The following is a 57,671-nucleotide window of genomic DNA, read 5'->3' on the forward strand; positions in this document are numbered from 1 at the left end:
GGGCGACCATGGAGTCGAGAAGGCTGACAGTGTCCTGGTCGATGTCGACGATGCTGGTGGGTGCCTTGAGTCGGGCGTCGCCGATCGTGACGACTCCTTCGCCGGCAATTCCGGTGATCCAGTCTGTGTTGCTGCGGGCGAGGGTCATGTGTCTGCTCCGTCGAGATCGGGGGACTGGTGTACTGGTGCGGATGGAAGGTCGAGGGCGTACGTCGTCGCGCACGTGGAGACTCGGTGACGCAAGCGCCGAACGACAGTGCGGTAATCACTACGGCCGACCAGAACGGACAGGGCGAGTGCCTTCTCGGCGGCAGCGAGCTGGATGGACAGGAACCCTTGAGTGACCGCGTCATCCAGTGCACGTACGGCTTCCTCGGGTCGTCCGAGCTCTGCCAGGACGTGTGCGCGCCGGTAGGTGAGGTAGGCATTTTCTGGCTGGGACTCCGTCACCCGATCGAGTAGGTGGCAGGCCCGCCGATTGTCTCCGAGCGCAGCGTGCAGGTTCGCCAGCCACACCAAGGTTCGCGGATTGGTGGCACTGTCGGCTGCCGTGACGTTGCTGATTCCCTGATCCCAGGCGCCACGTGCGGCGTCGCCGTCACCGACAGCGCGGTGATCGACGAGACCGAATGCACAACGCGAGCCTGAACTGCCCTCTCCCGCATGGGGTCCTCGCGAGGCGAACCTACTACCCCCGCACGCCGTTCCGGACCGGCCCCAGCGTGAACAGCAGCGTCGCCAGGCCGGTAGCCGCCAGCAGCGCGAAGCCGATCCCGTAGTCGCCCTCGAGCTGGTAGACCGCGCCCATGATCAGCGGCGGCACGAAACCGCCGAGGCCACCCGCCGCGCCCACCACGCCCGTCACGGCACCGACCTTGTCGGGCGGGGCCACCTTCGCGACCAGGGCGAACGTGGCGCCCGACGACGCGCCCAGGGCCGCCGCGAGGCCGAGGAACGCGAGGGTCCCGACGGGGACGAGCCCGGGCTGGAACGCGACCACCGCGGCCAGCAGGGTCACCGCCGCGAAGCAGACGAGCGACACGGGGATGGGCCCGAACCGGTCGGACAGCGTGCCGCCCACGGGTCGCATCACCACGGCCAGCACGACGAACCCGGCGGTGCGCGCGGCGGCGTCGGCGGGTTCGAGGTCGTACGCGTTGGTGAGGAACGTCGGCAGGTACACGGAGAACGCCACGAACCCGCCGAAGCCCACGGCGTACAGCCACGAGAGCTGCAGCGTCGCCGGGATCTTCAGCGTGGCCCAGGTGCGCGCCCACATCCCGGGCGCGGGGGTTGTGCGCCCGCCCGCGCCGGCGCCACGGCCCCCGCCACCACCACCCGACGCGTCCCGCAGCATCCCCCGCGCCAGCACCGCGAACACCGCGAGCACCACCGCCACGACGACGAACGGCACCCAGCGCCCGGCGGCGTCGGCGATCCGGACGGTCGTGAACGACGAGATCGCCGTGCCACCCATCCCGACCCCGAAGATCCCGAGCGCCGTGCCGCGCCGCTCGGGCGGGAACCAGGCGTTGACGAACGGCACGCCCACCGCGAACGCGGTGCCGCCGAGCCCCAGCAGGAACCCGCCCACGAGCAGCATCGCGAACGAGTCGGCGACGAGCCCCACGAACAGCACCGGGATGATCGTCAGCATGCTGACCAGCGGGAACATCACGCGGGCACCGAGCCGGTCGGTGAGCGCCCCCACCGGGATCCGCCCCACCGACCCGACGATCACCGGCACCGCGACGAGCACCGACTGCTCCACGTCCGTGAGCCCGTACTCGGCGCCGTACGCCTTGCCGAGCGGGCTGATCAGGGCCCAGGCCCAGAAGTTGATCGCGAACCCCACGGTGGCGAGGGCAAGCTGGACGCCGGCGGACGTCCCCGCCGCCGCAGGCCCAGGACGAGTCGCCGGGGTAGGAACCGTCATGTCAGTGACCTCTCGGGCTCGGTCCGGTGGGCGGCTCCCAGCCGCGCCGGGGGGTACGCACGTCCCCCTCGCGCGACCGGTAGACCACATAGGGCCGGAACAGGTAGCCGACGGGCGCCGAGAACGCGTGCACCAGCCGCGTGAACGGCCACAGCGCGAACAGCAGGAACGCCACGACGAGGTGCAGCTGGTACGCGGCGGGCACGCCCTCCATGAGACGTGGCTCGGGCTGCAGGTACCAGAGGGAGCGGAACCAGGGCGAGATGGTCTCGCGGTAGTCGTACCCGATGCCGCCCGACAGCAGCTGGGTCTGCACCGTGGCCCACGAGCCGAGCAGGATCGACGCCGCGAGCATCGCGTACATGACCTTGTCCATCACCGTGGTGGCCAGGAACACGGCGCTCGTGGTGCGACGCCGGTAGATCAGGATCAGCAGCCCCGCGACGAGCCCCACGGCCGCGACCGATCCCAGCCACGTGGCCACGAAGTGGTACGCCACCTCGGGGATCCCGACTGCCTCGGTCCACGACTTCGGGATCACGAGCCCGGCCACGTGCCCCACGATCACCACCAGCAGGCTGAGGTGGAACAGCGGGGACCCCAGCCGGAGCAGCCGCCGCTCGTACAGCTCGCTGGAGCGGGTGGTCCAGCCGAACTTGTCGTAGCGGTACCGCCAGAACGTCCCGACCACGAAGATCGCGAACGTCACGTACGGCAGCACCACCCACAGCATCACGTCCATGCGGGCCCTCCCTGGTCGTCGTCGCCGAACCCCGCCAGGCCCACGAGCTCGGCGGGCGGCCCGCCCGTCACGAGCTCGGTGATCCGCGACAGCGTCCGGGCGTCGACGGCGGGCAGCGTGAGGCACACCGCCTCCACCCCGGCGGTCCAGGGAGAGGCGGTCGCCGCGAGCGCCGCGCGCAGCACCTCGATCCCCTCGCGGTGCGAGGCGAGCAGCACTCCGGCGATGCAAGCGCCGTCGGGGCCGGAGCGGGCGGACAGCTCCAGCACGGTGGGCAGGTAGTCGGGCAGCTCGCTGCCCGTGGTCTCCCATCCGGCGGCGCGGTAGGCCTCGACGAACCGGACCAGGGCCATGCCACGGCGCCGGGTGTCCCCGGCGGTGTAGTACGACAGGTACATGGAGCACTTGCGCTTGAGGTCGAAGGTGGCCACGTAGTCGGCGCGGAGCGCCTCGGGCTCCCCCTCGACGAGGGTGGTGGCGAGCCGGTCGAGCCGGTCCCGCACGGGCTCAGGCAGGGAGCCGACGGCGGCGCGCACCTCCTGCGCGGCGGCCGCGGTCTCGTTGTCGGGATAGCCGAGCAGGAGCGACGCCGCCATGTGGGCGACGCGCCGCTGGTCGTCGGTGACGGGGACCGGGTCGAGCGGGGTGAGGGTGGTGGCACCGGGCCGGACGGTGGGCCGGGGCAGGAACGAGAGGCTCATGCGGGACCCGGCCCGCCGTCGTCGGCCCCAGGTGAGGGCGGGAAGAGCCCGGCGGGCTTGCCCCGCCCGTCCCAGTTGAGGAGGTTGACGCGGCCCGACGTCGGCGGCGCGTCGGCCGTGTCGCCGGTCTGGCGTGCGGCGAGCGCGTGGAACGTCTCGACGGACGCGGGGACGGGCGGGCCGGACGACTCGCCGAACGGGCCGGCTCCGCCCATCCCGGGGCCGCCGTCGTAGTCGAGGGAGCAGGCGATCTCCTCGAGGTCGCGTGCGGCGCCCGCGTGCGCGGTCGGGATGACGTACCGGTCCTCGTACTTGGCGATGGCGAGCAGCCGGTACATCTCCTGGACGGACGTGCCGGTCATGCCCACGGCTGCGGCGGTCTCCTCGCGCGGCTCGTTGCCGAGGTTCACGTCGCGCATGTAGGAGCGCATGGCGGCGAGCCGGCGCAGCACCCGTTCGACGGGTGCCGGGTCCCCGGCGGTGAAGAGCCCGGCCAGGTACTCCAGCGGGATCCGCAGCTGCGAGATGGCCGCGAACAGGTTGCGCGGGTCCTCGCCGTCGTTGCCCGACGACGCGACGACGTCCACCACCGGTGACAGCGGCGGGATGTACCAGACCATGGGCATCGTCCGGTACTCCGGGTGCAGCGGCAGGGCCACCTCGAACTCGGAGATGAGGCGCCAGACCGGGGAGGCCTGCGCGGCCTCGATCCAGTCGTCGGGGATGCCCTCGCGACGGGCGGCGGCCACGACGGCGGGGTCGTGCGGGTCGAGGAACACGGACCGCTGGGCGGCGAGGAGCTGGTGCTCGTCCTCGACGGAGGCCGCCTCGGTGACGCGGTCGGCGTCGTACAGGACGAGCCCGAGGTACCGCAGGCGGCCCACGCACGTCTCGGAGCACACGGTGGGCAGGCCCACCTCGAGGCGCGGGTAGCAGAGCGTGCACTTCTCGGCCTTGCCGGTCTTGTGGTTGAAGTAGACCTTCTTGTACGGGCAGCCCGTCACGCACATGCGCCAGCCGCGGCACTGGTCCTGGTCCACGAGGACGATGCCGTCCTCGGCCCGCTTGTACATCGCGCCCGACGGGCAGGACGCCACGCAGGACGGGTTGAGGCAGTGCTCGCAGATGCGCGGCAGGTAGAACATGAACGTCTTCTCGAGCTCCGTGGTCACGTGCTCGCTCATGTGCTTGAGCACAGGGTCGTCCTGCATGGTGGCGACGGACCCGGCGAGGTTGTCGTCCCAGTTGGCCGACCAGCCGATCGCCATGTCCTCGCCCGTCAGCAGCGACTTGGGGCGGGCGACGGGGGTGTGCTTGCCCTGGGGTGCGGTCAGGAGCTTGTCGTACTCGTAGGTCCACGGCTCGTAGTAGTCGTGGATGGACGGCATCTTCGGGTTCGAGAAGATCGTGGCGAGCTTCTTCCAGCGCCCGCCGGCCCGCAGCGCGAGCTTGCCGCGGCGGTTCCGCACCCAGCCGCCCTGCCAGCGCTCCTGGTCCTGGTACGTGCGCGGGTAGCCGAGGCCGGGCCGGGTCTCCACGTTGTTGAACCACACGTACTCCATGCCGGTGCGGTTGGTCCACGCCTGCTTGCACGTGACGGAGCAGGTGTGGCACCCGATGCACTTGTCGAGGTTCATCACCATCGACATCTGGGCCATTATTTTCATTCGTAGCGCACCTCCTGGGACCGACGACGGACCACCGTCACCTCGTCGCGCTGGTTCCCCGTGGGACCCAGGTAGTTGAAGGCGTACGACAGCTGCGCGTACCCGCCCGCCAGGTGCGACGGCTTGAGCAGGATGCGCGTGAGCGAGTTGTGGATGCCGCCCCGCAGGCCCGATGCCTCGGCGATCGGCACGTCGACGGTCCGGTCTGTGGCGTGGTGCATGTAGACCGTGCCGGGCGGCATGCGGTGGCTGACGACGGCGCGCGCCACCACCACGCCGTTGCGGTTCACGGCCTCGACCCACTCGTTGTCCACCACGCCGATGGCCTCGGCGTCCTGCGGGCTCATCCAGATGTTGGGCCCGCCACGGGACAGCGACAGCATGAACAGGTTGTCGTGGTACTCGGAGTGGATGGACCACTTCGAGTGGGGCGTGAGGTAGCGGACCACCACCCCGGCCTCGGCGGAGGTGCCCAGCCGGGGCGTGTCACCGAACAGGCGGTGCAGGTCCAGCGGCGGCCGGAACACCGGTAGCTGCTCCCCGAGCTCGACGAGCCAGTCGTGGTCGAGGTAGAAGTGCTGCCGGCCGGTGAGGGTGTGCCACGGCTTGAGCCGCTCCACGTTGACCACGAACGCGCTGTACCGGCGCCCGCCGTGCTCCGACCCCGACCACTCGGGCGACGTGATGACGCCGACGGGCCGGGCCTGGACGTCGGCGAAGGTGATGCGCCGGGCCTGGTCGTCGCGCGCCAGGTCGGCGAGCTCCCGTCCGGTGCGGCGCTCCAGCTGCTCGAAGCCCTGCACGGCCAGGCGCCCGTTCGTGGTGCCCGACAGCGCCAGGATCGCCTCGCAGACGTGCGTGTCCTTGTCGAGGCGAGGGCGGCCCGCCGTCGGCCCCTCGGCGACCAGGCCGTTGAGCTTGCCCAGCCGCCGCACCTCCTCGTCGGGCGAGAAGGTGACGCCCTTCGTGACCATGCCCGCCCGGGCAGCGAGCGGGCCGAGGGCCGCCATGCGGGCCGCGAGCGCCGGGTAGTCGCGCTCCACCACGACCAGCTTCGGCATCGTGACGCCCGGGATGAGCTCCCGCTCCGTCATGGGCAGGCCCGAGTCGGTGAGCGTGCCGTGCGGCACGGCGAGCTCGTCGGGCGTGTCGTGGGCGAGGGGTGCGGCGACGAGGTCCTCGCGCACGCCCAGGTGCACCGCCGCCAGCTCGGACACCTTGCGGGCGATCGTGTGGAACGTGGCGAAGTCGGTGCGGGTCTGCCACGGCGGGTCGATCGCCGGGTTGAACGAGTGCACGAAGGGGTGCATGTCCGTGCTGTTCAGGTCGTGCTTCTCGTACCAGGTGGCGGCCGGGAGCACCACGTCCGAGAACAGCGTGGTGCTGGTCATCCGGAAGTCGAGGGTGGTGAGGAGGTCGAGCTTGCCCTGGGGCGCTTCCTCGCGCCACGTCATGCTCTTCGGGCGCCGACCGGGCGCGGTCTCCTCCGCGCGGACGGCCGCGTCGGTGCCCAGCAGGTGCTTGAGGAAGTACTCGTTCCCCTTGCCGGAGGAGCCCAGGATGTTGGCGCGCCAGACGGTGATCACGCGGGGGAAGTTGCGGGGGTCGTCGGGATCCTCGACGGCGAAGCGCAGCCGCCCGGCCTTGAGCTCGTCGACGACGTGCGCGGCGGGTTCCTTCCCCGCCGCCCGCGCCTCGTCCACGAGGTCGAGCGGGTTCCGGTCGAACTGCGGGTAGCTCGGCATCCAGCCGCGCTGCGCAGACTCCACGAGCGTGTCGGCCGTGGTGCGGCCCGCGAACAGGCCGTGCGCGAGCGGGGACGCGAGGGCGTCCACCGGGAGGCCGTCGTAGCGCCACTGGTCGGTGGCGAGGTACCAGAACGCCGTCCCGATCATCTGCCGCGGGGGCCGCGTCCAGTCGAGCCCGCCCGCGTACTGCGCCCACCCCGTCACCGGGCGGCACTTCTCCTGGCCCACGTAGTGCGCCCAGCCCCCGCCGTTCACGCCCTGGCAGCCCGTGATGGTGGTCAGCGCGAGGAACGCCCGGTAGATCGTGTCCGAGTGGAACCAGTGGTTGGCACCCGCGCCCATGATGATCATCGAGCGGCCGCCCGAGTCGATCGCGTTCTGCGCGAACTCCCGCGCGATCCGCGTCGCGGCGGCGGCCGGGACCCCCGTGAGCTCCTCCTGCCAGGCGGGCGTGCCGGGCGACGACGCGTCGTCGTACCCCGTGGGCCACTCACCCGGCAGACCCGGACGGCCCACCCCGTACTGGGCCAGGAGCAGGTCGAACACCGTGGTCACCAGGTGGTCGCCCACCCGCCGCGCCGGCACCCCGCGCACGACGACGCCCGCGCCGCCCAGGTGCTCCTCGGCGTCGTCGCCCGGCTGCGGCACCAGGTCGAACCGGGGCAGCGCGACGGCGACGGCCTCGGGTGCCCCAGGCCCGTCGGCGACCGAGAGCAGCGGGTCCACACCACCCAGGTCGAGGTTCCAGCGGCCTTCGTCCGCCTCCCCGTACCGGTGGCCCAGCGTCCCGTTGGGCACCACCGGGGTGCCGTCCGCGTCGAGCAGGACCGTCTTGAAGTGGGCGTTCGCCTCGCCCGCGTGCTCCGGCAGGTCGGCCGCGGTGAGGAACTTCCCCGGCGCGAGGGTGCCGGGACCGCCGGACGAGGCGGGGGCGTCGTCGGGCAGCGGCTCGAGCCGGACCAGGAACGGCGCGTCCGCGAACCGCTTCAGGTACTCCGCGAAGCGCTCCGTGCGCCCCTCCACGAGGTACTCGCGGAGGATGACGTGACCCATCGCGAGGGCGAGGGCGCCGTCAGTGCCGGGGTGCGGCGCGAGCCAGGCGTCGGCGAACTTGGTCGCGTCGGCGTAGTCGGGGGAGACCACCACGACCTTCTGGCCGCGATACCGCGCCTCCGCCATGAAGTGCGCGTCCGGCGTGCGCGTCACCGGCAGGTTGGAACCCCACACGATCAGGTAGGAGGCGTTCCACCAGTCGGCGGACTCGGGCACGTCCGTCTGGTCGCCGAACACCTGAGGGCTCGCGACGGGCAGGTCGGCGTACCAGTCGTAGAACGACAGCATGGAGCCGCCGAGCATCTGCACGAAACGCGCGCCCGCCCCGTGCGACACCATCGACATGGCCGGGATCGGCGAGAACCCCGCCACCCGGTCCGGGCCGAACTCCTTGATCGTGTGCACGTGCGCCGCCGCGACGATCTCCGCCGCCTCGTCCCACGACGCGCGCACCAGCCCGCCCTTGCCCCGCGCCGACTTGTACGCCCGCGCCGTCTCCGGGTCGCCCGTGACCTGCGCCCACGCCAGGACCGGGTCACCCGTCCGGGCCTTCGCCTCCCGGTACGCCCGCAGCAGCACCCCCCGCACGTACGGGTAGCGCACCCGCGTGGGCGAGTACGTGTACCAGCTGAACGCCGCGCCGCGGGGGCAGCCCCGCGGCTCGTACTCCGGCGAGTCCGGCCCCACCGACGGGTAGTCCGTCTGCTGGGTCTCCCACGTGATGATGCCGTCCTTGACGTACACCTTCCACGAGCACGACCCCGTGCAGTTCACGCCGTGGGTGGAGCGCACCACCTTGTCGTGCGACCACCGGTCGCGGTAGAACGCGTCGCCGTCACGGCCGCCCTCGAGGAACAGCCTCCGCAGGTCGTCCGACACCTCTCCGCGTCGGAGGTGCCGGCCAAGCCTCAGGAGCGTGTCCTCGCCCGTCATGCTTTGGAGTCTCACCCGTGACCTGCGGGACCGCACCTCGTGACAGTCCTCACAGCCTCCGCGGACGGCCTGTGCGTTCTTCCTTACTGTTGTTTAACTGCGGAAAGACGAGCACGGAAACACCCGATACCTAGCGTCTTCCTCACCGGTCCGACGTCGAGCCGGCCCAGGGAACCGGCAGCCGCCGGGTCCCCAGGACGCCCGACGTCGTCGGGCACCACGCCCTCAGGGAGGACGCCAGATGTCCGCTCGGACCACGCAGGACGACCCGTCGAACGCCGCGACGGGGCCCGTCGCCGCCACCCCGCAGGCCGTCGTCGAGACCGCCGCCCCCGCCGGCAGCCTCACCGCGACCGCCACCCCCCGCCGCCTCGGCGGACGCTGGATCGAGCACTGGGACCCCGAGGACGCCACCCTCTGGCACGACGGCGGCAAGCGGATCGCCCGCCGCAACCTCGTCATCTCGATCTTCGCGGAGTTCCTCGGGTTCTGCGTATGGGCCCTCTGGTCCATCGTGGTGCCGCAGCTCCCGGCGGCAGGCTTCGCGCTCACCGTGGACCAGCAGTTCTGGCTCATCGCCATCCCGACGCTCGTCGGCGCGACCCTGCGCATCCCCTACACGCTCGCCGTCCCGATCTTCGGCGGTCGCAACTGGACCATCGTGTCCGCGCTGCTGCTCGTGCTGCCACTGACCGCGATGTTCCTCGTGGTCCAGGACCCCACCACCCCCTTCCCGGTCATGCTGGGCGCCGCGGCGCTCGCGGGCCTCGGCGGCGGCAACTTCGCCTCCTCGATGGCGAACATCTCGTTCTTCTTCCCCGAGCGGGAGAAGGGGGCCGCTCTCGGCTGGAACGCCGCGGGCGGCAACATCGGCACCGCCGGCGTCCAGCTGATCGTGCCGCTCGTGATCGTGGCGGGCGCCGGGATCGCGCTCGAGCGGGCCGCCCTCGTGTTCGTGCCGTTCGTGCTGCTGGCGGCGTTCCTCGCCTGGCGCCTCATGGACAACCTCGCGACGGCGAAGGCCGACCCGCGGCAGTTCGCCGTGGCCCTGCGCGAGAAGCACACCTGGGTCATCTCGTTCATCTACATCGGCACCTTCGGCTCGTTCATCGGCTTCTCCGGCGCCTTCCCGACGCTGCTCAAGGCCCAGTTCCCCGAGGTGACCCTCTCGATCGCGTTCGCGGGGGCCCTGGTCGGCTCGCTCTCCCGGCCGCTGGGCGGCATCCTCGCCGACCGGATCGGCGGCGTGCGGATCACCCTGGTCTCCTTCGCCGTCATGGCGGCCGGGATCGTGGGAGCCGTGTGGGCGCTGGGCGCGCACAGCTTCCCCTGGTTCTTCGGGTCGTTCCTGCTGCTCTTCGTGGCCTCGGGTATCGGCAACGGGTCGGTCTACCGGATGATCCCCGCGGTCTTCCGGCTCTCCGGGGCCTCCGCCAAGGCCGCGGCGGGCTGCATCGGCATCGCGGGTGCGGTGGGCGCGTTCGGCGGCTTCCTCATCCCGCGCGGGTTCGCGCTGTCCACCACCCTCGCCGGGTCGCTCGTCCCGGCGCTGTGGGTCTTCGTGGGGGCGTACGTGGTCATGGGCGTCGTGTGCTGGGCCGTGTACGGCCGGGGCGCGATGGGTGAGGCTCGCGTCTGATGGTGGACTCTCATTGCCCCTACTGCGCACTCCAGTGCGGCATGTCGCTCACGGTGCCCGGGCCGGTCCCGGCGGAGGAGCCGCAGGTCGGCGCGCCGCCTCGCTCACGCGACCGGCTCGTTCCTCGCGCGGACGCTCCGCTACGGCTTGACGGCGGCGCGCCGACCTCCGGCTCCGCCGCCTCTTCTGCCGGGCCGCCCCGCCTCCTGCCCGTCGTCGCGCCTCGGGAGTTTCCCACCAACCGTGGGGGGCTGTGCCAGAAGGGGTGGACGTCCGCTTCGGTGCTGGACGCTTCCGACCGGCTGACCGTGCCGCTGGTGCGCGGAGCCTCCGGCGAGCTCGAGCCCGCCACCTGGGACGCGGCGCTCGACCTGGTGGCCGGCCGGCTCGCCTCCCTCGCGGCCGAGCACGGGCCGCAGGCCGTCGGCGTGTTCGGCGGCGGCGGCCTCACCAACGAGAAGGCCTACGCGCTCGGGAAGTTCGCGCGGACCGTGCTGCGCACGCCCGACATCGACTACAACGGGCGCTTCTGCATGGCGTCGGCCGCGGCAGGCATGAACCGGTCCTTCGGCGTGGACCGCGGCCTGCCGTTCCCGCTGGCCGACGTCGGCGGCGCGCAGGCCGTGCTGCTGCTCGGGTCGAACGTGGCGGAGACCATGCCGCCCGCGGTCCAGCACCTCGCGGGCGCGCGGGGGCGGGGCGGGCTCGTCGTCGTCGACCCGCGCCGTTCCGTCACCGCCCGGCTCACCGAGGACGGTGCGGGCGTCCACCTGGCCCCCGTGCCGGGCACGGATCTCGTGGTGCTGCTGGGTCTGCTCCACGTGCTGCTCGCCGAGGGCCTGGCCGACCGGGCCTACCTCGCCGAGCGCACCTCAGGGTTCGACGATGTGGCTCGCTCGGTGGCCGCGTGGTGGCCCGAGCGCTGCGAGGGCGTCTCCGGGGTGCCCGCCGACGAGCTGCGCCGGGTCGCGCGCCTGCTCGCGGCAGCCTCGCCGGACCAGGGCGGGGCGGGCGTCTACGTGCTCACGGGGCGGGGCGTGGAGCAGTCCACCCAGGGCACGGCCACCGTGACCGCCGCGATCAACCTGGCCCTGGCGCTGGGCCTGCCGGGCCGGGCCGGCTCCGGCTACGGCGCGATCACCGGCCAGGGCAACGGGCAGGGCGGGCGTGAGCACGGCCAGAAGGCCGACCAGCTCCCCGGCTACCGCAAGATCGACGACCCGGCCGCCCGGGCGCACGTCGCGGCCGTGTGGGGCGTGGACCCGGAGTCGCTGCCCGGCCCGGGCAAGCCCGCCGTCCAGCTGCTCCGCTCCCTCGGGACGCCGGACGGCCCCAAGGCGCTCCTGGTGCACGGGTCAAACCTGGTCGTGAGCGCGCCGAACGCCTCCGCGGTGGTGGACCGGCTCCGCTCGCTCGACCTGCTCGTCGTGTGCGACTTCGTACCCTCGGAGACCGCGCGCCTCGCCGACGTGGTGCTCCCGGTGACGCAGTGGGCCGAGGAGGAGGGCACCATGACGTCGCTGGAGGGACGGGTCATCCGGCGGCGCAAGGCCGTGGACGCGCCCGGCGAGGCGCGCTCGGAGCTGTGGATCCTCGCCGAGCTCGCGCGGCGCCTGGGCTCCGAGGTCTCGTTCCCCACCGACCCGGCGGTCGTGTTCGACGAGCTGGCCCGCGCCTCCGCGGGCGGCCCGGCCGACTACTCCGGGCTCTCTCACGCGCGGCTCGACGCCGACGAGGCGGAGGCGGGCCCCGGCCTGTTCTGGCCCGTCCCGGCGGGCGAGGCGGGCGCGTCGGCGGGCGCCGAGAACAACACTGCGCCGGTAACGGCGCCCGGTAGCGGGCACAGTGTTGTTCTCGACGGCGGAGCCGACGGCGCCCCGCACCCGGGCACCCCGCGGATGTTCCTCGAGCGCTTCCCCACACCCGACGGGCGCGCCCGCATGGTCCCCGTGGACCACACCGGCCCGTCCGACGACGTCCGTGCGGACGCCCCGGTCTACCTGGTGACGGGCCGGGTGCTCCAGCACTACCAGTCGGGCGCGCAGACGCACCGGGTCGCCGACCTGGAGCGCATGGTCCCCGCCCCGTACGTGGAGCTGCACCCGATGCTGGGCTTCCGTCTCGGGGTGCCCGACGGCGCCCGCGTCCGCCTCACCTCCGCCCGTGGCTGGGTGGAGGCCGACGCGCGCTGGACCGACGCCCTGCGCCCCGACACCGTCTTCATGCCGTTCCACTGGAGCGGGGTGGGCAGCGTCAACCGCGTGACCACCGACGCCACGGACCCGATCTCCGGCATGCCGGAGTTCAAGGTCTGCGCCGTCGACGTGACACCCGTGCCAACAGGGTTGTCAGGAGCTCTCCCGGGTATGGGCCGGGGAGCTTCTGCCAACCCGGCGGAGAAGGAGAAGGAGGCAGCGCGATGAACGGTCCCAACCTGCGCGTCCCCGTGAAGGTCGTCGTCGTGGGCAGCGGCATGGTGGGTGCCCGCCTGGTCGACGAGCTGCTGCGGCGCGACCCCGACGGCGTCCTGGACATCACCGTGCTCGGCGCCGAGCCGTACGAGCCCTACAACCGCGTGCTGCTCAGCGACGTGGTGGCGGGCCGCACGGACGTCGCGGCCATCACGATGCCGGTGGTCGACGCCGAGCGCGCCCAGGTGCTCCGCGGCGTGGCCGCCACCCGGATCGACCGGTCGGCACGTGTGGTGCTCGCCGACGACGGGTCCCGCCACACCTACGACCACCTCGTGCTCGCGACCGGCTCGGAGGCTCGCGTGCCGGACATCCCCGGCCTGTACGGGCGGCCGGCGGCCGGGACGCCGTCGCTCCCGGCGGGCGTGCACGCCCTCCGCACCCTTGACGACGCGCGCGAGATCGTCGCCGCCACCTTCAACACCCCGCGCGCGGTGGTGGTCGGAGGTGGCGTGCTCGGTGTCGAGGCGGCGCACGGGCTCGCGGGCCGGGGCCTCGCCGTGACGCTCGTGCACCCGGCGTCGTCGCCCATGGACCGCCAGCTCGACCCCGAGGCGGGCGACGTGCTGCGGGCCGGGCTCGCGGCGGCCGGCGTCGTGGTCCGGACCGGCGCCCAGCCCAGCGAGGTCCTCGTCGCGGGCGGCCGCGCCGTGGGCGTGCGGCTCGAGGGCGACGCCGTGCTGGCGGACGAGGTCGTCGCCGCCGGTCTCGTGGTCCTCGCGTGCGGCACCGTGCCGGAGACGCGTCTGGCGTCCGACGCCGGGCTCCGGGTGGGCCGCGGCGTCGTCGTCGGGCACGACCTGGCGAGCCCGGACGACCCGCGGGTCTTCGCCGTGGGCGACTGCGCCGAGCCGCCGGAGGGGTCCCGCGGCCTGGTGGCCGAGGGCTGGGACCAGGCCCGGCGCCTGGCCGAGCACCTCACGGAGGTGGCCGCGGTGGGGCTGCCCGCCACGGGCTCGGGCCCTGGCCGTCCCGCCCCGGGAGCGCCGCGGGCCCACCTCCGGCTGCCCGGTCAGGGCGACCGGCCCAGCATGGCGGTCCGCCTCGGCACCGCCCTGGCCACCCGGGCGGCCACCGACCACGGCGTGGAGACGCGGGGCACGGACGTGGTCAAGCTCAAGGCCGGCACGCTGAGCGTCGTCAGCATGGGCGTCTGCGGGACGGGCCGGGCCCCGCGGCCCGGGGAGCGCGCCGTCCGGCTCAGCGACCCGGCCGGAGGCCGGTTCGTCGAGGTCGTCGTGGCCGACGGGCTGCTCGTGGGCGCCACCTGCGTGGGCGACCCCCGGGTGGGGGCCGACCTCACGGCCGCGTACACGCGCCGCACGCCCGTCCCGGTCGACCCCGCGTTCCTGCTCCTCACCCCAGTGGCACCGACGGCGGCCCCCGCCTCCTCGCCGGAGCACATGCCGGACGACGCGGTGGTGTGCCGGTGCAACGGCGTGACCAAGGGCGACATCGTGGCCTGCGGGTCCACGGACCTGGCCGGGATCGCTCGGGAGACGCGGGCGACGACCGGCTGCGGAGGGTGCAAGGACGCGGTGTGCGGGCTCGCCGAGTGGGTGGCCCGGACGCGCGAGCCGGCGGCGCAGGAGGCGCCGGTCGGCTGACCTGAGCGCCCGCCGTCGTCCACGGGTTGTCAGAAGCTCCCCGGGCTACAGCCCGCGGAGCTTCTGACAACCCGTTTGTCGTCCACCGATAGAGCGCTCTATCGCCGCGTGGCCAGGTCCGCTACTCTGCTTACTGACAGGTAAGTAACCTGTCCGGAGTTTGCAGAGTCGCAACTTCTACGTGGGAGTCCTTAGTGAGAATCAGAACCCTGGCGGTCACGCTCACGCTCATCGCGGCGTCGCTGATCGCGCTTCCGGCACAGCAACCGGCCGCGGCCGCCGAGTCCCTGCTGTCGCAGGGCAAGACGGCCACCGCCTCGTCCATCGAGAACGGGGGCACCCCCGCCTCCGCAGCCACCGACGGAGACACCGGCACCCGCTGGTCGTCGGCGCACTCCGACCCGCAGTGGCTCCAGGTCGACCTGGGGGCCACCGCCTCGATCAGCAGGGTCGTGCTCCGCTGGGAGGCGGCTTACGCGAGCGCCTACCGGATCCAGGTCTCGGCCGACGGCGCCTCCTGGACCGACGTCCGGACCGTCACGGGTGGCGACGGCGGCGTCGACGACCTGACGGTGTCCGGCAACGGCCGGTACGTCCGCATGCTCGGCACGACCCGGGCGACGCCGTGGGGCTACTCCCTCTGGGAGCTTCAGGTCTACGGCGAGACGGGGACCACCGGCCCGGGCCCGGGCACCTGCTCGACGGCGAACGCGGCCCAGAACCGGCCCGCGACCGCCTCGTCGACCGAGAACGCGGGCACGCCCGCGTCGGCCGCGTTCGACGGCAACGCCGGGACCCGCTGGTCCTCGGCCGCGTCGGACCCGCAGTGGGTCCAGGTCGACCTCGGCTCGTCGCAGAGCATCTGCAAGGTCGACCTGAGCTGGGAGGCGGCGTACGCCACCGCCTACAAGGTCCAGGCCTCGGCCGACGGCACCACCTGGACGGACCTGAGGTCCGTCACGGGCGGGACCGGCGGGCAGGTCTCGTTCGACGTCTCCGGCACCGGCCGGTACGTCCGCGTCGCCGGCTCGGCCCGCGCCACCGGCTACGGCTACTCGCTCTGGGAGGTCGCTGTGCACACCGGCGGCGGCACGACGACGCCCCCGATCCAGGGCGGCGGGGACCTCGGCCCCAACGTGATCGTCGTGGACCCCTCCACGCCGAACCTGCAGGCGCGGTTCGACCAGGTGTTCGCGCAGATGGAGGCCAACCACTTCGGCTCCGAGCGCTACCAGTTCCTGCTCAAGCCGGGCACGTACAACGGCATCAACGCCCAGATCGGCTTCTACACCTCGATCTCCGGCCTGGGCCTGAACCCCGACGACGTGCGCATCAACGGTGACATCACCGTCGACGCCGGCTGGCTCAACGGCAACGCCACCCAGAACTTCTGGCGCTCCGCCGAGAACCTGTCCATCAACCCCGTGAACGGGACCAACCGGTGGGCCGTGGCGCAGGCCGCCCCGTTCCGCCGCATCCACGTGCTCGGCGGGCTCAACCTGGCGCCGGACGGCTACGGCTGGGCGTCCGGCGGCTACATCGCCGACTCGAAGATCGACGGCACCGTCGGCCCGTACTCGCAGCAGCAGTGGTACACGCGTGACTCCTCGGTGGGCGGCTGGACCAACGGCGTGTGGAACATGACGTTCTCGGGTGTCCAGGGCGCTCCGGCCACCAACTTCGCGACGGGGCCGTACACCAACCTGGCGACGACCCCCATCTCCCGCGAGAAGCCGTTCCTCTACCTGGACGGCACCGCGTACAAGGTGTGGGTCCCGGCCAAGCGGACGAGCTCGTCCGGCGTGACCTGGCCCGCCAACACGGGTGGTACCTCGGTCTCGCTCGACCAGTTCTACGTGGTCAAGGCGGGCGCGACGGCGGCGACCATCAACGCGGCGCTGGCGCAGGGCCTGAACCTGCTCTTCACGCCGGGCGTCTACCACCTCGACCGGACCATCCAGGTCACCCGGCCGAACACGATCGTGCTGGGCCTCGGACTGGCCACGATCATCCCGGACGCCGGGGTGGACGCGATGCACGTCGCCGACGTGGACGGCGTCCGGCTCGCGGGCTTCCTCATCGACGCCGGCGCGCAGCGGTCGGACACGATGCTGCAGGTCGGCCCGGCGGGGTCGTCGGCCGACCACAGCGCCAACCCGACCACCGTGCAGGACGTCTTCGTCCGCGTCGGCGGCGCGGGACCCGGCCTGGCGACCAACGGCGTCGTCGTGAACAGCGACGACGTGCTCATCGACCACACCTGGCTCTGGCGGGCCGACCACGGCGCCGGAGTGGGCTGGGAGACCAACCGCGCCGACTACGGCCTCATCGTGAACGGGGACGACGTCCTCACGACCGGCCTGTTCGTGGAGCACTTCAACAAGTACGACGTGGTGTGGAACGGCGAACGGGGTCGCACGATCTTCTTCCAGAACGAGAAGGCGTACGACGCGCCGAACGCGGCGTCGATCACCCACGACGGCATCGTCGGCTACGCCGGCTACAAGGTGGCCGACCACGTGAACACGCACGAGGCGTGGGGGCTCGGCTCCTACTGCAACTTCACGTCGGACCCGTCCATCGTGCAGCAGCACGGGTTCCAGGTCCCCGTGAAGCCGGGCGTCCGCCTGCACAGCGTCCAGGTCGTCTCGCTCGGCGGCATGGGCCAGTACGCCCACGTCGTGAACCAGACGGGTGCCCCGACCTCGGGGACGTCCACCATCCCGTCCAAGCTGGTCAGCTTCCCGTGACCCGGCGACCCACCTGAGCCCGCCGAGGTAGTCGCTCCGTCCGACGGAGCGACTACCTCGGCGGGTTGTTAACACGCGAGGTAGTCACCTCGCCCGACGGAGTGACTATCTCGGCGGGGGGCGGGGATCTCTCACACGGACACCTGCGCGTTGGTGAGAAAGATGTTGCGGCCCCGCAACTGCCGCCGCATTCCGGTGAAACTGCCACCTCGTACGGTCATCCGCATGGACAGCTCCGGTGCACCCCGCAAACTCGTCGTCGTCGGCGGCGGCATGGTCGCCCAGCGGTTCGTCGAGGCGCTGCGCGCCCGCGACACGGCCGGGACCTGGCAGGTCGACGTCTTCGCGGAGGAGCCGCGCAAGCCGTACGACCGCGTGGCCCTCACCAAGTACTTCGAGGTCCGCGACCCCGAGGAGCTGACCCTCGGCGACCCCGCGCTGTGGGACGACCCGCTGGTCACCCTGCACCGCGACTGCGCCGTCACGGCGATCGACCGCGAGGCGAGGACGGTCACGGACCGCCTCGGACGCGTCCACCCGTACGACGAGCTGGTGCTCGCGACCGGGTCCAACGCCGCGATGCCGCCCATCCCCGGCAACGACCTCCCCGGCGTCTTCGTCTACCGCACCATCGACGACGTCGCGGCGCTCCGCGGCTGGGTCGAGGAGAAGCGGGCCGCCGGCACCACCGAGAAGGGCTTCGTGAAGCCCGTGCGCGGCGCGGTGATCGGTGGCGGCCTCCTCGGCCTCGAGGCGGCCGGCGCGCTGAAGGCGCTCGGCGCCGAGGCCACCGTGATCGAGTTCGGCACGCACCTCATGGGCGTGCAGATCGACCTCGGCGGCGGCCACGCGCTCAAGCGCCTGATCAACGGCAAGGGCATCGGCGTCCGTCCCGAGACGGCCACCAAGGAGATGAAGGCGCACCGTCGCACCGGCCACGTGGGTCACCTCGACTTCGCGGACGGCGGCCGGCTGGACGTCGACGTCGTCGTGGTCGCCACGGGCGTGCGCCCCCGCGACGAGCTCGGCCGGGCCTCGGGCCTGGCGATCGGTGAGCGCGGTGGCGTCGTCGTCGACCTGGACTGCCGCACGGAGGACCCGAACGTCTGGGCCATCGGCGAGGTGGCCTGCATCGAGGGCCGCTGCATCGGCCTGGTCGCGCCCGGGTACGCGATGGCCGAGGTGGTCGCGGACCGTCTGCTGGGCGGCGAGGCCACGTTCCCCGGCGCGGACACCGCCACCAAGCTCAAGCTGTCCGGCGTGGACGTCGCGTCCTTCGGCGACGCGCACGGCCGCACCGAGGACTCCATGGAGGTGGTGTGGGCCGACCCCGCCGCCGGCGTCTACAAGAAGCTCGTCCTGTCCGACGACGCCCGCACGCTCCTCGGCGGCGTCTTCGTCGGCGACGCAGCGCCGTACGCGTCGCTGCGCCCCATGCTCGGGAGCGAGCTGCCCGGCGACCCGGGTGCCTTCCTGCTCCCCGAGGGCTCGGGCAACGGCGCCCCGGCCCTCGAGCTCCCCGACGACGCGAACGTCTGCTCCTGCAACAACGTCACCGCGGGCCAGATCCGTGGCGCCGTGACGGAGCACGCGTGCACGGACGTGGCGGCAGTCAAGGCCTGCACGCGCGCAGGCACCACCTGCGGGTCGTGCCTCCCGCTCGTCAAGAAGATCACCAACACCGAGCTCGAGCGGGCCGGCGTCACGGTCAGCAACGCGTTGTGCGAGCACTTCGAGCTCACCCGGGCCCAGCTGTTCGACGCCGTCCGGGTCGCCGACCTGCACACCTTCACCGAGATCATCGGGCGCTTCGGGCGGGCTGCGGTCGTGGCCGACGGCGCGGAGCCGGTCGCGAGCCCCGGCCGCGGCTGCGACATCTGCAAGCCGGTCGTCGCCTCGATCCTGGCCAGCCTCGGCAACGGCCACATCCTGTCCGGCGAGCAGGCCACCCTGCAGGACACCAACGACCACGTGCTCGCCAACCTCCAGAAGGACGGCACCTACTCGGTTGTCCCCCGCATGCCCGGCGGCGAGGTGACCCCGGACGGCCTGATCGTCGTGGGCCAGGTCGCCAAGGACTTCGGCCTGTACACGAAGGTCACCGGCGGCCAGCGGATCGACATGTTCGGTGCCCGGATCGAGCAGCTGCCCGACATCTGGCGCCGCCTCGTGGACGCCGGCTTCGAGTCGGGCCACGCGTACGGCAAGGCGCTCCGCACGGTGAAGTCCTGCGTGGGCTCCACGTGGTGCCGCTACGGCGTGCAGGACTCCGTCGGCATGGCCGTGGAGCTCGAGCTGCGCTACCGCGGCCTCCGCTCGCCCCACAAGATCAAGCTCGGCGTGTCCGGCTGCGCCCGCGAGTGCGCGGAAGCACGCGGCAAGGACGTGGGCGTCATCGCCACGGAGAAGGGCTGGAACGTCTACGTGGGCGGCAACGGCGGCTTCACGCCCCGGCACGCCCGCCTCTTCGCCGAGGACCTGACCGACGAGGAGCTGCTCCGTACGATCGACCGGTTCCTCATGTACTACGTGCGCACGGCCGACCGGCTGCAGCGCACGGCCGCGTGGATCGAGGACATCGAGGGTGGCCTCGAGGGCGTCCGCCAGGTCGTCATGGAGGACTCCCTCGGGATCGCCGCCGACCTCGACGCGGCCATGGCCCGCCACGTGGAGAACTACGAGGACGAGTGGCGCGCCGTCCTCGAGGACCCGGAGAAGCTGCGCCGGTTCTCGTCGTTCGTCAACGCCCCGAAGACCGCCGACCCGTCGCTCGCCTACGTGCCCGAGCGCGGCCAGGTCCGCCCGGCCACCGAGGCCGAGCGGGCGTCCGGTGTGGTCATCGCGGGGCCCAAGCTGGAGGTGCGTCGATGAGCGTCACGGAAGAACTTCCCACCGCAGGGGCCGCGGACGGCGGCGAGGTCCGCTGGGAGCGGGTCTGCCTGCACTCGGACCTGCTCCCCGAGCGCGGCGCGGCCGCCCTCCTCGGCGAGACCCAGGTCGCGCTGTTCCGGCTGGCCGACGGCGAGGTGGTCGCCACCCAGCAGCTCGACCCCTTCTCCGGGGCGAACGTCATGTCGCGGGGGATCGTCGGCACGCGGGCCGGCGTGCCGACGGTCGCGGCGCCCGTCTACAAGCAGGTGTACTCGCTCGAGACGGGCGAGTGCCTCGAGACGGCGGGCTACAGCCCCCGCCCCGGCCAGGAGCCACGTCTGGTGACGTACCCGGTCGAGGTGCGCGACGGCGTCGTGCACGTCGCGGTGCCATGACGGCCGGAGCCACCGAGGTGACCGGGCGCGTGACGCTCGTGGGCGGCGGCCCGGGGGCCGCCGACCTGCTGACGCTGCGCGGCTGGCGCGCCCTCATGGCCGCCGACGTGGTGGTCGCCGACCGCCTCGGGCCGCGCAGCGTCCTCGAGGAGCTGGACCCGCGGACCGAGGTCGTCGACGTCGGCAAGACCGCCGGGCACCACCCCGTGCCGCAGGAGGAGATCAACGCGATCCTCGTGGAGCGCGCCCGGCGCGGGCAGCGCGTGGTACGGCTCAAGGGCGGCGACCCGTTCGTCTTCGGGCGCGGCGGCGAGGAGGTGCTCGCCTGCCGCGCCGCGGGCGTGCCCGTCGAGGTGGTGCCGGGGGTGTCGTCGGCGGTGGGCGTGCCCGAGCTCGCGGGGATCCCCGTCACGCATCGCGGGATCACCGCGTCGTTCCACGTGACCAGCGGGCACGGCGGCCTCGATGCCGCGGCGCTCGCGTCGGTTCGCGACGGCGCGGCTACGCTGGTGATCCTGATGGGGGTGTCGATGCTCGGCACCATCGTGCGGCAGTCGCTGGACGCCGGCACCGACCCGGCCACCCCCGTCGCGATCGTGGAGAACGGCTCCACGCCTGCTCAGCGCGTCACGCGCGCCCGCCTCGACGAGGTGGCGCGCGTCGCCGCCGAGGAGGGTGTGGCAGCGCCCGCCGTCATCGTCATCGGTGGCGTCGCGGCGGACGGTGTGCTTGAGGAGGCTCGTGTCGGACGTCTGGCAGGTGCCCGTGGCTGACACCACGGCGGCGGCCCTCACCCCGGGGACCGGTGCCGGGCCTCGTCCTGCCCTCGGCCAGGTGATGGCCGGGTGCACGGTGCTCGTCACGGCCGACCGGCGGTCCGCCGAGCTGGCCGCCGCGCTCGAGCGCCGCGGTGCCACGGTGCGGCACGCGCCCGCGCTGAGCATGATCCCGCACATCGACGACGAGACCCTCGTCGAGGCCACGCGCGCGATCATCGACGCGCCGCCCGACGTCGTCGTCGTCACCACCGGCATCGGCTTCCGCGCGTGGATCGAGGCTGCCGACGCGCACGGCCTGGCCACGCCCCTCACCGCGATGCTGGCGGGCACGCGCATCGTGGCCCGCGGCCCCAAGGCGCGGGGCGCCATCCAGGCCGCCGGGCTCCAGGCCGACTGGGTCGCCGAGTCGGAGACGTCCGCCGAGGTGGCCGAGGTGCTGCTCAGCGAGGGCGTCTCGGGCCTGCGCATCGCGATCCAGCACCACGGGGCGGGCGCGGACGGCCTGGACGAGGTGTTCGAGAAGGCCGGAGCCCAGGTCGTCGGGCTCGTCGTGTACCGGTGGGGACCGGCCCCCGACCCGGCGGCGCTGCGCCAGTCGGTGCAGGCCACGGCCACGGGCGAGATCGACGCGGTCGTGTTCACGTCGGCGCCCGGTGCCGAGGCGTGGCTGCAGGCCGTGGAGGCGGAGGGCCTGTCGCCGTCGGTCCTGGAGCGGCTGCGCTCGGGGGCGACGATCGTGGCCGCCGTCGGACCGGTCACCGCCAAGCCGCTCGAGCAGCGCGGCATCACGCCGTTGCAGCCGGAGCGAGGACGCCTCGGCGCCCTCGTCCGCACGCTCGTGGGGCACTACGAGCACATCGAGTCCGTGGCGCTGGCGACCGTCGCCGGGTCGCTGCTGATCCGCGCGCGGGTCGCGGTGCTGGACGGGCAGGTGCTGCCGCTGTCGCCCACGGGGGTGGAGGTGCTGCGGCTCCTCGCGTCCGCCGGCGGGGACGTGGTGCCGCGCGAGCGCGTCCTCGACGTGCTGCCCGGCTACTCCACCGACCCGCACGCCGCTGAGGTGGCGATCGCGCGCCTGCGCGAGGCCACGAAGCGGCCGGACCTGATCCGGACCGTGGTGAAGCGCGGGTACCGGATCGCGCTGGCGGAAGAGGCGTAGTCGTTCCCCCGCGGGGCCGAACCCCCGCCCAGCGCGGCCGTCCGCCAGGCGCCCGCAAGCTCGTCTGCGCACCGCCTCAACGATCCGGTGACCTCGTGCGTCCTTGGGCCTGAGAGACGGACACGAGGGGGATCCCCATGGGGAACTGGGACGCGGAGCTGACCGACCTGGTCACACACCGCGGGCGGGCTCTGCTGAGCTACGCGTACATGCTGAGCGGGCATCCCCGGGAGGCGGAGGACCTGGTGCAGGACGCCCTCGTCAAGGTGTGCTCGCGGCTGCGCCGCCCGGCGTCGTCGGCGGACACCTACGACCTCGACGCAGAGGGCCCCACGGATCCCGAAGGGTATGTCAGGAGAGCCATCCTGACGCTCTACCTCGACCGGTACCGGCGCCGGCAGCGCTGGTCGGCGCTGAAGCACCTGGTTCCCGGGAACGCGGACGTGCGGGGTGCCGACCACGCCGCCAACGCCCGGGTGGACGTGTCGGCGGCCCTCAGACGGCTCACCCCCAAGCAACGTACGTGCATCGTCCTGCGCTACTTCGAGGACCTGACGGTGCCCCAGATCGCCGCCGCGACAGGCATGGCGGAGGGCACCGTCAAGCGACACCTCTTCGACGCGATGTCCCCGCTGCGCGGAGCGCTGGGCGACCTCGACGAAGCGAAGCGGACCACACCCGGGACCCTCGAGGGGAGGGCAGCACGATGAGCATCCACGATGGAAGAGACGAGTGGGCGACGTCCGACGAGGGCGCGGCGGTGTCCGCGGGACTGCAGGGACTGGCGGCCGAGATGGAGGCCGGCGGCGCTGAGGAGAACCTGATCGGCGGCCTGGGCGCGATGCGTACCCGTGTGCGTCGTCGGCGCGTGCTCAAGCAGGGCGCGATCGGAGCGGGCACCCTCGCCTTCGTGGGGCTCCTCGCGATCGGTGCGTCGCAGGCCGTGGTCTGGGACCGCACGGACCCGGTCGCGCCGGCGGTGACGCCCAGCCCGGAGCCGACGCCGACGCCGACGATGGTGCCCGAGCCGAGTCCCTCCCCGGAGGTGAGCTCGTCCCCGACGGCCATCCCCTGGGACGTGACCGTGCAGTACGAGGCGGGCTACCGGACCGCCGGGTGGCCCGAGTCGGCCGGCGTCGTGTGCGGGATGCCGGTCGCGGACCTGGCCTCCACGACCGCGGCGCTCAGCCTGGCCACGACGGGGAGCCTGGAGCCGCGCCCGCACGGGGAAGGGTCGGGCTGGCAGCTGCCGGTCCGGATCACGCTGGCGTCGGGCGAGCCGCAGCTTGTCGGCGAGCCGCTCCTCCTGTGGGCGCAGGACGGCGTGGTGGTCGACATGTCCGAGGGCTGGCACGACTGCGGGATCGACATCCCGGCTGCGCTCGCCACCGACCCGGTGTGGGAGGGCGTCGCGACGTCGCCCAGCTACACGACCTGCCGTCCTGAGACCCAGGACCCGGAGGCCTGGTACCAGGTCTACGACAACGAGCGGCCCGCTGGGCGGTTCGAGGTGCGTGCGGCGACGGTGTTCGACTTCGACGGGGACGGCGTGATGGGCCTGGTCGTCAGCGACGCGATCGAGGTGACCCTGACCGACGGCGTCGGGACCCGGGCCGCCGAGGCCACCGGGCAGCCGTCCGCAGAGGGCCCCGCCCAGCCGGCCTACGTTCCTGCCTGGCTCGCGGGCGGCCCTTTCGAGTGCGGGTCTCCGATCGTGGACCTGGCGGGCCGGGCGGCGGGCGGCGGACCCGTCCTGGGCATCGACGAGGACAACTTCCTCGGGGTTCCCCTCCGCAGCCTGGCGACGAGGGTGTACCGGGGTGGCGTGCCGCTCGACGGGTACGCACCGCACGCACAGATCGCGTGGGCGAAGGACGGGCAGGTGGTCGCGTTCGGGCCCGCGCCGTCGGGTCCGCAGGAGCGGCTCACCGCCCGAGAGCCGGGTCAGTACGCGCAGACCACGACGGACGTGACGGCCGTCGCAACCTGCACCGCGGGCGCGACGCAGCACGACGCGCTCCCGCCGGGCCGCTACCAGGCGGTGGTGTACCTGCCGGTGAACGCCACGGAGGCCTACGACCCGGCGACCGCCGTCTGGGCAGTGAGCATCCTCTGGGAGGTGGACCTGGGGGCGGACGGCACCGTCACTCTCGTCAGCGGGCAGGCCGTGTAGATCCGCCGCACAACGTTCCGGCGCCGCGGCGCGTCATGCTGGGTATGACGACGAACGCGAGCGCGGGAGGTGGCGGTGGCCGGCTGGCAGGACGAGCTGGGTGACCTCATGGCCACCCGCGGCCCCGCACTGGTCCGGTATGCGCAGATGCTGTGCGGGGACCGCGCCCAGGCGGAAGACCTGGTCCAGGACGCCCTGGTGAAGGTCTTCTCCCGCCTGCGCGGGCCCGGGGCGCGAACCCCAGGGGCCGTCCCCGGCGTCGCCGTCCACGACCTCGAGGCGGCCGGGATCACGAGCGCGGAGGCGTACGTGCGGCGCACCATCCTCACGCTCTACCTGGACGGCTACCGCCGCCGGCAGCGATTCCGGATCCTGCGGCCGCTCCTGGCCGAGCCGGGCCACGCGCCGTCCGCCGAGGGCGCCGCGTCGGCCCGGGCGGACGTCACCGCAGCACTCGCGCGGCTGGCGCCGAGACAGCGGGCCTGCGCGGTGCTCCGGTACTTCGACGACCTCACGGTGCCCCAGATCTCCGAGGCGCTGGGCATCGCCCAGGGCACGATCAAGCGCTACCTCGCAGAGGCGACGGCACAGCTCCAGGAGTCGCTGCGCATCGACGACACACCCAGCCCCGAAGGGAGGGCCGCACGATGAACCGCCAGCATGACGAGTGGTCCGACCCGACGGCGGGTCTCCTGAGCCGAGCGATGCACGAGGCAGCGGACGAGATGCCGGAGACAGACCTGTACACGACCGCGTTCGAGAGGGTGCGGGGGCGCGTGCGCCGCCGTCGGGCCGCGAAGGTGGGCGGCCTCGGGGCCGTGTCCCTCGCCGTGGCCGGGGCGCTCGCCGTGGGCGCGTCGTCGATCCTGCCGGACCGGACCGAGCCCGTCGTCCCCGCGACGCCGACGCCGTCCGTGACTGCGCCGGACCCGTCGGACGGAGCGATCCGCGAGGGCCACACGCCCGGCTGGCTGGCCGGGACCGGCCTGACCTGCGGCATGCCCGAGGCCGACCTGGCCGCGGTGGCCGGGGCCGGCGAGTACTCCCTCGACGTCACGGGCAACCTGACCGCGACAGCGACCTACGACGGCTCCACGCCGTGGGCGTACCGGTACGCGCTGCCTGTCGGCCTCACGGCTCCGGTGGACCTCGGCGACCCCGTGATCACCCCGGTCCTGGTCTGGAGCGTCGACGGACGGGTCGTCGACCTCGGGGACGACCGGGCGGGCGCCGAGCCGTTCGGGCAGACCCCGTCCGACCGGTACAACGGCGCGGTCGGCGACGTCGTCTCCGGGTGTGCCGTGGAGGGCGCGGCCGGCACGCTGGGGGACGGCTCGTACCAGGTGCGCGCGCTGACGCTGGTGCACCCGATCAGCGGGGCGGATCCCGAGCTCGCGGTGAGCGACCCCGTGGAGCTGGTCGTCGAGGGCGGGCAGGTGTACCAGCAGGGGCTCGCCTCCGGCATCCCGATGCCGGTGGAGTTCGAGGTCCCGCCGGACGCCCGTGGCCGGAGCGAGGACGTGGGACAGCTGGTCAGCGCGTCGCTCGTGGACCGGTCGGGCGACCGTCCGCAGGACGTGACCTTTGTCGACTCGCCGCCCGCCGACGGCGGCACCTACCGCATCGAGGCGCGCTGCACCTCGACGGACCCGGCGGACGTGGTGACGTTCCAGCCGTTCGCGGGAGACGCGATCGCCGGGGGCGACAGCGACGGCGGCGGCATGGTGCCGTCCAACCAGGCCCAGGCGCTCGAGGCCCCGTGCGACGGCACGCTGTGGACGTCGGACCCGTGGGCCTCGGGAGACGCCGCCGGCCTCCCTGTCGCGCTCCACTTCCGGGAGGTGCCCGACGGCGTCGTGGTCGCCTATGCCCGGATGGTTCCGACCGGTGGCGCCTCCGCGGAGTGCTCCGCCGGGTCGGCGCCCGACCTGGGCGCACCTGACCTCTCCGGCGTGCCCGCGGCCGTCGCGGACAAGGCCTCGGCCCTGTACGCGGCCGCCGTGGCCTGCGACGAGGCCGCTCTCGTAGGGATCGCACAGGCGGACGACACGGTGCTGTCCTCCGGTGGGGTGGAGACCGACCCGGCGCAGGTGCTCGCGATCCCCGAGCCCGACGACCCGCGGTACGGCGTGCTGGTGCGGCTCCTCGCCGGGACCCGCGGTGAAGCTCTCGAGGACGGCACCTGGGTCTGGCCCCGCCTGCAGACAGGCCGGTACGGCGACGGCGCGGAGGCCGACGCCGCCTGGGCCGAGGTGGTCTCGGTGGGCCTCGTGTCGCCGGAGGACGCCGCCGCGATGCGGTCCGGCGGCGGCTACCTCGGCTGGCGGATCGGCGTCACCCCGGACGGCACCTGGCAGTTCTTCGTCGGGGGGGACTGAGCTCCGCCCGGCGGGCGGCAGATAATGGGCGGGTGACCGACGCGAACACCCCCGCCCCGTCCACCAGCTCGACACCCGTCCCGGAGGAGGCGAGGGCCCACGCAGCGGACCTCGCCTCCTTCGTGACCGCCTCGCCGTCGTCGTTCCACGCGGCTGCCGAGGTGGTCCGGCGCGCCGAGGCGGCCGGGTTCGAGCGCCTTGCCGAGGCCGAGGCCTGGGACGTGGTCCCCGGCGGCCGGTACGTCGTGGTGCGCGACGGCTCCGCCATCGCCTTGGCGGTCCCGGCCGCCGCCGGACCCACCACGCCGTTCACCATCCTCGGCGCCCACACCGACTCCCCCGGGTTCAAGCTCAAGCCGCGGCCCACCACCGGGTCGGCCGGGTTCTGGCAGGCGGGGGTCGAGGTGTACGGGGGCCCCCTGCTCAACTCCTGGCTCGACCGCGAGCTCGAGCTCGCGGGCCGGGTCGTCACCCGGGACGGCGCGGAGCACCTCGTCCGCACCGGGCCCCTGCTGCGCATCCCGCAGCTCGCCGTCCACCTCGACCGCGCCGCCAACGAGGGCCTCACCCTCGACAAGCAGCGGCACACCCAGCCCGTCTGGGGCCTCGGCGACACCCAGGACGCGGACGTCCTGGGGGCGCTCGCGGCGGAGGCGGGCATCGACCCGGCGCACATCGGGGGGTACGACGTCGTCGTGGCCGACACCCAGGAGCCCCGTACCTTCGGCGCGGGCCAGGTCTTCCTGGCATCGGGCCGGCTCGACAACCTGCTGTCGGTGCACGCGGGCGTGACCGCCCTGCTGGCCCACGCGGGTGGCGAGGCGCGCGCCCAGGGTGCCGCGACGACGTCGGGCGGCATCGCTGTGCTCGCGGCCTTCGACCACGAGGAGATCGGGAGCGAGAGCCGGTCCGGCGCGGCCGGGCCGTTCCTGGAGGACGTGCTCGCGCGCGTGTCCGGGGCCCTGGGCGCGGGGCCGGAGGAGAGCCGGCAGGCGTTCGCGGCGTCGTTCCACGTGTCGTCCGACGTGGGCCACGCCGTGCACCCGAACTACCCCGAGCGGCACGACCCGGCGAACCGCCCTGTCGCGGGCGGCGGGCCGATCCTGAAGATCAACGCGAACCAGCGCTACGCGACGGACGCGCACGGCGCGGCGCGCTGGTCGGCGGCGTGCGCCTCGGCCGGCGTGCCGAGCCAGGAGTTCGTGTCCAACAACGGGATCCCGTGCGGTTCGACGATCGGCCCGATCACGGCGACCCGCCTCGGGATCCGCACCGTCGACGTGGGCGCCGCGATCCTGTCGATGCACTCGGCGCGCGAGCTCACGGCGGTGGTGGACCCCTGGTACCTGTCGCGCGCGATGGGTGCCGTCCTGGCGGGCTGACACCCGTGGCCCGGGGCCTCGCACTGCGGCCCCGGGCGTCACGGTGTGCTGGTCAGCGGCCTCCGGTCACGACCGGCAGAGGATGTCCTCGACGGTCCAGACGTGGGCGTCGGCCTCCTCGCGGAGCTGCTCCAGCAGCTCGTCCCGGACCCGCGGGTACCGCGAGAGGTGGTCGAGGGACGGCACCACGACGTGCCGGGCCTCTGCGCGCCGGAGCTCGGCGGTGAGCTCGTTCAGCGCGCCTCGCTGACCGGGGGTGCTCTCGTGGAAGGTGGTGGCGAAGCAGAACCCCTCGGCCTCGGCCAGGCGCCGGAGGCGTTCCTCCATCTCCACCACGTCGTCCCGGCACGACGCGTCGGTGACCCGCAGGTAGCCGTACATGAGCGGCTTGAGCGCCGCGTCGGAGGTCAGGGACCTCCTACTCTCGCCCCTCACAGGACCGCGAGATTTCGCTCGGCGAGCAGTGCCTGCTCGCACGGCCACAACGTTCCGCAGACGACGCACTCGAGCCCGTCGTGCGCGTGGCGGTCCAGCACGGCGGTGGCCGTGGTGCGTAGAGCGTCCATCGAGACTTCGACCGAGGTGTTCCAGTTCATGCCAGTGCCCCTCCTGGTATAACGGCGTTCGTCGATGTGTCAGGTCCGGGCTGTTTTATCCGGTGTCCGACACCTGGACGTCGCGGCCCCCTGGCCGCGGCGTGCACCAAGGTTTTGGCTCGTTCGAAGTGCATGCACCTGCTGCCGGTGATATCACAGAGGTGATTCGATCGTGCCAAGCGGCATAAGGGCGAAAAGCCGGACACTGGGGGATGCAGTGGCACGTGGGACCGTACGGACGTGCGCGCGCTGTGGCTGCGTGCTGAGTCGTTACAACTCGGATGATCAGTGCGCCGCCTGCCGGCGCACCGAACGCGTACCGGTGGTGGAGATGCCCACCGTGCCGGCACGCGTGTGGGACGACGCCGGGGTGCGAGCCGCCCTGGCCGACTGGGACTTCGGGCGTGTCAGCCGCCTGATCCGGCAGCTGGTGCCGCTGCGGCAGGAGGACGTCGCGGCGCTCACCGGGCTGAGCCAGTCGTACCTGTCGATGCTGGAGTGCGGCGAGCGCCGGCTCACCGACATCGCGCGGGTGGTCCAGTTCCTCACCGGCCTGGGGACGCCGGCGGAGCTGGTCCGGCTGCCTCTCCCGGTGCCGCAGGCGCCAGGGGCCCGCGGGGGGTCGGGCGCCGCGCCCGCCACCGTGTCGTCGGGCGGCGCGTCGTCGTCGGCGGGGTCCGGAGCCGTCGCAGTGGGTACCGTGTCGGCGACCGCGGCCGACCCGGCCGCAGAGGGCAGCACCACGGACCAGGACTGCGCCCTGGACGGGGAGCGGCCGTGGACGGCCGACCGCATGCTGGCGGCCCTCGGCAACGCGCTCCGGCGGGGCGCCCAGGAGGAGCGGCCCGGTGCGCGCGGCGCCACGGGGGCGCCCGTGAGCGGCGTGGCCCTGACGGCGTTCGTGCACCACTGGGGTGCGGAGGAGGCCGAGCCGCTGGCCCGGGCGGCCGGGGGCGCACGCGTCTCCGCCGAGCTCTGCCATCACCTCCAGGGCACCACCGACGAGCTGCGGGTCATGGATGCCGGGAGCGGCAGCGGGGCCGTGGCGGACCTCGCACGCGCGCACCTGACGCTCGTGGCGCGGGTCCTCGAGAACAGCACGTACGACGCGGAGACCGGCCGGCAGCTGGCGGCCGTCGCGGCGGACACGGCGGCGCAGACGGGCTGGTTCGCTTTCGACGCGGGGCGGCACGAGGCGGCTCAGCGGTACCTGCTCGCGGGGCTCCGCGCCGCGCGCGCGTCCGGCGACGAGCGGCTGGGCGCGGAGGCGCTCAGCTATCTCGCGATCCACGGGTACTCGAACGGGCACCCGCGTGACGCCGTCGTGGCGGCGCAGGCCGCCCGGCAGAAGGTCAAGGGCCTCCAGGCCCCGGCCCTCGAGGCGATGCTCCTCACCCGTCAGGCCCGCGGGCATGCCCGGCTCGGGGAGCGGGAGGCGACGCTCCGGGCTCTCGGCGAGGCCGGGGAGCTGTGCGGGGCGGGCCGCGGAGCGGGGGACCCGCACTGGCTCTACTGGATGAACGACGGTGAGATCCACGGTCAGACGGCGTCGGCGAGCGTCGACCTCGGGGACACCGCCCAGGCGCTGAAGAGCTTCGACCGGGCGGTGGGTGCCATCAACGAGGGCGAGCACAGGACCCGGGGCCTGCTCCTGAGCCGGGCCGCGCGGGCTCACGTCCGGGCCGGCGACCTGGAGGCGGCCTGCGAGAGCGGGGCGCAGGCCGTGGGGCTCGGCGAGCGCGTCCAGTCCGCACGGCTGCGGGACCACCTCAGGGACCTCGCGCGGGCGCTCGAGCCGGCGGCGAGGGCAGCACGCACGCGGACGCACAGCGAGGTGCGCGCACTGACCGAGCGGATCGCGGCAGTCACCGCCCCGTGAGGCCCGACGGCGCCGCAGACACGACCCGGACAGAAGAGGTCCAGGGGGTGAATGCGGCGCCGTCGGCAGGCAAATTGTCTGGAGTCGCCCCAAGTGTCCGCACCTTGCGCGTCCTCGTCCTCTGGGACATCGACCGGACGCTGCTCTACGTGGGAGAGGTCGACCGGCAGGCGTACCGCGAGGCGTTCGCGGAGGTGGTGGGGCGGCCGGCGGAGCGGCTCCCCGCGCGGGGCACCGGGGTCACCATGCCGCGGGCCGTCGCCGGGATGCTGCTCGACAACGGCGTCCCCGAGATGGACGTGCCGCGCCTCCTGCCCCGGATGCTGGAGATCGTGCCGCAGCGGTTCGCCGCGCACCTGGAGGACGTGCGGCGCGACGGCGTCCTGATGCCCGGCGCGGTCGAGTCGCTCGCCGCGGTGGCCGTGGAGCCGGACATCGTGGCGTCCGTCGTCACCGGGAACCTCCGGCCCAACGCGCTCGTGAAGCTCACGGTCTTCGGGCTCGACGCGTACCTGGACCCGGACGTGGGCGGCTACTCGTCGGACCACGACCACCGGCCCGCGCTTGTCGCCGTCGCCCAGGGCCGCGCCGCCGCCCGGTACGGTGTCGCGTTCGACCGGACCTCGACCGTGGTGGTGGGCGACTCGCTCGAGGACGTCCGCACGGGTCTGGAGGGCGGGGCACGGGTGGTCGGGGTCGCCGCCGGCACCACGTCGGCACAGGCGCTGGAGGAGGCGGGGGCCGACGTCGTGCTGCCCGACCTGACCGACCCGAATCGGCTGCTCGAGGCAATCCGCCTGCTCACAGGCTCGGCGACATCGTGACCAGGTCTTGACCGCGAGCGCTCGTGACCCGTGTCACATGTGAGTAGACTCGGCGGATCCCGCCGTCGACGATGCCGGCGGGACCTCTCACATCCCCAGATCGGGTCAACCCTTTCGTGAGGCAACCCCAGTTGTTCGTCGAGGAGGACGGATGCAGACGCTCGAACCGACCAGCATCACAGTGGTCACGGTGATCGCAGTCATCGCGGTGGCCGCTCTCGGCTTCGCCTACGTCCTGCGCAGGCAGGTCCTGGCGGCACCCGAGGGCACGCCGAAGATGCAGGAGATCGCCCTCGCGGTCCAGGAAGGAGCTGCCGCCTACCTGAACCGGCAGTTCCGCACCCTGGCCCTCTTCGCCGTGGTGGTGTTCGCCCTCCTGTTCCTGCTGCCCGCGGCCGACGGGGGCGTCCGGATCGGACGCTCCATCGCGTTCCTCGTGGGCGCCGGCTTCTCGGCGGCCATCGGCTACCTCGGCATGTGGCTCGCGGTGCGCGCCAACGTGCGGGTCGCCTCGGCCGCGACGCGGCCGAACGGCCGCGCGGAGGGTGCCCGCATCGCCTTCCGGACCGGTGGAGCCGTGGGCATGTCGGTGGTGGGCCTCGGTCTGCTGGGCGCCGCGCTCGTGGTGCTCATCTACCGCACCGAGGCGCCCGCCGTGCTCGAGGGCTTCGGCTTCGGCGCGGCCCTGCTCGCCATGTTCATGCGTGTGGGCGGCGGCATCTTCACCAAGGCGGCCGACGTCGGCGCGGACCTGGTCGGCAAGGTCGAGCAGGGCATCCCCGAGGACGACCCGCGTAACGCCGCCACCATCGCGGACAACGTGGGCGACAACGTGGGCGACTGCGCCGGCATGGCCGCCGACCTGTTCGAGTCGTACGCCGTCACCCTCGTGGCAGCCCTCATCCTGGGCCGCGCCGCGATGGGTGAGCAGGGCCTCGTGTTCCCGCTGATCGTCACCGCGATCGGCGCGTTCGTGGCCCTCCTGGGCGTCTTCATCACCCGGGTGCGCGGCTCGGAGAGCGGCCTCACCGCGATCAACCGCGGCTTCTACATCTCGGCACTCGTCGGCGCGGCCGTGGCCGGCGTCGCGGCGTTCGTCTACCTCCCGTCCTCGTTCGAGGGCATGAACGGGACGGCCGACCTGTCCGGCGTCACGGCCGACCCGCGCGTCGTCGCTTCCCTCGCCGTCCTGATCGGCGTGGTCCTGGCGGGCGTCATCCTCTGGGTCACCGGCTACTTCACCGGCACCACCTCCAAGCCGACCCTCCACGTGGCGGCGACGTCCCGGACCGGCGCGGCCACCGTCGTGCTCTCCGGCATCGGCGTGGGCTTCGAGTCCGCCGTCTACACCGCGGGCATCATCGCGGCGGCGATCTGCGGCGTCTTCCTCATCGCGGGCGGCTCGATCCCGCTCGCCCTGTTCCTCGTCGCCCTGGCGGGCTGCGGCCTCCTCACGACGGTGGGTGTCATCGTCGCGATGGACACCTTCGGTCCCGTGAGCGACAACGCCCAGGGCATCGCGGAGATGTCGGGCGACGTGGACGAGGAGGGCGCGAAGATCCTCACCGACCTCGACGCCGTCGGAAACACCACGAAGGCCATCACCAAGGGCATCGCGATCGCGACGGCAGTGCTCGCCGCGACGGCGCTCTTCGGCTCGTACCAGGACGCCGTGACCACCGCCCTCGCCGAGGTGAGCGAGCGCGGCACCGGCCTGGTGACGTCGATGCTCAGCTACGAGATCGTCTCGCCGGTGACCCTGGTGGGCCTCATCCTCGGTGCGGCCACCGTGTTCCTGTTCTCCGGCCTCGCGGTCGACGCCGTGACGCGGGCCGCGGGTGCGATCGTGTTCGAGGTGCGCCGCCAGTTCCGCGAGCACCCGGGCATCATGACGTTCGACGAGCGTCCCGAGTACGGCAAGGTCGTCGACATCTGCACCCGGGACTCGCTGCGCGAGCTGGCCACCCCGGGCCTGCTGGCGGCCTTCGCGCCCATCGCCGTGGGCTTCGGCCTCGGTGTGGGCCCGCTCGCCGGGTTCCTCGCGGGGGCCATCGGCACCGGCGTGCTCATGGCCGTCTTCCTCGCCAACTCGGGCGGCGCCTGGGACAACGCGAAGAAGATCGTCGAGGACGGCAAGTACGGCGGCAAGGGTTCCGACGCGCACGCGGCCACCGTCATCGGTGACACCGTGGGCGACCCGTTCAAGGACACCGCCGGCCCGGCCATCAACCCGCTCATCAAGGTGATGAACCTGGTGGCGCTGCTCATCGCGCCGGCCGTGGTCATGCTGAGCGTGCCGGCCGACGCCAACCACGTGCTGCGGATCGGCATCGCCACCGCGGCGGCCGCCGTCGCCTTCGGCGCCGTGATCTGGTCCCGCCTGCGTGCGTCCCGCGTGGACGCCGAGCAGGAGGCCGAGCAGTCCGCCCTGGCGGTGAGCAGCTCCGTCTGACGTCCCCGGTCGGCGTCTCCCGCTGGCCGAGCATGCGGATGTGGCCGATCCTGAGCCCAGGACCGGCCACATTCGCATGTTCGGCAAGGGAGTCACATGGTCGCGATGTCCCCCACGGTGGCCCATCCGCGGACCGTCCGCGCCGGGCACCTGGTGCTCGGCTGGTCCCTCCTGGCTGCCGGGGCGGCAGTGGACCTGGTCCGCGCGCTCGGCACCTACGCGTCGATGCACCTGGTGCTCATCGTCGCCGCTCTGGTCTTCGCGCACTGGCGCCGGGAGCCTCGCCTCGTGACGGTCGTCTTCTGGGCGGTCGCCGGCGTCGCGCTGGCGGAGTCGTTCCTGGCCTTCCTCGGCGACGGTCTCACCATGGCGCACCCCTGGTGGGGCCTGGGCGCCGTCGTGCTGCTGCTCGGCGGGGTGGGTGTGCTGCGCCAGGTGCCGCCGCGCTGACCGTCGCGTGAGACCCGGTACCGCCCCGAGATCGGCGTGATCATGCGGATCGTGGCCGTCTGACCAGCAGGTTCGACGCGGCCCCCGCCATAGGTCTAGGTTCTGCCACCACGCGCCCGCGTCGAGGGAGAACCGCCATGAGCACCGCAGTCCCGCAGCCTGCCGGGTCGCCGTTCGTCACGTACGTCCCGGTGGCGATGGCCCCGCCGCGGAGCCATCTCGGCCTTGCGCTCCTCGCTCTCGTGCTGTTCGCCCCCGCAGGGATGCTCGCGGTCGTGCACGCGGGACAGGTGCGCCGCCGGTGGCGCGCGGGCGACGTGGCGGGTGCGCGGGCGGCCGCCGCCCGGGCCCGGCTGTGGTCGGCGGTGGCGGTCCTGGTCGCCCTCGCGGCGGCCGCCGTTGCGCTGGCGCTGGCGGCGGCCGGGTCCGCCGGCGTGGCCGTCTAGATGCCGTCACCGTCCCGAAGACGCGGCGCGGACGGACTCTCCCGCGACCAGGACTCCTACCAGGGGCCGTGGTCCCGGTACTCTTCGCCATCATGAGTGGCACGTCACGACGCAAGGCATCGCGAGGTGGTCGGTCGGGCTCCCGAGCCGCCGCGCCGCCGGCGAGCAGCGCCCTGGCGTGGGCCGAGGGTCTGGCCGGGGCCGCACCCGTCGACCCACCCGCCGACGGCGCCCCTGGCGCCCCCGACTTCCCCGGTGTCCCCGAGGCCCCGGACGAAGCGCCTGCCGCGGAAGCGCCGTCGCCGTTCGGGCGGGCCGCGGGGGTGCCCTGGGGCGGCACCACCGGACCGGCCGCCGGCGAGTGGTCCGAGACCCACACCCTCGGCGTCGGCATCTCGCCCGAGATCGCTGCGGCCGCCCGTGCTCGCGCCGCGGGCGGCTCACCCTTCGGCTCCCCGTTCGGCACGACGACGGACGCGGGGCCGGCCACGTCCGTCGGCTCACCGTTCGGCGCCCCGGGAACGGCGGAGACGGCTCCGCCGTCGGGCGAAGGGCCCGCAGGCGGCGAACCGGACGGCGCGGCGGGCCCCTGGGGCGCCGTGAGCCCTGTGCCGGCCACCGGTCGCCGGGACAAGGCCGAGAAGCCCGGGAAGGGCGGCAGGGGAAAGAGCAAGGGCAAGGGCCGCACGACCGAAGAGCGCCCCGCCCGCGTGGCACCCGTGGACGAGGCTGTGCCCGACGAGTCGTCCGTGGGCCAGGTTGCCGGCCCCGTCGCCGACCCCATGGTCGACCCCGCTGCCGCTCCCGAGCCTGCGGACGGTGGCCCCGCGGCGATCCCGCCCAAGCGCAGGCGGGTCCGGCCGGGCCAGGTCGACCCGGACGTGGCACCGCCGTCGATCGCCCCGGCGCGTCGAAGCCGCGGGGGCGGTCACGGCGACGGGTCGTCGACGCGCGTCTCGCGGAGGCGCCTCGGCGTGCCCCCGTTCGCCGACAAGCCCCTCGTGCTCGTTCTCGCGGGCGTGGTGGCTCTGGGCCTCGGCCTGGGTGCCGGATGGGTCCAGGGCGCCCGGAGCGAGGCCGAGGACAACCTCCCTCCGACCACCCCGCAGGCGTGCGCCTCGGCCACCTGGGCCTGGGCGCAGTCCAACAGCGCGCAGTCTGTGATCTCCGCCGACGACCCCGTGAGCCTGCGCACGGGCTTCATGAAGGCGCGGGACGCCCTGGACGGGGTCGCTCCGCCGGCCGCGATCGCCGAGGACTGGGCGACGGTCCAGTCCTTCATCACGGCCATGGCGACGAGCCTCGAGCCGGTGGACCCGGCGAACCCGGAGGCGCTCCTCGCCGCGGCGAACGAGGGCGGGACGGGCCTCGACCAGCCGAAGATGACGGAGGCGGCGGGCAGGGTGCAGGAGTACCTGTCGCGCAGCTGCGCCGACTGACCGGGAAGGGACGCCGGGGATCGGCGAGGATGGGGCCGTGACCGTCTCCTCCCCGTCCATGGCAGACCACTCCGCGCCCGACGCGTCCGACGCCGCCCTCGTCGACGCGCTCCGGGCCGACCTGACGGGGTCGGGTTTCGACGTCGACGGCGTCGAGGACCTGCTCGGGCCGCTGGCCTCGGCCGCGCTGCACCGGGAGCAGGCGGTGCCCGCGCGACGGGCGGTCGCCGCCGCGGTGCACGGCCGCGCCGCCCGTGAGCAGGACCCCCGGGCCACGCTCACGAGCCTGTTCGTGCTCGGGGACGAGGTCCCGCGCGCCGCGCTCGACCGCGCGCTCCCCGGCACGGGCACCGCCGGGGCGGGCACCGCCGGGGCGGAGCGGCTGGGCCTGGTGGAGGCGTCGGGCACGGGGGCCGACGACGCGGTGCGGGCCGTGACCGACCTGCGGCCGTACGGCGCCACGGACGCCGCCGGCGAGGTCCGCTGGTGGCTCGCCTCCGACCTGGGCGAGCTGGCGACCGGCGGGCGGCTCTCGACGGACCACGTGCTCGGCGCCGGCGGCGCCTCCCTCACGCTCGCCCAGGTCACCGTGCGGACGCCCACCGGGCGGGTCCTCGACCTCGGCACCGGGTGCGGCATCCAGGCGCTGCACGCCGCCCGGCACGCCCGCTCGGTCCTCGGGACCGACATCTCGCGGCGGGCGCTGGACTACGCGGCGTTCAACGCGGCGCTGAACCTCGGGACCGTCGCGGTGGAGCTCCGGGAGGGCTCCATGCTGGAGCCCGTGGCGGGTGAGGAGTTCGACCTCGTGGTCTCGAACCCGCCGTTCGTCATCACTCCCCATGCGGGGGCGGCGGGGCGGGCGGTGGCCAAGGCCCTGGGCGACTACGAGTACCGGGACGGCGGGCGCGCGGGGGATGACCTCGTGCGCGAGCTGATCACCGGGGTGGGCTCCGTGCTCGCGCCCGGCGGCGTCGCGCAGCTCCTCGGCAACTGGGAGCACCGGCGCGGGGAGCCGTGGACCGAGCGGGTCGGCGCCTGGCTCGACGAGGCGGGCCTGGACGGCTGGGTCATCCAGCGCGAGGTCCTGGACCCGGCGGAGTACGCCGAGACGTGGATCCGGGACGGTGGCACCACGGCGGACCGTGAGCCCCAGGCGTGGGCCGACGCCTACGCGGCGTGGCTCGACGACTTCGCGTCCCGCGACGTCGAGGCAGTCGGATTCGGCATCGTCACCCTGCGCCGCCCGGCGGACGGCAGCGGTGCGTCCCGCCTCCGCCGGTTGGAGGAGCACACCGGGACCGTGCGGCAGCCGCTCGGCGCGCACCTGGCGCGCTGCCTCGCCGGGTACGACTGGCTGGCGACGCGGGACGACGCCGCGCTGGCAGCCGCCCGCCTGATGACGGCCCCTGACGTCACCGAGGAGCGGTACCTCACCCCGGGTGCCGCGCACCCCGACGTGGTGATCCTGCGGCAGGGTGACGGCCTGGGCCGCGGCGTCCACGCGTCCACCGGCCTGGCCGCCCTGGTGGGCGCCTGCGACGGCGAGCTCACGGTGGGCCAGATCGTGGGCGCGGTCGCGGCGCTCTTCGAGGTCCCGGCGGACGCGCTGGCGGCCGAGCTGCTGCCCGCGGTGCGCGGCCTCGTGGGCGACGGGTTCCTGATGCCGGAGTCGACACGCCGTTGAAACCGCGTGACGTGGGCGTTTCCGGGAGGTAACGGTCAGGTACTTGCTGCAACTGATTGTGGCTCAGCCAGAGACAGAAGAGCTTTTGACGATTATTTTCCCGTTATGTGGAACTCGACCTGCGACACCTCAAGATGGTCGTCGCCGTCGCCGAGTCCGGCAGCGTGACGAAGGCGGCAGCGACCCTGGGCATCGCCCAGCCGGCGCTGACCGCCCAGCTGAACCGGATCGACCGTGCGCTCGGCGGCTGCGTCTTTGTCCGCGACCGCAGCGGCGCGCGGCCCACCGAGCTGGGTGAGCTGGTTCTCCGGCACGCCCGGGTCCTCCTCCCCGCCATGTCCGCGCTGGCCGACGACGCCCGGCGCATGGTCAACCAGGCCACCGGGCGCGCCGGCGCGCTCCGGGTCGGAACGCTCGGCACCGGGCTGGGCGGGCTGTTCGTCAACGAGCTGCACGGCGCGCTCGGCGGCCTGACGATCACCACGGCCACCCCGGGCTCCGTCGACGACGCCGGCTCCCGGCTGGCGAGCGGGGTCCTCGACGTCGCCCTCGTGGGGCTGTGCTCCGACTTCACGCCGCCGCAGAGTGCCGAGGTCACGTGGACCCGGGTCTGCGTGGACCCGATGTTCGTGCTGCTCGACGAGGGGCACCGGCACGCGGACCGCCTCGAGGTGGAGCTCGCCGAGCTCGCCGAGGAGCGGTGGCTCTACGTGCCCGCGCACGGCTGCACGGAACACTGCTTCGTCACGGCCTGTGTCCGGGCGGGGTTCACGCCCCACGGGCTGGGGGAGGCCGAGTGGACGGCGGCCGTGGACCAGGTGCGTGCCGGGCGTGCGGTGGCGCTCGTCGAGCCCGGCCAGCTGGATCCTGCCGGCGTGCGGACCGTCCCGCTGGCCGGCGCCCCGCTGCGCCGGACGCACTACGTGGGCTGGCGCCAGGACGCGACAGTCCGGATGGACCTCGAGGCGGTCGAGAGCGCGGCGTTCCGGGCCCACCGCGACGCGGTGCGTCGTAGTCCGAACTATGAGCGATGGATGGCTGCGTACGGGGAACTCGTATAGTAGGTGCGGGCCGGTAAGCGTAATCACTTCACGACGGGTGAGCAATGAGGTAAAGCCCTCATAGCGATCGAGTATGACCTGAGTGGTATCTGGGCGTCCGCCGGACGAACCCCTACGTTGAGCGGCACCGGTGTGCACCGGTTCCCCTCACAAAGGAGAAGTTCGACATGAGACGAACCACCACCAGGGCGTTCGCCGTGGCGACGGCCTCGCTGACGCTCCTTGCGTGCTCGGTCACGACGGCCGCGATCGCGGCCTCCGACCCGCTGTCGCAGCCCGACGGCACCTCCGCCTACGAGCCCGCCATGCTCGACGCGATGCGCCGCGACCTCGGCATGGAGAGGGAGCGCGCGGTCGACCGCCTCCAGTTCCAGGCCGACGCCGCCGAGACGCAGACCGCGCTGGCCAAGCAGCTCGGCGCCGAGTTCGGCGGTGCGTGGGTGGACCCGGCCGCCGACGTCCTCTACGTGGCGGTCACCGACGCCGCCGGTGCGGCAGCGGCGAAGTCGGCCGGCGCCACTCCGGTCACGGTCTCCCGCGCCCTGGACACCCTCGAGGCCTACGTGGGCCGGCTCGACGCGCACCTCGCCGACGTCGCTGCCGTGCCCAGCTGGTACGCCGACGTCCCGACCAACTCCGTCGTGGTCAACGTCGCCCAGGGCGGGCTCGGCAAGGCGAAGCAGGCGGTCCGCGCGGCGGGCGTGCCGGCCGACGCCGTCACCTTCACCGTCTCGAAGGAGAAGCCCACCACGCTGATCGACGTCGTCGGCGGCAACGCCTACAGCATCGGCACCTCCCGCTGCTCCGTGGGCTTCAGCGCCACGGGCGGCTTCGTGACCGCCGGCCACTGCGGCCGGGTGGGCAGCACCACGTCGTCACCGAGCGGGCAGTTCACCGTGTCGAGCTTCCCCGGCAACGACTACGCGTACGTGCGCGTGAACTCGGGCAACACCCTGATCGGCGCCGTCAACAACTACGCGGGTGGCCGCGTCAGCGTCGCGGGCTCGACGGCAGTCGGCGTGGGCGCCTCGGTCTGCCGCTCCGGCTCCACCACGGGCTGGCACTGCGGCTCGGTCACGGCCCTCAACTCCAGCGTCACCTACTCGCAGGGCACCGTGTCCGGTCTCATCCGCACGAACGTGTGCGCGGAGCCCGGCGACTCGGGCGGCTCGCTGATCGCCGGCAGCCAGGCGCAGGGCCTGACGTCCGGCGGTTCGGGCAACTGCTCCTCCGGAGGCACCACCTACTTCCAGCCGGTGAACGAGGCCCTCAGCGCTGCGGGCGTCTCGCTCATCCTCGGCGGCGGCACCACGCCCCCGCCCACCGGGACGTGCACCGGCTTCGCCAACAACTACACGGGCTCGCTCTCCTCGGGCGCGACCGCTGTGGTGCCGAACGGCAGCTACTACACGGTGAGCCGCTCCGGCACGGTCCGCGGCTGCCTCGACGGCCCGTCGGGCACCGACTTCGACCTGCACCTGCAGAAGTGGTCGGGCAGCGCCTGGGCCACCGTCGCGCAGGGCATCACCTCCAGCCCTGACGAGTCGGTGAGCTACTCGGGCACCTCCGGGTACTACCGCTTCGTGGTGCAGGCGTACTCGGGCTCGGGCTCCTACGCGGTCGGCGTCACACTGCCGTGACGTGAGACGCGCGGGGCCGCCCTCCTCGGGGGTGGCCCCGCGTCGTCGTGCCGGTCGCCTCCGCTGTCGGGCCGTGTCGGCAGCGGCGCGTACGGTGTGGCCATGACGGTCGACACGACATGGTCCGGACCAGGCGCGGGACGCGGGACTGCCCCGCACCCGGCGGCGCGAGCGGTTGCCGTCGTGGTCGCGGTGGTGGCGGCCTGGGGAGTCTGGGCGTTGTGGCGGTTCTTCGTGGGCACGTACGAGGGCCAGCTCGCCGACCAGCTCGCGCTGGACGGCGCCCGCACGGGTCGCCGCACCCTGTGGACGGTGGCGGAGCCTGTGCTCGACGTCGTCTCCGTCGCCTTCGTGGCGGGCGGCATCGCCACCGCGGTGCTGGTCGCCGTGGTGCGCCGGCGGTGGGTCCTCGCGATCCAGGTGGGCACGCTGGTGGTTGGGGCGAACCTGACGACCCAGGTGGTCAAGCGCTTCCTCGGCCGGTCCGACCTGATCGACAAGGGCGGCTACCTCGACAACACCCTGCCCAGCGGGCACACCACCGCGGCGGCCTCCGTCGCGGCGGCCGTGCTGCTGGTGGTGCCGCGGCGGTGGCGGCCCCTGGTGGCGGTGCTCGGCGGTACGTACACGGCGGCCACCGGGTGGTCCACGTACGTGGGCCAGTGGCACCGGCCGTCGGACGTGATCGCGGCGGTGCTCGTGGTGCTCGCCTGGGCCGCGATCGTCTGCGCCTTCAGCTCGGGCAGCGCGCTGGACCACCCCCGGCGGGCGGGCGACAGCCTGGCGACGCCGGGCTCGGCGGCGGCCGCGGCGCTCATGATCCTGGCCGGGCTCGTGGCCGGAGCGGTGGCCGTCGGCGCGCTCGCCGCGGTCATGGGGTACGACTGGGGGCTGCTCACCGGCGGCGACCTCACCGCGTACGCGGGGGGCGTGCTCGGCACCGTCGCGGCGTCGGCCCTGGCCTTCGCGGTGCTGCTCCTGCTGCGCCAGGCCACCGCCCGGCCCGTCTCGCCGAGCACGTCGCCGAGACAGTCACCTCGTCGGACGAGCTGACTGTCCCGGCGGGGGCGGACCCCTACTTGGAGCTGGAGGTCTTCCGCTTGGCGGGGGCCTTCTTGGTCGCCGTCGAACGGCTGGCCGGGCGCTTCTTCGCCGGGCCGGCGGCGCGCTTCTCCGCCAGCAGCTCGATGGCACGCTCGGCGGTGATCGACTCGGGCGTCACGTCGCGCGGCAGCGTGCGGTTGGTCTCGCCGTCGGTGACGTACGCGCCGAAGCGGCCTTCCTTCACGGTGATCGGCTTGCCGCTCGTCGGGTCGTCGCCGAGCTCGCGCAGCGGCGGCGCGGCCGCGGCCCGCCCACGCTGCTTGGGCTGCGCGTAGATCGCGAGGGCCTCCTCGAGGGTGATGGTGAACATCGCCTCCTCGGACGGCAGGGTGCGCGAGTCCGTGCCCTTCTTCAGGTACGGCCCGTAACGCCCGTTCTGCGCGGTGATCTCGGCGCCCGACTCCGGGTCGGTCCCGACGACGCGCGGCAGCGACAGGAGCTGCAGCGCGTCCTCGAGCGTGATCGACTCCAGCGTCTGCGACTTGAGCAGGGAGCCCGTACGGGGCTTCGGCAGTGCGGCGAGCGCGCGCTTCTTCGCCGCGGCGGACAGGCCCGGGTCGAGCTCCGGCTCGGGCAGCACCTCGGTGACGTACGGGCCGTAGCGGCCCGCCTTGGCCACGATCGGGTGGCCGGACTCGGGGTGGTGGCCCAGCACGCGGCCGTCGTCGGCCCCGGCCGCGAGCAGCTCGCGCGCCTTCTCGACGGTCAGCTCGTCCGGCGCGACGTCGTCGGGGACGGACGCGCGCGGCGGGGTGCCGCCCTCCTCGATCTCGGCCGCCAGGTCCTCGACGTACGGGCCGTACCGGCCCACGCGGACGCGGATCCCCTCGCCGATCGGCACGGAGTTGATGGCCGCAGCGTCGATGTCGCCCAGGTTGTCGACGAGCGCCTTCAGGCCGCCGCCCGTGTTGTCCAGGCCGCGGTCGTCGGACGTGCCGACGTTGCCCGGGCGCTCGCCGAAGTAGAACTCCTGCAGCCAGGCGACGCGCTCGCGCTGGCCGGCCGCGATCTCGTCGAGGTCGGCCTCCATCGCCGCCGTGAAGTCGTAGTCGATCAGACGGTCGAAGTGCAGCTCGAGCAGGTTGATCACGGCGAAGGCGAGCCACGTCGGCACCAGCGCCTGGCCGCGCGACACCACGTAGCCGCGGTCCTGGATCGTCGAGATCGTCGCCGCGTAGGTGGAGGGGCGGCCGATGCCGCGCTCCTCCAGCGCCTTGACGAGCGACGCCTCCGTGAAGCGCGCGGGCGGGTTGGTCGAGTGGCCCTCGGCAGAGAGGTCCGACGCCGACAGCGGGTCGCCCTCGGACATGCGCGGCAGGCGGGCCTCGCCGGCCTTGCCGCCCTCCGCGGACTCCGTCTCGTCGGTGCCCTCCTCGTACGCGGCGAGGAAGCCGCGGAACGTGATGACCGTGCCGGAGGCAGAGAACCCGGCCTCGGTACCGGTCAGCTCACCCGACGTGATCGTGGCGCCGAGCCGCACCGAGGCGGTGGAGCCCTTGGCGTCGGCCATCTGCGACGCGACGGTCCGCTTCCAGATCAGCTCGTACAGCCGGAACTGGTCTCCGCTCAGCTCGCCGGCCACCTGCGCCGGGGTGCGGAACGAGTCACCGGCGGGTCGGATGGCCTCGTGCGCCTCCTGGGCGCCCTTGTTCTTGGACTGGTAGAGGCGCGGGGCGCCCGGCACGTACTCGGGCCCGTACAGCTCGGCGGCCTGCCGGCGGGCAGCGTCCGTGGCCTCGGAGGACAGCGACGGGCTGTCCGTACGCATATAGGTGATGTAGCCGTTCTCGTACAGGCCCTGCGCGGTGCGCATGGCCTGGCGGGCCGACATGCGCAGCTTGCGGCCCGCCTCCTGCTGCAGCGTGGAGGTGGTGAACGGTGCCGCGGGGCGGCGCGTGTACGGCTTGGTCTCCAGCGAGCGGACGCGGAACGCCTCGCCGTCGAGCCCCGCGACGACGGCGCGCGCGGTGCTCTCCTCGAGCTGGGTCACGCCGGTGCGCACCTTGAGGCGGCCACGGTCGTCGAAGTCACGGCCGCTCGCCACCCGGTCTCCACCGAGCTGGGTGAGCCGGGCGCTGAAGGCGGGCTCGCCGTCGTCGGACACCGTAAAGGTGCCCGTCACGTCCCAGTAGGCCGCGGGGACGAAGGCCATGCGCTCCCGCTCGCGCTCCACGACGAGGCGCGTCGCGACCGACTGGACGCGTCCGGCGGACAGGCCCTGGCGGACCTTGCGCCACAGGACGGGCGAGACCTCGTAGCCGTAGAGGCGGTCGAGGATGCGGCGCGTCTCCTGGGCGTCGACCAGGTCCTGGTCGAGCTCGCGGGTGTTCTCCAGCGCGCGGAGGATCGCCTCGCGGGTGATCTCGTGGAAGACCATCCGCTTGACCGGGACCTTGGGCTTGAGCTCCTGGATCAGGTGCCAGGCGATGGCCTCGCCCTCGCGGTCCTCGTCCGTGGCCAGGTAGAGCTCGTCGGCGTTCTTGAGAGCGCGCTTGAGCTCGCTGACCTTCTTCTTCTTGTCGGCGTAGACCTCGTAGTACGGCTCGAACCCGTTCTCGACGTCCACCGCGAACTTGCCGTAAGGACCCTTCTTCATGTCCGCAGGCAGCTCGGACGGCTGCGGGAGGTCGCGGATGTGGCCCACGCTGGCCTCGACCTCGAAGTCGTCGCCGAGATAGCTCTGGATCTTGCGAGCCTTCGTGGGGGACTCGACGATCACGAGCTTGCGTGCGTGGGGCATCCGTTCCTGCTTCCTGGGTCCTGCGGGGGAGGGGAGGTGCCGGTCATCTGGCGCCGGGGTAGTTCACGGTACGCCACCGACGTCGTCCTGCACCCTATCGGGGCGACCTGGGAGGTGCCCGAGGATTCCGCGTGCTGGTGCGGCATGTCACCCGTGAGCCGTCCGGCGTAGCCTCGGGCACATGACCGATCCTCGCTCGTTCGCGCCCGGCCTGACCGATGACGACCTGGCCGGCCTGGCCCCGGATCCTCAGGACGCGCCGCCCGTCCGGTGGGGCGTCCTCGGCGCCGGGAACATCGCGTCGTCGTTCGCCGACGGCGTCCGCGAGTCCACCCGAGCCGCCGTCGTCGCCGTCGGGTCGCGGGACCTGGCGAAGGCCGAGGCGTTCGCCACGGCCCACGCTCCCGGGGCCCGCGCCCACGGCACCTACGAAGAGCTGGTGTCCGACCCCGACGTCGACGTGGTCTACGTGGCCACTCCTCACTCACACCACCACGAGCACGCCCTGCTCGCGATCCGCGCGGGCAAGCACGTCCTCGTCGAGAAGGCGTTCACACGCAACACCCCCGAGGCCCAGGAGGTGCTCGCGGCCGCGAAGGAGGCCGGGGTGTTCTGCATGGAGGCCATGTGGACACGGTTCCTGCCGCACGTCGCCGCCCTGCGCGGGGTGATCGCGCGCGGCGAGATCGGCGAGGTCGTCACCGTCTCCGCCGACTTCGACATCAAGGTCCCCTACGACCCCGCGCACCGCCTCTTCGCGCCCGAGCTCGCCGGGGGCGCGCTCCTCGACCTCGGCATCTACCCGCTTGCGTTCGCCCACGACCTGCTGGGGGTCCCCTCCGCCGTGACAGCGGTAGGGACGCTCGCGGCCACCGGCGTGGACGACCATCTCTCCATGGTGCTGTCCTACGACTCCGGCGCCCAGGCGCTCCTGCACACCTCGACGCGTGCGCAGGGGCCCTGCACCGCCGTCGTCGTGGGGACCGAGGGGCGCATCGAGGTGGACAACTGGTTCTTCACGCCCACCGGGTTCCGGGTGGTCCGTAACGATGGTGCGACCTGGGACTACGAGGGCTTCCGCGGCGAGGGCAAGCAGTACGAGGCCGCCGAGGTGGCCCGCCGTCTGGCCGCCGGCGAGACGGAGAGCCCGCGCATCTCCTGGGCCGCCACGCTCGAGGTCATGGGCTTGCTCGACGAGGTGCGCCGCCAGGTGGGCGTGGTGTACCCGGGCGAGTAGGCCGGTTCAGCCCTGGGGGCGGAGGGCGATCGCCATCGCCTCCAGGGCCAGCAGCGGCGCCACGTTGCCCTCCAGCCGGCGCCGGGCCACCGCGATCGCATCCATGCGGCGCACCGTCTGCTCGGGCGTGGAGTCCGCGGCGAGGCTCCGCACCGTCTGGGCCAGCTCCTCGTTCACCAGCTCCACCTCCGCACCGAGCTGCACCACGAGCACGTCCCGGTAGAGCGACAGCAGGTCCACCATGGCGCGGTCCAGCACGTCCCGCTGGTGCCGGGTGGCGCGCCGCTTCTGGTCCTCCTCCAGGCCCCTGAGCTGCGACCTCAGCTTGGGTGGCAGCGTCTCGCCCTCCCCCACACCCAGCGAACGCATCAGCTCCGCCCGCTCGACGGCGTCGCGCTCCTCCGTCGCGGTGCGGGCCTCCTCCTTCGCGAGGTTCACCAGCTCGTCAGCCGCCAGCACCGCGTCGCCCACCCCCCGGATCCGGCGGGCCAGCCCCAGCACCGCCGTGCGGCGCTCGCGGGCTCCGGCGTCCCGTGCGAGGCGGCGGGCCAGCCCGACGTGGCTCTGCGCCGCCCGCGCGGCGCTCAGCGCCACGGCCGGGTCGGCACCGTCGCGACGGACGAGCAGCTCCGCGACCGCCTCGGCCGGTGGCACGCGCAGCACCACGCCGCGGCACCGCGAGCGGATCGTGGGCAGCACGTCCTGGACGCTCGGGGCGCACAGCACCCAGACGGTCTGCGGGGGAGGCTCCTCGATGGACTTGAGCAGCACGTTGGTGGTCTGCTCCGCCATGCGGTCGGCGTCCTCGACGACGATCACGCGCCAGCGGCCCTGGGAGGGGGTGCGCACGGCCGTGCCGATGAGGTCGCGCACCTCCTTGACGGTGATGATGACCTTCTCGGTGGCGACCAGCGTCACGTCCGGGTGCGTGCCCCCCAGCGTGGTGGTGCAGGCATGGCACCGGCCGCACCCGCCCTCCAGGCACTGGAGCGCGGCGGCGAACGCCCGCGCAGCGACGGACCGGCCCGACCCGGGCGGGCCCGTGACCAGCCACGCGTGCGTCATCGCCGACGGGTTCTCGACGGCGGCGCGGAGCGTGGCGACGGCCTGTTCCTGGCCCACCACGTCGTCCCAGACGGTCACGCCTCCACCGCCTCCTCGACCACGGGGGTGAGCCCGAGCCGGGCCGCGACGTCCACGCGGATCTGCGCCTGCAGGTCGTCCACCGGGGCGTCCGCGTCGATCACGAGCCAGCGGCCCGGGTCTGCCGCCGCACGCGCCACGAACGCCTCTCGCGTGCGGCGGTGGAACTCGTCGCCCGCGCGCTCGAGCCGGTCGGGCGCGTCGTCACGGCCGTCGCGGCGCGTGGTGGCCACTGTCGGGTCGAGGTCCAGAAGGACCGTGACGTCCGGGAGCAGCCCGTCGACGGCCCAGAGGGACAGACGTTCCACCTCGTCCGCGTCGAGCGCGCGGCCGCCCGCCTGGTAGGCGACGGAGGAGTCCAGGTAGCGGTCGGTGATGACCACCGCGCCGCGCTCCAGCGCGGGGCGGATCAGCGACGCCACGTGGTGGGCGCGGTCGGTGGCGTAGAGCAGGGCCTCGGTGCGGGGGTCCACGTCCTCGCCGTGCAGCACGGCGGCGCGGAGCTCCTTGCCGAGGGTGGTGCCGCCCGGCTCGCGGGTGACCACGACCTCGCGGCCCGTGAGCTCCGCCAGCCACTCGCCGAGCAGGCGCGACTGCGTGGACTTGCCGACGCCGTCGCCGCCCTCGAACGAGATGAAGTACCCGGGTGTGCTCACGCCGCCAACCCTATCCGTGAGGACCGACACCCCACCTGCGCGCGCGGCACGAGGCACACCGTCGCACGATGGGTGCATGGAGCCGACCCCGGACAGGACCCCCGTCAGCGAGCTCACCGACGACGAGGCGTGGGAGCTCCTCGCGTCCCAGCGGGTCGGCCGCCTGGCCACGGCCGCCGCGGGGATGGCGGACATCTTCCCCGTCAGCTTCGCCGTCGACGACCGCTCGATCCTGTTCCGCACCACGCCAGGCAGCAAGCTCGTGGAGCTCACCGTCAACAGCGAGGTCGCCTTCGAGGCCGACGAGATCGACGAGAGCACCGCGCGGAGCGTCGTGCTGCGCGGGCTCGCGCAGGTCGTGGAGGAGGACGAGGCGGTGCTGCGGGCGGAGCAGCTCCTGCCGCGCACGTTCTCCGGCGAGGACGACAAGGACACCTGGGTCCGCATCACGCCCATGGCGATCCGGGGCCGCCGTCTGACCCGCGGCTGACCGCCGGCACTCCCGTAGACGGCACCCACACCGCACCCGCTGCCCGCTGCCCGACGGCGGGGGCGCGCCTCCTTTCGCGAGGCGCCGCCCCGCCGTCGGCCGTGTTGCTGTGCGCGCGAATAGCGGGGCCGACGGTGAATTTCAAACTCCGAATGCTTATTGTCTGAAATGCGTCACGTGGCTAGGCTCGCTGCGTCCACCGCCCGATCTGACTGTGCCCCGCAGCTACCCCGAAGGAGCCGCGAGCGATGAAGATCCTGCTTCTGGCCTCAGCATTCAACGGCCTGACCCAGCGCGTCTGGTGCGCCCTCAGAGAAGAGGGGCACGACGTCGGCGTCGAGCTCGCTCCGGCGTTCCCCGGCCCCGCCGCGCTGACCGCGGCCGTCGAGAGCGCTGATCCGGACCTGATCCTCTGCCCGTTCCTCAAGCACCGGGTGCCTGCCGCCGTCTACGAGCGCTGGCCCACCGTCGTGATCCACCCCGGCCCCGTGGGCGACCGCGGCCCGTCGGCCCTGGACCACGCGATCCTCACCGGACGGACCCGCTGGGGGGTCACCGCGCTGTCCGCCGTCGAAGAGCTGGACGCCGGTCCCGTGTGGGCCACGTCGGTGTTCGACCTCCCGGCCGAGCAGGTCTCGAAGAGCGCCCTCTACAACAGCCTGGTGGCCGACGCCGCGATGGCCTGCGTGCGGGAGGTCCTGCGCAAGGTCGCCGAGGGCGTGGGCCCCGTGCCGGCCGAGGAGCTTCCCCGCGTCGTCGAGGGCACGAGCGAGCTGCCTCTCCTGCGCCGGGCACACTTCCGGCTCGACTGGACGCTCCCCGCCGCGGAGCTCGCCCGGCGGGTCGCCGCGGCCGACGGCTCGCCCGGCGCACCTGCCGAGGTGCAGGGCCGCTCGGTCTGCCTGTTCGACGCCGCGGCCACCGACGAGGACCACGGCGCCGCCCCCGGCACCGTGGTGGGTCGCAACCTCGACGCCGTCGCGATCGCCACCGGCCGCGGCACCCTCTGGGTGGGCCAGGCCGCCGAGCTGGGCGAGCACCGGCGCGGCCCCAAGCTGCCGGCGGCCGCGGTCATCGACGCGCGGGAGGCCCCGTACCGGATGGTGCCCGACGTCCTCGCCGAGACCAGCTACGTCCGCGACGGCGACATCGGCTACCTCACGATGCGGTCGTACAACGGCGCCATGTACACGGAGCAGTGCCGCCGGCTCGCCACCGCGGTGGAGAAGGCGCTCACGGAGGACACGCGCGTGCTCGTGCTCCGCGGCACGGAGCACGCGTTCTCGAACGGCATCCACCTCGGCGTCATCGACGCGGCCCCGGACCCCGCCGCGGAGGCCTGGGACAACATCTGCGCCATCGACGAGCTGTGCCTCGCGATCGCCACCGCCGAGCAGCTCACGGTCGCCGCCTTCACCGCCAACGCGGGGGCCGGCGGCGTGATGGCCGGGCTCTGCGCGGACGTCACCCTCGCCCGGGACGGCGTGGTGCTCAACCCCTACTACGACATGGGCATCTTCGGCTCCGAGCTCCACACCTGGAGCGTCGCCGGACGCGTCGGCACGGGGCGGGCGGAGCGGCTGCTGAGCCGCAAGCTGCCGATCTCGGTCACGGAGGCGGCCCGGATCGGGCTGGTCAGCGCCGTGGGGCCCCGCGAGTGGGGTGCCTTCTCCGAGTGGCTCGCTGCCGCCGCCCAGGGGTACGACGAGCCCGCGACGCTCGGCTGGATGCTGGCGCAGAAGGCGGAGCGCCGGGCGCGCTCCAGGCCGCTGTCCTACTACCAGACCATCGAGCTCGCCGAGATGGCGCGCGACTTCTTCGACGACCGGAACGGGTTCTCCGCCCAGCGGCGCGCGTTCCTGCGACGGACCCCTCCGACGGAGACCCCGGCGCGGCTGCGGTTCGCTTGAGGCCGCCCGTGCAAGGCACGCCTGCCCCGGCACATTCTCCGGGTGAGGGTGCACGCCCTCGTGGGTGCTGGTGACGGGTGAAAGGATCGCTTCATGATGCGACGTACGGGATCCGGTCTGCTCCTCGGCGTGAGTGCTGCTGTTGCGCTCCTTGCTCTCACCGCCTGCGCGCAGCAGGTGGACACGCCGGGCGGTGGCGGCTCGGCGTCGCCGTCGCCCGAGGCGAGCACCGGCGGGGGCGACGAGGCGTCGCCCAGCCCGACCGCGACGTCGTCGGGCGCCGAGGCTCCTGTTGACGCCGCCGCGATGCCGCTGGAGCCCGGGGCCACCGGCCGCGGCCTGCCCGACGGCGTGCCGGGGTCCATGGACTCCCCGGCCGGCGCGGCGTGGTCCCCCGAGGAGGGGCTACTCTACGTGGTCACGTACGGCTCGAGCTCGTGCCCCTCGCTCGCCGAGCCGGAAGCCACCGCTGACGGCGGCACCGTCACCGTGAGCCTTCTGCCGCCCAAGGACGGCATGTGCACCATGGACTGGGCACCCACCACCACGGTGGTCGCCGTGCCCGCCGGGACGGATGAGGCCGCGCCGGTGAGCATGGTTCTCGGCACCCACGGGACGGTCGAGGTCCCGCCGCGCGCGACGGCGGGCGAGACCGGGGAAGCCGCATGGGTCGGCCTCTCGTGAGGGTGGCGTGTCTATTCAGGGAACCGTCAAGAAGTGCCCGGTGAGTACCGATAGGTTGTGCGGGTGATTCGCCCCGCTCGCCGTTCGCCCGCGGCCGTCGTCTCCTGCGTCCTGGCCACGGTGCTGCTTCTCGCTGCGTGCGCGGCGCCCCCCAAGGTGCAGACGACGCTCGCCGAGCCCGGGACCGTCGCCGGCACCCCCGACCCTGACGCCGTGGCTGCCGGGGCGGCAGCCGGAGCGCCCGCCGGGTTCGAGGCCTACTACGGCCAGCTGCTCGAGTGGACCGACTGCGGCAGCGGGTTCCAGTGCGCCACGGCGGACGCCCCGCTCTCCTGGCAGGACGCGGCGTCGGGCACCATCGAGGTGGCGCTCAAGAAGGCACCCGCCCGGGGGAACAAGGTGGGGTCGCTGCTGATCAACCCGGGCGGGCCGGGCGGCTCCGGGGTCGAGCTGGTCGAGGGCATCGACAGGTTCGGGGGGCGACTGCGCGACGGGTTCGACATCGTGGGCTTCGACCCGCGCGGAGTGGGCCGGTCCACGCGGGTGGTGTGCCTCGACGACGCAGGCCTCGACGAGTACCTCACCGCCTCGTACCCGCAGGACGAGGAGGGCCTCGAGGAGATGGCGCAGAACGTCCGCGAGTTCGGCGCCGCCTGCGCGCAGAACACCGGCGCCCTCCTCGGCAACGTCGACACGCAGAGCGTCGCCCGCGACCTCGACATGCTCCGCGCCGTGCTCGGCGACCCGAAGCTGAACTACCTCGGCTACTCCTACGGCACCGACCTCGGCGCCACCTACGCAGGCCTCTTCCCGGACCGGGTGGGCCGGCTCGTGCTCGACGGCGCCGTGGACGTCACCCTCGGCTCCGACGAGATCGCGGAGGAGCAGGCCGTCGGCTTCGAGAACGCGCTGCGCGCCTACGTGGCCGACTGCCAGGACGGGCCGAACTGCCCGCTGGGCGGCAACGTCGACACCGGGCTCCGGCAGGTGCGGGCCATGCTCGACGACGCCCTGGACCACCCGATCCCGACGTCCGGCAAGCGCGAGGTCACCCAGTCGCTCGCCTTCTACGGCGTGGCCGTGACGCTCTACGACGAGGGCAACTGGGCGATCCTCACGGAGGCGCTCACCGAGGTGTTCCAGGAGGGCACCGGTGACACGCTCCTGTACCTCGCCGACTTCTACAACGACCGCAACTCGGACGGCACGTTCAAGTCCAACTCCACGGAGGTCTTCAAGGCCGTGGGCTGCCTCGACGACCAGGCGGAGGAGGACCTCGGCAAGATGCGTGACCTCGCCGGCCACATCGAGCAGGTGGCGCCCACCGTGGGGTCGTTCTTCGCGTACTCGGGCCTCTCCTGCGTCGACTGGCCGTTCCCGCCGGTCCAGGACGCGTACGACGTGTCGGCCCCGGGCGCCGCACCCATCGTCGTCATCGGCACCACGAACGACCCGGCGACGCCCTACAAGTGGGCGGAAGGCCTCGCGTCGACGCTCCAGTCGGGCGTGCTGGTGACGTACGAGGGCGAGGGGCACACCGCGTACGGGCGCTCCAATCAGTGCATCGCCGGTGCTGTGGAGAACTACCTGGTAGACGGCACGGTGCCCCGCGACGGGCTCACCTGCTGAGGTTCCGGCGGGGGCGCTTGCCGGGCTTCGGGCCGGGCGGGCGAGGTGTGACGGGGGCCGCAGGTTTCGCTTTGGAGTCTGGGCCAGGTGTTGGGTACAGTTGGGGCCGCTCCCCGAGCCACGCGGTCACGCGAGGTCGACGTTGGGCGCGCCGCCTTAGCTCAGTCGGTAGAGCGTCTCACTCGTAATGAGAAGGTCGTGGGTTCGATTCCCACAGGCGGCTCCGCACAGAAACCCCGCTCCACCAGGGAACTCGTCCCCGGTGAGGCGGGGTTTCTGCTGTCTCACGCCGTGTCCTCCTCGTCGTCGCGCACCCCCCGCGCACCCCCGCCCCTGTTGAGCCGGTCCAGACCCGCCTTGTCGGCACCCGTCCCGAGGAAGTGCACGTACCGGTTCGTCGTGGCGATCGACTCGTGTCCGCACCACGCCTGAACCGTCCCGGGATCGACCCCGTAGGTCAGCCACAGGCACGCCGCCGTGTGCCGCAGGTCGTGAATCCGACGCCCCCCGAACGTGTTCTTGGCGTCGAGCGTCCGCAGGACAGGAGCCCGGTGCAGCTGCGCCCCGCGCGTCGTGGTGAACAGCAGGTCGTGCGGCTTCTTGCCCTCGGCCAACTCGCGCACGATCGGCAGAACACGATCCGCGAGCGGCACGCGACGGGACCGCCCGCCCTTGGTCGCCTTCCGGTCGATCCCCTCGGACTGCGACCGCCGCACGAGCAGGCCCGGCGTCGGAACCTCCATCAGGTCTGCCACCTGTAGCGCCCGCGCCTCACCCCACCGAAGGCCCGTCCAGCCGAGCACGAGCAGGATGTCAGCGAGCCGCTGATCCCGAGCCGCCCACACCGCATGACGCTGCTCCAACTCCGCCTCGGTGAACGGGTTCATCTCCACCTTCTCCTCCGAGGACCGGGGCACCTTGACGCCCGTGACCGGGTTCACCGCGATCAGCCGTTCCCGGACGCACCAGGCGAAGAACGCCGACAGGCTCGCCCGGTACCGGACCACCGACGACTCAGCCAGCCCGGACGCACGCAGCGTCTCGAACGAGCGCGAGACCTCCCGGTCCGTCACGGCCGACAGATGGAGGTTCTGCAGCGCTGTCGGCATCAGCCTGCCCAGGTCCGCATCGGCCCGGTACGTCTTGACTGCGACCGTGCGACTACGGACCGCGAGCCAGCGCACCAGAACGACGCTCACGCGCTCCTTGCCCGCCCGAGGATCGAAGCCACCATCGAGCGCGGCCCGCTCACGCTTCAGCCAGGCCACCGCCTCCCGCTTCTCATCGAACGTGCGGGACGCGATGAACTGTCGCCCGCTCTTCAACTGCGCTCGCCACCGGCCGCCCGGCGTCTTCGTGACCGTCATGCCGCCACCTTCTCCAGCCAGGCCGTGACGTGGTCACGGCGGTAACGAGGCAGCGAGGGGGACAGCCACGTCACCCTCGGGCCCTTGCCAGCCATGCGCCACCGGCACACGGTCGACGGTGCGACGCGCAGCCACGCCGCCACTTCTTCTGTCGTCATGTACTGGTCCATCTCCCCCTGCCCTCCGTGTCGTGGGGTCTCACGCGGTGTGTCGGTTGTTGGCCTTCCACTTGGCGTATTCGCGGGCGCGTGCAGCTGCGGCGTCTGCGAGGGCTTTGTCTCCGGTGTTGAGCCAGCCGGAGCCGTGGAAGTCCCAGGAGCCGATGACGAGGGTTGTCTCTTCGGCGTCGGCCGCCAGGAGCCGCGCTTCGAGGTCGGCCAGGTCGAGGGGTTCGCCCGCGCGGTCTGCCTCAGCGCGCAGGCGTGCGTAGCGGGCTCGAGCCGTGCGCAGCCGTCCGAGGCTGATCGTGTAGGCGCGGGACTTGGACGAGAAGTGCCCACGGAAGGCGAGCATCCGGGCCCACTTGCCCAGCAGCCGGTACGGGCCCGTGACGCACTCACCGCACCAGCAGCCGTCGTCGTCGTTACGGTCCGGGCCGTCCCAGGTGCGGCATGCCGTGGCGGCACGCTCGGCGAGCCAGCGGGCGGTCTGGACCATCCGGGCCAGGTGCGGGCGGGGCGCTGCCGGGTCGGCCCCGGTGGACTTGGTGGAGTACTTCGCCAGGTACCCGGCCACCTGCTCAGGCGTCAGCCCGTCGGTGCCGTCAGGGTTGTCCGGCAGGCCGGTGCGCACGATCCGCACGTCCCACTGCGCCCCGAAGGACAGGGAGCGCGGCGCGTCTGCACCGTCGACCGGAGGAGCGGTGAACTCCACAGCTTGAATGGCGTGCTCGACGGCGGCTTGCAGGGCCTGCCCGTCCAGCGGGGCGGGGTTCCCGGCACCGGACAGGCGCGCGTCCTTCGGGGCGGTGTTCGGGCCGTCCAGGCGCACCAGGGCGTGGAAGTGGACCATGCCCCGGGCCTGGAACTCGGCCACCTTGGCGTACTCGACCTGGGCCCGCTCGCGCAGCCCGGACTCCGAGGTCCCGAGCAGGAACGCCAACCGGCGGCGCAGCGCGATGGTGAACCGCCGCCACAGCTCTGGGGACCACCACTGCCAGACCACGGCCGAGGACCAGTCGTAGCAGTCGGGGCACAGCGGCTCACCGACCTTGGCGTCGGTGTCGGTGTGCTTGGTCCAGCACCACATCGGCCGGCCGTGGGGGCACGTCTTGCCCTTGCCCTGCGGGCGGCACGGCAGAACCTTCTTCCCGTCCTCCGTCGTGCGGATCGCGTGGACGTGCCCGAACGACGGCGCGGTGAGCGTCGCGAACACCAGCGGGTTGTCAGCGACCTTCGCGGGCACGGTCTTGCCGCCCAGGGCACCGGCCCGGATCATCTCGAACGTGTCCCGGGCATACACGCGCGAGCAGGCCGGGCACACGTCCGCACGCCGGTTCCCGCACGGGGTGTACAACTCACCCAGCGGGGCATCCTTCGACGCGAACGAGCCCAGCACCTCACCCGTGCGCGCGTCCACCGTCATCGAGGACCCGACCAGCCGGATGGGGTGCGAGCAGAACCCGACCCGCTCCGCGGTCTCGGCGAACTCCAGCATCGACTTGTCCCGCAGCCGCCCGAGGATCCCCGCCACCGCCGCGCCGGACAGGTCCCCGAGGTCCAGAGGCGCATCCGGCCCGAACCCCGGGAACCCGGTGAGCGTGGCGGTCATGCTGCCCGCCCGAGGTGCTCCAGACCCGGCAGGGTGTCCTGCACCGGGTGCAGCTGCTCGACCGGCTCAGCGTCGGGCAGGTCCGCCAGGTCCGGGACGGTGCGGTCGTGACCGGCCCAGAACCCCGCCGTGGTCTCCGTCGTTGCCGTGGCCACGTCGCACGCCGCCAGCACCGGGCACGCAGCACAGACCTTGGCCATGCGAACCCGGTCCCACGACGAGGCGTCCTCAGCGGTCCACGGCAGATCGCGCACCTCAGGATGGGCACACAGCGCACCGAGCATCCACGACGTGTTCATGCCGTCACCCCCGCCACGTCCAGACCCGGGAGGGTGTCCTGCGAGACCGCGAGACGACCGAGCCGAGGACGACGGGCCACCGGCTCAGCAGCCACCGGCACGGGTGCGGGCTCCGACTCGACCACCGGCACGGGCTCGACCACCACGGAGGCCACGGGCTCCGGCACCACGACCGGCACCGGCTCGACGGCGGGAGCGGGCTCCGGCGTGGGTTCGTCGGTGACCACGAGGGAGGCGAGCGCGTGCGTCGAGGTCAGCACCGACAGCGGCGCGAGGGCGACCAGGACCACGCCGACCAGGGCTTGCAGCTGCGGTCCCACGTCGTAGGCGTGCGCGGCGTTCGCCCCGACCGACACGACCGTGAAGCCGAGCATCAGGAACCACGCCCAGGCCGACGAGCGACCACGAGCACGGAGCACGAGCGCGACCAGGCCGTAGACGAGCACGGAAGCGTCGATCACGACCGGGACCAGGAACGCGATGCCCTCGGGCACCCGACCCCACAGCGCGGCGTCGCGCAGCGAGGAGAACGACAGGGCGAACGAGGCCAGCGCGACCGCGACCGTCAGGACGACGGTGAAGGCCAGGACCGACCGCGAGTCGGCAGCGATCCGAGCGGCGGGGCGGCTCATGCTGCACCGTCCTTCGAGGCAGCCGCAGCCGCCCGAGGAGCACGAGGCTTGCGCGGGGCGCGAGGCTTACGCGGCCGGGCCGGAGCGTCACCGTCCGGGACCACGACCAGGCCCGGACCCTCAGCAGGCGCAGGCTCAGCCACCACAGCCGGAGCAGCTGCGGGAGCGTCGGGGGCGAACCGGACCGGAGCCGGGTACGTCGCGGCCGTCTCACGGATCAGGTCGTCCGGCCAGTACACGGCGCGGACCTTGTCCGTGGTGCCGTCATCGTTCACGACGAACGCGGTGCCCTGGTGGGTCGGGTTGATCCGGTGCGCGGGAGCGACGCCGGCCATACCGTCCCCGAGCACCATCCGCACCTCGTCCGCCGAGCGCAGCCGCAGCGCGATCGTCTGAGTGAACAGGCCACGGGCCGGGACGGTCTCCTTGCGCGGGTCCTGCACGCACGCCACCACCGCGACGCCGAGCGCCCGGCCCTGGGTCAGGATCTCGGCGAACAGCCGGGAGGCTTCGGCCTTGGTCTCGTTGTCCCCGTACGCGGTCAGCGCCGCGAGTTCATCGATCAGCAGGACGTGCAGCGGCTCGGAGGCCGTCGGGACGTGCTGGCGGGTCTGCCCGGCCATCGCACGACCGCGACGCTCGATCACCTCCAGCAGCCGCCGCAGCACCACGATCGCCTCTTCACGCGAGTCCGCGATCGTGCAGAACAGCGGCGCACCGATCCGGGCCTCGACACCTCGCTTCAGGTCGATCGCCCACAGCCACACCAGCCCCTGCGCCACCGCCGGGGCCAGGCCACCGGCCACGCCCCAGAACATCGACCCCTTCCCGGAGCCCGAGCAGCCGACCACGAGGGTGTGCCTGCCCATGACCTGCAAGTCCCAGCGCGAACCGTCCTGACGACGACCCATCGGCACCACGTCCGTCGTCACGGCCTCCGGCAGCGGAGCGACACCACCAGCGCCCAGGTGCTCGGTCAGGACCAGGGACAGGTCAAGATCCGTGGGGCCCGCGGGCTTGGCGACGTGACCGAGCGCGCCGTACGCGGTGGCGATCTTCGGCACCGCGCCTTCGAGCGTGTCCAGCGTCTGCCCGACCAGAGCCCGGATACGCAGCGTGACCACACCATCGGTCACCCGGACCCGGATCAGC

The 57,671-nt window shown here is 73.2% G+C and carries 46 protein-coding genes and 1 tRNA gene (2 of these 47 running past the window's edge); 29 read left to right on the plus strand and 18 right to left on the minus strand.

Annotated features, from left to right (window positions below):
* The 7 genes from def to D1350_RS01285 all read right to left on the minus strand — a co-directional run.
* On the minus strand, positions 1 to 148 hold the beginning of the coding sequence (gene def, locus D1350_RS01260; protein WP_125773065.1) for a peptide deformylase. It extends 425 nt beyond the left edge of the window; only the first 148 of its 573 coding nucleotides appear in the window; it begins with the start codon at positions 146 to 148; its stop codon lies off the left edge, out of view.
* Positions 145 to 564, minus strand: coding sequence for a tetratricopeptide repeat protein (locus tag D1350_RS24855; RefSeq protein WP_420807796.1), 420 nt, complete (start codon positions 562 to 564; stop codon positions 145 to 147). The genes def and D1350_RS24855 overlap by 4 nt, the downstream gene beginning before the upstream one ends.
* 124 nt (positions 565 to 688) lie before the next feature.
* Positions 689 to 1,936 (minus strand): MFS transporter, encoded by a 1,248-nt coding sequence (locus D1350_RS01265; RefSeq protein WP_125773067.1) that lies wholly within the window; start codon positions 1,934 to 1,936, stop codon positions 689 to 691.
* A 1-nt stretch (position 1,937) separates the two neighbouring features.
* Positions 1,938 to 2,678 (minus strand): respiratory nitrate reductase subunit gamma, encoded by a 741-nt coding sequence (narI, locus tag D1350_RS01270; RefSeq protein WP_125773069.1) that lies wholly within the window; start codon positions 2,676 to 2,678, stop codon positions 1,938 to 1,940.
* A complete protein-coding gene (gene narJ / locus D1350_RS01275) occupies positions 2,669 to 3,379 on the minus strand; it encodes a nitrate reductase molybdenum cofactor assembly chaperone (protein ID WP_125773071.1) in 711 nt (236 codons plus the stop codon). Before narJ ends, narI begins: the two co-directional genes overlap by 10 nt.
* Positions 3,376 to 5,046, minus strand: a complete 1,671-nt coding sequence (gene narH / locus D1350_RS01280; protein ID WP_125773073.1) for a nitrate reductase subunit beta — start codon at positions 5,044 to 5,046, stop codon at positions 3,376 to 3,378. The genes narJ and narH overlap by 4 nt, the downstream gene beginning before the upstream one ends.
* Positions 5,043 to 8,780: a nitrate reductase subunit alpha gene (locus D1350_RS01285; RefSeq protein WP_125773075.1), complete on the minus strand. Its 3,738-nt coding sequence runs from the start codon at positions 8,778 to 8,780 to the stop codon at positions 5,043 to 5,045. Before D1350_RS01285 ends, narH begins: the two co-directional genes overlap by 4 nt.
* Positions 8,781 to 9,021: 241 nt before the next feature.
* On the opposite strand from D1350_RS01285, the gene D1350_RS01290 reads away from it, so the two are divergent.
* The 13 genes from D1350_RS01290 (at position 9,022) to D1350_RS01350 (ending at position 28,384) form a co-directional block, all read left to right on the plus strand.
* Positions 9,022 to 10,419: an MFS transporter gene (locus D1350_RS01290; RefSeq protein ID WP_125773077.1), complete on the plus strand. Its 1,398-nt coding sequence runs from the start codon at positions 9,022 to 9,024 to the stop codon at positions 10,417 to 10,419.
* Positions 10,419 to 12,842, plus strand: a complete 2,424-nt coding sequence (locus D1350_RS01295) for a molybdopterin oxidoreductase family protein (RefSeq protein WP_240643806.1) — start codon at positions 10,419 to 10,421, stop codon at positions 12,840 to 12,842. The genes D1350_RS01290 and D1350_RS01295 overlap by 1 nt, the downstream gene beginning before the upstream one ends.
* Positions 12,839 to 14,497 (plus strand): FAD-dependent oxidoreductase, encoded by a 1,659-nt coding sequence (locus D1350_RS01300; RefSeq protein WP_125773079.1) that lies wholly within the window; start codon positions 12,839 to 12,841, stop codon positions 14,495 to 14,497. Before D1350_RS01295 ends, D1350_RS01300 begins: the two co-directional genes overlap by 4 nt.
* A gap of 194 nt (positions 14,498 to 14,691) precedes the next feature.
* Positions 14,692 to 17,247, plus strand: coding sequence for a discoidin domain-containing protein (locus tag D1350_RS01305; RefSeq protein WP_125773081.1), 2,556 nt, complete (start codon positions 14,692 to 14,694; stop codon positions 17,245 to 17,247).
* A 225-nt stretch (positions 17,248 to 17,472) separates the two neighbouring features.
* Complete coding sequence (gene nirB / locus D1350_RS01310) at positions 17,473 to 20,118, plus strand: nitrite reductase large subunit NirB (protein WP_125773083.1); 2,646 nt, start codon at positions 17,473 to 17,475, stop codon at positions 20,116 to 20,118.
* Positions 20,115 to 20,513, plus strand: a complete 399-nt coding sequence (gene nirD / locus D1350_RS01315) for a nitrite reductase small subunit NirD (RefSeq protein ID WP_125773085.1) — start codon at positions 20,115 to 20,117, stop codon at positions 20,511 to 20,513. The genes nirB and nirD overlap by 4 nt, the downstream gene beginning before the upstream one ends.
* Positions 20,510 to 21,286: a uroporphyrinogen-III C-methyltransferase gene (gene cobA, locus D1350_RS01320; RefSeq protein ID WP_125773087.1), complete on the plus strand. Its 777-nt coding sequence runs from the start codon at positions 20,510 to 20,512 to the stop codon at positions 21,284 to 21,286. Before nirD ends, cobA begins: the two co-directional genes overlap by 4 nt.
* A 64-nt stretch (positions 21,287 to 21,350) precedes the next feature.
* Positions 21,351 to 22,451 (plus strand): uroporphyrinogen-III synthase, encoded by a 1,101-nt coding sequence (locus D1350_RS01325; RefSeq protein WP_125773928.1) that lies wholly within the window; start codon positions 21,351 to 21,353, stop codon positions 22,449 to 22,451.
* Positions 22,452 to 22,588: 137 nt separating this feature from the next.
* A complete protein-coding gene (locus D1350_RS01330; RefSeq protein WP_125773090.1) occupies positions 22,589 to 23,161 on the plus strand; it encodes a sigma-70 family RNA polymerase sigma factor in 573 nt (190 codons plus the stop codon).
* The gene (locus D1350_RS01335; RefSeq protein WP_125773092.1) at positions 23,158 to 24,624 is read left to right on the plus strand and encodes a hypothetical protein; all 1,467 of its coding nucleotides are present in this window, start codon (positions 23,158 to 23,160) and stop codon (positions 24,622 to 24,624) included. The genes D1350_RS01330 and D1350_RS01335 overlap by 4 nt, the downstream gene beginning before the upstream one ends.
* 75 nt (positions 24,625 to 24,699) lie before the next feature.
* Positions 24,700 to 25,275, plus strand: a complete 576-nt coding sequence (locus D1350_RS01340) for a sigma-70 family RNA polymerase sigma factor (RefSeq protein WP_125773094.1) — start codon at positions 24,700 to 24,702, stop codon at positions 25,273 to 25,275.
* Positions 25,272 to 27,002, plus strand: coding sequence for a hypothetical protein (locus D1350_RS01345; RefSeq protein WP_125773096.1), 1,731 nt, complete (start codon positions 25,272 to 25,274; stop codon positions 27,000 to 27,002). Before D1350_RS01340 ends, D1350_RS01345 begins: the two co-directional genes overlap by 4 nt.
* A gap of 32 nt (positions 27,003 to 27,034) precedes the next feature.
* Positions 27,035 to 28,384, plus strand: a complete 1,350-nt coding sequence (locus D1350_RS01350) for a M18 family aminopeptidase (RefSeq protein WP_125773098.1) — start codon at positions 27,035 to 27,037, stop codon at positions 28,382 to 28,384.
* 66 nt (positions 28,385 to 28,450) lie between these two features.
* Here the strand turns inward: D1350_RS01350 and D1350_RS01355 are convergent, their stop codons facing one another.
* Both D1350_RS01355 and D1350_RS23530 read right to left on the minus strand, forming a co-directional pair.
* The gene (locus tag D1350_RS01355) at positions 28,451 to 28,819 is read right to left on the minus strand and encodes a recombinase family protein (protein ID WP_206074379.1); all 369 of its coding nucleotides are present in this window, start codon (positions 28,817 to 28,819) and stop codon (positions 28,451 to 28,453) included.
* The gene (locus D1350_RS23530; RefSeq protein WP_164544988.1) at positions 28,816 to 28,980 is read right to left on the minus strand and encodes a hypothetical protein; all 165 of its coding nucleotides are present in this window, start codon (positions 28,978 to 28,980) and stop codon (positions 28,816 to 28,818) included. Before D1350_RS23530 ends, D1350_RS01355 begins: the two co-directional genes overlap by 4 nt.
* Before the next feature lie 331 nt (positions 28,981 to 29,311).
* Between D1350_RS23530 and D1350_RS01360 the strand changes: the two genes are divergently transcribed.
* The 10 genes from D1350_RS01360 to D1350_RS01405 all read left to right on the plus strand — a co-directional run bounded on the left by D1350_RS01360 (position 29,312) and on the right by D1350_RS01405 (position 41,911).
* Positions 29,312 to 30,859: a helix-turn-helix domain-containing protein gene (locus D1350_RS01360; RefSeq protein WP_125773100.1), complete on the plus strand. Its 1,548-nt coding sequence runs from the start codon at positions 29,312 to 29,314 to the stop codon at positions 30,857 to 30,859.
* Between the two features lie 104 nt (positions 30,860 to 30,963).
* Positions 30,964 to 31,683, plus strand: a complete 720-nt coding sequence (locus D1350_RS01365; protein WP_125773102.1) for an HAD family hydrolase — start codon at positions 30,964 to 30,966, stop codon at positions 31,681 to 31,683.
* A 151-nt stretch (positions 31,684 to 31,834) separates the two neighbouring features.
* Positions 31,835 to 34,135 (plus strand): sodium-translocating pyrophosphatase, encoded by a 2,301-nt coding sequence (locus D1350_RS01370; RefSeq protein ID WP_125773104.1) that lies wholly within the window; start codon positions 31,835 to 31,837, stop codon positions 34,133 to 34,135.
* Positions 34,136 to 34,231: 96 nt separating this feature from the next.
* Entirely contained in the window at positions 34,232 to 34,585 is a 354-nt protein-coding gene (locus D1350_RS01375; protein ID WP_125773106.1) for a hypothetical protein, read from the plus strand.
* Between the two features lie 137 nt (positions 34,586 to 34,722).
* On the plus strand, positions 34,723 to 35,031 hold the full coding sequence (locus D1350_RS01380) for a CD225/dispanin family protein (protein WP_125773108.1): 309 nt from the start codon (positions 34,723 to 34,725) through the stop codon (positions 35,029 to 35,031).
* 92 nt (positions 35,032 to 35,123) lie between these two features.
* Positions 35,124 to 36,470: a hypothetical protein gene (locus tag D1350_RS01385; RefSeq protein WP_125773110.1), complete on the plus strand. Its 1,347-nt coding sequence runs from the start codon at positions 35,124 to 35,126 to the stop codon at positions 36,468 to 36,470.
* Between the two features lie 58 nt (positions 36,471 to 36,528).
* Positions 36,529 to 38,157 carry a DUF7059 domain-containing protein gene (locus D1350_RS01390; RefSeq protein WP_125773932.1) on the plus strand — a complete coding sequence of 543 codons (1,629 nt, stop codon included), beginning with the start codon at positions 36,529 to 36,531 and terminating at the stop codon, positions 38,155 to 38,157.
* Between the two features lie 107 nt (positions 38,158 to 38,264).
* Positions 38,265 to 39,218, plus strand: a complete 954-nt coding sequence (locus D1350_RS01395) for a LysR family transcriptional regulator (protein ID WP_240643807.1) — start codon at positions 38,265 to 38,267, stop codon at positions 39,216 to 39,218.
* Positions 39,219 to 39,385: 167 nt separating this feature from the next.
* A complete protein-coding gene (locus D1350_RS01400) occupies positions 39,386 to 40,858 on the plus strand; it encodes a S1 family peptidase (RefSeq protein WP_125773112.1) in 1,473 nt (490 codons plus the stop codon).
* A 102-nt stretch (positions 40,859 to 40,960) separates the two neighbouring features.
* Entirely contained in the window at positions 40,961 to 41,911 is a 951-nt protein-coding gene (locus tag D1350_RS01405; RefSeq protein WP_125773115.1) for a phosphatase PAP2 family protein, read from the plus strand.
* A gap of 22 nt (positions 41,912 to 41,933) precedes the next feature.
* Here the strand turns inward: D1350_RS01405 and topA are convergent, their stop codons facing one another.
* The gene (topA, locus tag D1350_RS01410; protein WP_125773117.1) at positions 41,934 to 44,702 is read right to left on the minus strand and encodes a type I DNA topoisomerase; all 2,769 of its coding nucleotides are present in this window, start codon (positions 44,700 to 44,702) and stop codon (positions 41,934 to 41,936) included.
* A gap of 181 nt (positions 44,703 to 44,883) precedes the next feature.
* On the opposite strand from topA, the gene D1350_RS01415 reads away from it, so the two are divergent.
* Positions 44,884 to 45,939: a Gfo/Idh/MocA family protein gene (locus D1350_RS01415; RefSeq protein ID WP_125773119.1), complete on the plus strand. Its 1,056-nt coding sequence runs from the start codon at positions 44,884 to 44,886 to the stop codon at positions 45,937 to 45,939.
* A 6-nt stretch (positions 45,940 to 45,945) separates the two neighbouring features.
* Here D1350_RS01415 and D1350_RS01420 read toward each other — a convergent pair whose 3' ends face one another.
* Both D1350_RS01420 and tmk read right to left on the minus strand, forming a co-directional pair.
* Positions 45,946 to 47,082 (minus strand): DNA polymerase III subunit delta', encoded by a 1,137-nt coding sequence (locus D1350_RS01420; RefSeq protein WP_125773121.1) that lies wholly within the window; start codon positions 47,080 to 47,082, stop codon positions 45,946 to 45,948.
* On the minus strand, positions 47,079 to 47,738 hold the full coding sequence (gene tmk / locus D1350_RS01425; protein ID WP_240643808.1) for a dTMP kinase: 660 nt from the start codon (positions 47,736 to 47,738) through the stop codon (positions 47,079 to 47,081). The genes D1350_RS01420 and tmk overlap by 4 nt, the downstream gene beginning before the upstream one ends.
* Positions 47,739 to 47,814: 76 nt before the next feature.
* Here tmk and D1350_RS01430 point away from each other — a divergent pair, with 76 nt between their 5' ends.
* From D1350_RS01430 to D1350_RS01450, 5 genes are all read left to right on the plus strand, one after another.
* Positions 47,815 to 48,228, plus strand: a complete 414-nt coding sequence (locus tag D1350_RS01430) for a pyridoxamine 5'-phosphate oxidase family protein (protein ID WP_125773125.1) — start codon at positions 47,815 to 47,817, stop codon at positions 48,226 to 48,228.
* Positions 48,229 to 48,476: 248 nt separating this feature from the next.
* On the plus strand, positions 48,477 to 50,138 hold the full coding sequence (locus D1350_RS01435; RefSeq protein ID WP_125773127.1) for an enoyl-CoA hydratase-related protein: 1,662 nt from the start codon (positions 48,477 to 48,479) through the stop codon (positions 50,136 to 50,138).
* Positions 50,139 to 50,231: 93 nt separating this feature from the next.
* Positions 50,232 to 50,822: a hypothetical protein gene (locus tag D1350_RS01440; RefSeq protein ID WP_125773129.1), complete on the plus strand. Its 591-nt coding sequence runs from the start codon at positions 50,232 to 50,234 to the stop codon at positions 50,820 to 50,822.
* Between the two features lie 63 nt (positions 50,823 to 50,885).
* Complete coding sequence (locus D1350_RS01445) at positions 50,886 to 52,451, plus strand: alpha/beta hydrolase (protein ID WP_240643809.1); 1,566 nt, start codon at positions 50,886 to 50,888, stop codon at positions 52,449 to 52,451.
* Positions 52,452 to 52,601: 150 nt separating this feature from the next.
* Positions 52,602 to 52,674: transfer RNA gene (locus D1350_RS01450), tRNA-Thr, on the plus strand.
* A 61-nt stretch (positions 52,675 to 52,735) separates the two neighbouring features.
* Here D1350_RS01450 and D1350_RS01455 read toward each other — a convergent pair.
* The 6 genes in view from D1350_RS01455 to D1350_RS01480 are tightly spaced (at most 40 nt apart) and all read right to left on the minus strand, a layout consistent with a single transcriptional unit that may run on beyond the window.
* Positions 52,736 to 53,818 (minus strand): tyrosine-type recombinase/integrase, encoded by a 1,083-nt coding sequence (locus D1350_RS01455; RefSeq protein WP_125773131.1) that lies wholly within the window; start codon positions 53,816 to 53,818, stop codon positions 52,736 to 52,738.
* Positions 53,815 to 53,976 (minus strand): helix-turn-helix transcriptional regulator, encoded by a 162-nt coding sequence (locus D1350_RS01460; RefSeq protein ID WP_240643810.1) that lies wholly within the window; start codon positions 53,974 to 53,976, stop codon positions 53,815 to 53,817. The genes D1350_RS01455 and D1350_RS01460 overlap by 4 nt, the downstream gene beginning before the upstream one ends.
* A 40-nt stretch (positions 53,977 to 54,016) precedes the next feature.
* A complete protein-coding gene (locus D1350_RS01465; RefSeq protein ID WP_125773135.1) occupies positions 54,017 to 55,588 on the minus strand; it encodes a replication initiator in 1,572 nt (523 codons plus the stop codon).
* Entirely contained in the window at positions 55,585 to 55,887 is a 303-nt protein-coding gene (locus D1350_RS01470) for a hypothetical protein (protein ID WP_125773137.1), read from the minus strand. The genes D1350_RS01465 and D1350_RS01470 overlap by 4 nt, the downstream gene beginning before the upstream one ends.
* Entirely contained in the window at positions 55,884 to 56,519 is a 636-nt protein-coding gene (locus D1350_RS01475) for a DUF2637 domain-containing protein (protein ID WP_125773139.1), read from the minus strand. The genes D1350_RS01470 and D1350_RS01475 overlap by 4 nt, the downstream gene beginning before the upstream one ends.
* Positions 56,516 to 57,671 carry the 3' portion of an ATP-binding protein gene (locus D1350_RS01480; RefSeq protein ID WP_206074382.1) on the minus strand. It continues 455 nt past the right edge of the window, so the window shows 1,156 of its 1,611 coding nt (coding positions 456-1,611); its start codon lies beyond the right edge, outside the window; it ends in the stop codon at positions 56,516 to 56,518. Before D1350_RS01480 ends, D1350_RS01475 begins: the two co-directional genes overlap by 4 nt.

The organism is Antribacter gilvus (assembly GCF_003946865.1).
Lineage (GTDB): Bacteria > Actinomycetota > Actinomycetes > Actinomycetales > Cellulomonadaceae > Antribacter > Antribacter gilvus.

Excerpts from the sequence above, each read along its gene's own strand:
- D1350_RS01435 (WP_125773127.1), top strand. The coding sequence starts at position 48,477 with ATGAAGATCCTGCTTCTGGCCTCAGCATTCAACGGCCTGACCCAGCGC.
- D1350_RS01265 (WP_125773067.1), bottom strand. The coding sequence starts at position 1,936 with ATGACGGTTCCTACCCCGGCGACTCGTCCTGGGCCTGCGGCGGCGGGG.
- D1350_RS01415 (WP_125773119.1), top strand. The coding sequence starts at position 44,884 with ATGACCGATCCTCGCTCGTTCGCGCCCGGCCTGACCGATGACGACCTG.
- D1350_RS01290 (WP_125773077.1), top strand. The coding sequence starts at position 9,022 with ATGTCCGCTCGGACCACGCAGGACGACCCGTCGAACGCCGCGACGGGG.
- D1350_RS01360 (WP_125773100.1), top strand. The coding sequence starts at position 29,312 with ATGCCCACCGTGCCGGCACGCGTGTGGGACGACGCCGGGGTGCGAGCC.
- D1350_RS01405 (WP_125773115.1), top strand. The coding sequence starts at position 40,961 with ATGACGGTCGACACGACATGGTCCGGACCAGGCGCGGGACGCGGGACT.
- D1350_RS01345 (WP_125773096.1), top strand. The coding sequence starts at position 25,272 with ATGAACCGCCAGCATGACGAGTGGTCCGACCCGACGGCGGGTCTCCTG.
- D1350_RS01385 (WP_125773110.1), top strand. The coding sequence starts at position 35,124 with ATGAGTGGCACGTCACGACGCAAGGCATCGCGAGGTGGTCGGTCGGGC.
- D1350_RS01440 (WP_125773129.1), top strand. The coding sequence starts at position 50,232 with ATGATGCGACGTACGGGATCCGGTCTGCTCCTCGGCGTGAGTGCTGCT.
- D1350_RS01470 (WP_125773137.1), bottom strand. The coding sequence starts at position 55,887 with ATGAACACGTCGTGGATGCTCGGTGCGCTGTGTGCCCATCCTGAGGTG.
- D1350_RS01455 (WP_125773131.1), bottom strand. The coding sequence starts at position 53,818 with ATGACGGTCACGAAGACGCCGGGCGGCCGGTGGCGAGCGCAGTTGAAG.
- cobA (WP_125773087.1), top strand. The coding sequence starts at position 20,510 with ATGACGGCCGGAGCCACCGAGGTGACCGGGCGCGTGACGCTCGTGGGC.
- D1350_RS01300 (WP_125773079.1), top strand. The coding sequence starts at position 12,839 with ATGAACGGTCCCAACCTGCGCGTCCCCGTGAAGGTCGTCGTCGTGGGC.
- D1350_RS01430 (WP_125773125.1), top strand. The coding sequence starts at position 47,815 with ATGGAGCCGACCCCGGACAGGACCCCCGTCAGCGAGCTCACCGACGAC.
- D1350_RS01285 (WP_125773075.1), bottom strand. The coding sequence starts at position 8,780 with ATGACGGGCGAGGACACGCTCCTGAGGCTTGGCCGGCACCTCCGACGC.
- nirD (WP_125773085.1), top strand. The coding sequence starts at position 20,115 with ATGAGCGTCACGGAAGAACTTCCCACCGCAGGGGCCGCGGACGGCGGC.
- D1350_RS01295 (WP_240643806.1), top strand. The coding sequence starts at position 10,419 with ATGGTGGACTCTCATTGCCCCTACTGCGCACTCCAGTGCGGCATGTCG.
- D1350_RS01325 (WP_125773928.1), top strand. The coding sequence starts at position 21,351 with ATGGCCGGGTGCACGGTGCTCGTCACGGCCGACCGGCGGTCCGCCGAG.
- D1350_RS01475 (WP_125773139.1), bottom strand. The coding sequence starts at position 56,519 with ATGAGCCGCCCCGCCGCTCGGATCGCTGCCGACTCGCGGTCGGTCCTG.
- D1350_RS01375 (WP_125773106.1), top strand. The coding sequence starts at position 34,232 with ATGGTCGCGATGTCCCCCACGGTGGCCCATCCGCGGACCGTCCGCGCC.
- narI (WP_125773069.1), bottom strand. The coding sequence starts at position 2,678 with ATGGACGTGATGCTGTGGGTGGTGCTGCCGTACGTGACGTTCGCGATC.
- narJ (WP_125773071.1), bottom strand. The coding sequence starts at position 3,379 with ATGAGCCTCTCGTTCCTGCCCCGGCCCACCGTCCGGCCCGGTGCCACC.
- D1350_RS01330 (WP_125773090.1), top strand. The coding sequence starts at position 22,589 with ATGGGGAACTGGGACGCGGAGCTGACCGACCTGGTCACACACCGCGGG.
- D1350_RS01335 (WP_125773092.1), top strand. The coding sequence starts at position 23,158 with ATGAGCATCCACGATGGAAGAGACGAGTGGGCGACGTCCGACGAGGGC.
- D1350_RS01380 (WP_125773108.1), top strand. The coding sequence starts at position 34,723 with ATGAGCACCGCAGTCCCGCAGCCTGCCGGGTCGCCGTTCGTCACGTAC.
- D1350_RS01460 (WP_240643810.1), bottom strand. The coding sequence starts at position 53,976 with ATGACGACAGAAGAAGTGGCGGCGTGGCTGCGCGTCGCACCGTCGACC.
- D1350_RS01400 (WP_125773112.1), top strand. The coding sequence starts at position 39,386 with ATGAGACGAACCACCACCAGGGCGTTCGCCGTGGCGACGGCCTCGCTG.
- nirB (WP_125773083.1), top strand. The coding sequence starts at position 17,473 with ATGGACAGCTCCGGTGCACCCCGCAAACTCGTCGTCGTCGGCGGCGGC.
- D1350_RS23530 (WP_164544988.1), bottom strand. The coding sequence starts at position 28,980 with ATGAACTGGAACACCTCGGTCGAAGTCTCGATGGACGCTCTACGCACC.
- D1350_RS01390 (WP_125773932.1), top strand. The coding sequence starts at position 36,529 with ATGGCAGACCACTCCGCGCCCGACGCGTCCGACGCCGCCCTCGTCGAC.
- narH (WP_125773073.1), bottom strand. The coding sequence starts at position 5,046 with ATGAAAATAATGGCCCAGATGTCGATGGTGATGAACCTCGACAAGTGC.
- topA (WP_125773117.1), bottom strand. The coding sequence starts at position 44,702 with ATGCCCCACGCACGCAAGCTCGTGATCGTCGAGTCCCCCACGAAGGCT.
- D1350_RS01465 (WP_125773135.1), bottom strand. The coding sequence starts at position 55,588 with ATGACCGCCACGCTCACCGGGTTCCCGGGGTTCGGGCCGGATGCGCCT.
- D1350_RS01370 (WP_125773104.1), top strand. The coding sequence starts at position 31,835 with ATGCAGACGCTCGAACCGACCAGCATCACAGTGGTCACGGTGATCGCA.